This is a genomic window from Sphingomonas sp. CARO-RG-8B-R24-01 (genome assembly GCF_022662295.1).
Lineage (GTDB): Bacteria > Pseudomonadota > Alphaproteobacteria > Sphingomonadales > Sphingomonadaceae > Sphingomonas.
Genome location: NZ_JAKNQI010000007.1, coordinates 222698 through 280368, shown reverse-complemented (window position 1 = coordinate 280368; position 57671 = coordinate 222698). Strand labels below are relative to the sequence as shown.

The following is a 57671-nucleotide window of genomic DNA, read 5'->3' as shown; positions in this document are numbered from 1 at the left end:
CTTGGCGATAAAGGCGATTTGCACGGGATGGCTGCGGTCGCGGGACAGACCCTCGATCGTGGTGACGTAACTTCCCTCGATCGCCCCGATCGTGCGCTGGCAGGATCGCACGGCGACCCCGTCGACGTTGACGGTGCACGCGCCGCATTGCCCGACGCCGCAGCCATATTTCGTTCCCGTCAAATTCGATGCGTCGCGCAACGCCCACAACAGCGGTGTTGCCGGATCCATCGCATATTGGACGGGTTGGTTGTTTACGGTGAAGCGGGTCATGGTCCGCAGAGTCTTAGGGGAACTTCGGCAGTCATCAAGCGCTTCGAGCAGTTAGCGGTGGGTGTCCCGACGGCGGGGCCAGTCGCACGATCATAGGGGGCTTTTGATTGTGTCAGCGATCCGATCTGGGCTGAAGCGCGGCACGCGCTTCGGCAGTTATCTTGCAGCGGTTGCCGGCATGCCAGCGCTGGCCGGCGCTCAGTCCTTGCCGGCGTCGCCAGCGTCCTCGACCGAGAAGCCGGGGAAGGAAGATACCGCCCCCAAGAAGGACGATAGCGGACTAATCATCACCGCGGCGATCCGTGCCCGGTACGAGACCGTGGATGGCCGGCCCAGACCGGGCTTTGCGACATCCGAAGACGCGTTCTTGCTCCGGACCGGGGTGGCGGTGGAATACGGCCCGGGTCCCCTCGCGATCGGCGCGGAGGTGGTCGATAGCCGGGCCTATGGCCTCGGGGGCGGAACACAGATCAACAATGGCGATGTGAACGCGGTCGAAGTGCCGCAGGCCTATGTGAAGCTTCGGCTCGACCATGGCATCGGCCCGGTCGGCAAGGTGTCGGTGGAAGGCGGTCGGTTCCTGATGAACCTCGGATCCGGACGGTTGGTGGCGACCGATGAATATCGCAACACGGTCAATGGGTTCACGGGGTTGCGCGTCGATCTTGCACCCACGTCTGCACTCGAGGTGACCGCATTCTACGTGCTGCCGCAGGAGCGCTTGCCCGATCAGCCGTCAGATATTCGGCGGAACCTGGTGCGGTTCGATCGCGAGACGTTCCATACGGTATTTTTCGGGGCGTATCTGCGTCAGAAGTCGGTGCTGGGTATCGGGCAGTTGGAACTGGCCTATTACCGCCTCGCAGAACACGATTCTCCGGGCCGGACGACGGCGGACCGGCGCCTTCACACCTTTGACGCGCGGTTCGCACGCGATGCGAAGTCCGGCACCTATGATTATGATGTAGAGGGCATATACCAGACCGGTCACGCCAGTGACGGAACGACCGCCACGGCCACCGCGGCCGATGTGTCGGCGGGCTTCTTCCATGCCGCGGCGGGTTATAGCTTTGCCGGTCCGCTCAAGCCGAGGGTCGGCCTGTTCTACGACTTCGCAAGCGGCAATGGACAAGGCACCACCTCGCATCGGTTCGATACGCTGTACGGAAGCCGACGCGATGATTTAGGGCCCTCGGGTACTTACGCGGCGCTCGCGCGAGAAAACATCAGCGCGCCGGGGATCCGGTTCGAGGCAAAGCCGGGGACGCGGTTCGAGGCATTGGCCGATTACCGTGGCATATGGCTCGCCTCGCGGTACGACCGTTTCTACACCGTCATCGACAAGACCGGCGCATCGGGACGCTTCGGTGGGCAGCAGGTCGAGGGGCGACTGCGCTACTGGCTGGTGCCGCAACATCTGCGACTGGAGAGTAACTTTGCCGTGCTGTTCAAGGGGCGGTTCCTCCGCGACGCCCCGCAGGCGATCGCGCGGGACCAAAGCACGGTAAAGTTCATCGAAACGAACCTGCAGGTCACGTTCTAAGCCGTTTTGCCGGGCACGGGCGCGGCTCTTTGATTTGTCGGACCAGACCACGGCTCTATAGCGTTTGCACGACAGCTGTTTTCGCGACGATTCGTGTTTAACCGGATCGCGCCTTCAGGAGAGCCATACATGACGTTTCGGGTTGCGGCCGTGCCGCTGTTGCTGATCGCTTCCGCCGCCGCCGGGCAGGTCGCTGCCCCCCCTCCGCCCGCCACCGTGGCCCCCGAGGCAGGCATGCCGACGCTACCCGCCTGGAACAAGGTGCCCTTACGCGGGACATGGAACACGGCCAGCCTGAGCCCGGACGCACGGGCAACCGCGCTCGTGGCGGCGATGACGCGCGATGAAAAGCAGACGCTCGTCTTCGGATATTTCGGAACCGACTTTCCGGTCTCGCGCTACATCGCGCCCACGGCTGCGCTCGAGGGGTCGGCCGGCTATGTGCCCGCGATCCCGCGACTTGGTATTCCGGCGCAGTTCCAGACTGACGCCGGCGTCGGGGTCGCCACGCAGGGCGGTGCGAAGAACAAGCGCGGTCGGACCGCCTTGCCATCGGGCCTGGCGATTGCGGCCAGCTGGGATCTGACCGTTGCCCGGGCCGGGGGCGCGATGATTGGCGACGAAGCGCGCCGGTCGGGGTTCAGCGTGATGCTTGCCGGTGGGGTCAATCTGCTCCGCGAACCGCGCAACGGTCGCAATTTCGAATATGGCGGCGAGGATCCGCTGCTCGCCGGTACGATCGTCGGCGAGGAGGTCATCGGGATCCAGTCCAACCATGTCGTGTCGACGATCAAGCATTATGCGTTCAACGACCAGGAAACCGACCGCAACACCGGAAATTCGATCATCGATCATAGCGCGGCCCGCGTTTCCGATCTGCTTGCCTTCCAGCTGGCGATCGAGCGTGCGACGCCCGGTTCGATCATGTGTTCGTACAATCGTGTCGACGGCACCCATGCCTGCGAGAACAGCTGGCTGTTGACCGACGTCTTGCGCGGCGACTGGGGCTTCAAGGGCTATGTGATGAGCGACTGGGGGGCAACCCACAGCACGATCGAGGCCGCCAATGCCGGGCTCGACCAGGACTCGGGCTTCCCGTTCGACAAGGCGCCGTATTTCGGACGAGCGCTGCAGGCAGCGCTCGACCAGGGCACCGTCGCTCCGGCACGGCTGGATCTGATGACGCACCGCATCCTTCGGGCCATGTTCGCGCAGGGCCTGTTCGAGCATCCGTTGCAGCAGCAGGCGATCGATCTGCCGGGTCACGCGGCCGTTACCCGCGCAGCCGCCGAGGCGGGAACCGTATTGCTGAAGAACGACCGCAACCTTCTTCCCCTGACCGGCCGCGCCAAGCGGATCGCGATCATCGGGGGGCATGCCGACAAGGGGGTTCTCGCCGGCGGCGGATCGTCCCTGGTATATCCGGCGGAGGGCAATGCCGTCCCCGGCATCGGACCGACGTCCTGGCCTGGCCCGGTCATGTATTATCCCTCTTCACCAATGGAGGAGATCAAGCGCCAGGTGCCGGGTGCCGCCGTTCGCTATATCGATGGCAGCGATCCCGTTGCGGCCGCCGCCTTGGCGCGGGACAGCGATGTCGTGATCGTCTTCGCCACGCAATGGGCCGGCGAATCGTTCGACGTACCGATGGGGCTCGACGGGCAGCAGGACGCGCTGATCGCTGCGGTCGGGTCTGCCAACCGCAATACGGTGGTCGTCCTGGAAACCGGTGGTCCCGTTGCGATGCCGTGGATCGACCGCGTCGGTGCCGTGGTCGAAGCATGGTACCCCGGCACCGCTGGTGGTGCCGCCATCGCCAACGTCCTGACGGGGAAGGTCAATCCTTCGGGACGTCTGCCCGTGACCTTCCCCCGGGGCGTTGACCAGCTCCCGGATCCGGCGCTGCCGCATAGCGGCGATGTGCGGTATCGCGAGGGCGCGGCGGTTGGCTACAAATGGTTCGATGCCAAGGCGATCAAGCCTCTGTTCGCGTTCGGTCACGGGCTGTCCTATACGCGCTTCGCCAGCGGTGGCCTGAAGGCTGGCGTCGCGAACGGGGCGATCGCGGCGAGCTTCACGGTCCGAAACACCGGTCCACGCGCCGGCGCCAGCGTCGCGCAAATCTATGTCGCGCCGGTCGCAGGCGGCTGGGAGGCGCCCAAACGGCTCGGTGGCTTTGCCAAGGTCGACCTGGCGGCGGGCGCGAGCCGGACGGTATCGGTCAACGTGGATCCGCGACTGCTCGCGACTTGGGACGAGGCCGGCCATCAGTGGCGTATCGCAGGTGGCGCTTACCGCGTGACGCTCGCGGATTCGGCGATGGACGTGAAGCAGACGGTGACGGTCACGGTGCCCGCAAGCGTCCTGCCCGCGACGTGGCGGGCACGGTAGGACGCCAATCCGGCCGGGCGGCGGTCAGCCGTCGCCCGGCTGGTCCTCAGTTCCGCCAACCCGTGTCGATCTTGTCGACCAGCCGGACCATCGCCGCGAAGTCGGCCGCGCCGGGGCCGCCGGGAACCTGTGCCATGTGCAGGTCGCGTTGATGCACGGCGACAACTTCGGGAGAGACCTCCAGCGGTTTACCCATGCTTGCGGTTGCGATCTGGATCTCGCAGGCGCGTTGCAGCGACCAATGCTTGATAAAAGCCTCGGGCAGGGTCCGGCCCATCACCAGGATACCGTGATTCTTCAGCAGCATCACGCGCTTGTTGCCAAGATGCTCGAGCAGCCGCGCGCCTTCCTCGTCGCGCACGGTGACGCCTTCGAAATCATGGTACGCGATCTGCCCGGCAAAATTGCAGGCGTAGAAATTGGTAGGACGCAGACCGCCTTCGACCGAGCTGACCGCCATTCCGGCGGTCGTGTGCGTGTGCATGATGCAATGCGCGTCGGGCAAGTAGCGATGGAACAGCGCATGCTGGACAAAGCCGGCGCGATTGACCGGGTAAGGGCTCTCGTCGAGCTTGTTGCCGTCGATATCGATCTTGACGAGGCTTGAGGCCGTGACTTCGCTGAAGTGCAGGCCGAACGGGTTGATCAGGAAAGCGCCGTCCTCGTCGGGGATTTTCAGCGTGATATGGTTGTAGATCATCTCCGACCAACCCAACATCGCGAAAACGCGGTAGCAGGCGGCGAGCTCCTGCCGGGTTTCCCATTCGGCTTCGGACATCTGTGCGTTACGGAGTGCGGCAGTGGCCATGGATCGTCTCCTCGATCGTCTTTGGACGGTTTATCGCATGATCGGTATGGCGGCGCAAATCACAGGAGCGCCGCAATTGCGTCCGCGTCGAACCCTGCTTCCGCGAGAATCGCAGCGCCCTCGGTTCTGCCAGCCATACGGGGCGCAACGGTCGTGCTGGCCGAATAACGCGGAGCGGGGGCCGGCTGGACCACGCTGCCTGCGGTAACGAAGGTTCCACGCGCGACGTTGTGTGGATGCGCGACAGCCTCGTCGAAGCCGAGCACCGGCGCGATGCATGCCTCGTGCCCGGCAAAGGCCGCGACCCAAGCGTCGCGCGGTCGCGCCTTGAACCGTGTTGCCAGTTCCTGTTTCAGGGCGGGCCAGGTCGACGGAACGAACTGAGTATCCCATTCGGAACCATCCAGCGCCATCACGCCGCGTAGGGCGGCATAGAATTGCGGCTCGATTGCGCCGACCGCGATCCATTTGCCGTCGGCGGTTTCATACGTGTCGTAAAAGGGCGCACCGCCGTCGAGCAGGTTGGTCCCGCGTTCGTCGCGCCACTGGCCCATTGCGCGGAAGCCCCAGATCATGCTCGAAAGCACCGCCGATCCGTCAGTCATCGCCGCATCGACGACCTGACCCTCGCCCGTCGCCTTCGCGTGGAGGATCGCCGCGAGCATCCCGAACGCGAGCATCATACCCCCGCCGCCGAAATCCGCCGCCAGGTTGATCGGTGCGTTGGGCTTGCGTCCGGCTTCGCCCAGCGCGTGGAGTGTTCCCGAGATCGCGAGGTAATCGATGTCGTGCCCGGGTTCGTCGGCGAGCGGCCCGGTCTGCCCCCAGCCGGTCATGCGCCCATAGACGAGCCGCGGATTGTCCGCGAGCAACAGGTCCGGACCGAGACCCAGCCGCTCCATCACGCCCGGGCGATAGCCTTCGATCAGCCCGTCGCAGGTTGCGGCCAGGCGGCGCACCGCGGCGACCGCCTCGGGCCGCTTGAGATCGAGCACGATCGTCCGTCGCGAGCGGAGCAGCGGGTCGCGCGCCGGATCGGTCATCCCGCCACGCGACGGTCGCTCGACCCGGATCACCTCCGCGCCATGGTCCGCCAGCATCATCCCGCAGAACGGCCCCGGCCCGATCCCCGCCATCTCGAGGATGCGTAATCCAGCGAGCGGCGGGGCGGTGTGCATCAGAAGGCCGCGATGCCGGTGATCGCGCGGCCGAGGATCAGCGCGTGGACGTCGTGCGCGCCCTCATAGGTGTTGACCGTCTCGAGGTTCATCATGTGGCGCATAACCTGATATTCGCCCGAGATGCCGTTGCCGCCGTGCATGTCACGCGCCATCCGCGCGATATCGAGCGCCTTGCCGACGTTGTTGCGCTTGACGATCGAGATCATCTCGGGCGCGAACCGGCCCTCATCCATCAACCGGCCGACGCGGAGCGATGCCTGCAGGCCGAGTGCGATCTCAGTCTCCATGTCTGCGAGCTTCTTCTGAAACAGCTGCCGCCCGGCGAGCGGCGTGCCGAACTGCTGGCGGTCGAGCCCATATTGCCGCGCGGCATGGAAGCAGAACTCCGCAGCGCCGAGCGACCCCCAGCTGATCCCGTAGCGCGCGCGGTTGAGGCAGCCGAACGGGCCCTTGAGCCCCTGCACGTTGGGAAGCAGCGCGTCCTCGGAAAGCTCGATTTCGTCCATCAGGATCATGCCGGTGATCGAGGCGCGCAGGCTGAGCTTGCCTTCGATCTTGGGTGCGGTGAGCCCCTTGGCGCCCTTTTCGACGATGAAGCCGCGAATGCCGTCACCATGCGCTTCCGACTTTGCCCAGATGACGAAGACGTCGGCGATCGGGGAATTGGAGATCCACGTCTTCGCGCCCGACAGCAGATACCCGCCGTCGACCTTCTTCGCGCGCGTCGTCATCCCGCCGGGGTCCGATCCCGCATCGGGTTCGGTCAGCCCGAAGCAGCCGATCCATTCGCCGGTCGCCAGCCTGGGCAGATACTTCCGTTTCTGCTCCTCGGATCCATAGGCGAGGATCGGGTACATCACGAGGCTCGACTGGACCGACATCATCGAGCGATACCCCGAGTCGATCCGCTCCACTTCGCGCGCGACGAGGCCGTAAGCGACGTAGGATGCGCCGACGCCGCCATATTCCTCGGGCACCGTCGGGCCGAGCAGCCCGAGCGCGCCCATCTCGCGGAAGATCTCGGGATCGGTCGTCTCATGCTGGAACGCATCAACGATCCGCGGCGCAAGCTTGTCCTGCGCATAAGCGCGCGCGGTGTCGCGGATCATCCGCTCGTCATCCTCGAGCTGGTCGTCGAGGAAGAAGGGGTCAGCCCAATCGAAACGTGCCATCTCGGCCATGTGAAACTCCGATAGTGAATTCAGTACCACCCCGGCGTCGGCCGGGGACCAGTAGCGCGGCAGATGTCTTCGGAAACGGTGCCATCGCCGTTGGGCCCCGGCCTTCGCCGGGGATGTGGCAGATAAAATTACGTGCGCAAGACCCGATCATCGAACAACCCGAACACGATGGTGGATGCATAATAAGCGATCGCACGATCGCGCGGCATCGTTCCCGCCCATTTGCGCATGTCGAACGCGGCGTTCTGCAGCGCCATCAGCGCCTGCGCCGCAATCAGCGGGTCGACCGCACGGATCGATCCCTCCGCCACGCCATCGCTGATCGTGCCGGCGTAGCGCCGCGCGATCCGGTTCGAGCGGTCGACCATCGCGCGGCGCGCGTCGGCGGGAAGGCCCGACAGGGCCGTGGTCCGCAACAACGGTCCGCGTTCGGAGAACTGCACGTCGAGCAAGGTCGCGATCGTTCCGGACAGCCGCTCCCACTGCGGACCGCCGCGTTCGTCGGCAAGCTGCTGCGCGTCGGCGATCATGTCGAGGCTGCGCTTGTAGCACGCCAGCACCAGATCGTCCTTGGCATCGAGATGGTGGTAGAAGCTGCCCTTGGTAACGTTGAGCTGCGACGCGATCCGCTGGACCGACGCGCCGCGATAGCCGAGCTCGTTGATCAGCCGCGTCGCCGCGAGCAGGAACGCCTCGCGCCCGGGCTCGGGTTCTTCATGCGCAAGGTCGATCAACTCGGGCGACCAGCCAGCACCGCGCGCGGCGATGCCGTGCGCGAACACATCCATCAGCCGTTCTTCGATCCGGGCGTATTGGTCCGGTTCGTAGCGGACCAACCACACCGGCAACCAGAAGGTATTCTCGAGCAAGACGTGTGCCCGCGCGCCGAACAGGTCGGTTTCGGCGCGATTGGCCGGGTTTCCCCACAGGCTGCGGGTCTTGCGGAACACTTCGCGCCAGCCCGCCATCAGCCGGCCGAGGACCGGCTCTTCCATCGCACGCAGATCCGAGAGAACGGCGAACGCAGTTTCCTCACCCCGCTGGATCGCGGCGAGCCTATCGAAGTTGAGCGCGAGGTAGCGCGCGACACGCTCGCGCGGCGTCGGCAATGCGAGCGAATCGTCGAGCATCGCCTGCAGCCGATCGAGGGTCTGCTCGAAACAGGCGGCGGCAAGGTCTTCCTTGCGCTTGAAATAATAGGTGACGCTGGTCGTGTTCAACCCGACCCGGCGCGCGACGTCGGCGAACGTCATGCCCTTGGCACTCTGCTCGTTGATCGCTTCGGCAGCGGCAGCCAGGATGGCGTCACGCTTGGCCCGGAAACGTTTGGTGCTGGTGCCCGACTCTGCGGGTTCGCCGGGCTGTACGGTTGCTGCTTCCTCCATGCCGGAAACTGTAACAGCATCTTTTAGAAGAAACAGTCATTTTTCGAATGACGCCGTACAGCGGCATTTTCGCGCGCGAACCGGCTTTACCGAAAACCCGGTACGGTATACCCAGCCGTGGTGAAGGCCGTGCACGGCCACCCTTGGAGAGATGCGATGGACTTCAGCTTCACCGAACGCGAGACCTATTTCCGGGACCGTGTGAAGGCTTTCATCGACGAACAGATCCGCCCCCGCCAGGCCGATTACGACGCGCAGGCGCACGAGGGCGAGCGCTGGAAGGTGATTCCGGTCATCGAGGAGATGAAGGAGAAAACCAAGGCGGCAGGTCTGTGGAATTTCTTCATGCCACCGCATTCGGGGCAGAACCATGTCGACGACAGCTTCGCGTTCGAAGGCACGCAGCTGAGCAATCTCGAATATGCGTTATGTGCCGAGGAGATGGGCAAGGTCGGCTGGGCGAGCGAATGTTTCAACTGTTCGGCGCCCGACACCGGCAACATGGAGGTGTTTCACCGCTACGGCACGCTCGAGCAGAAGGAGCAGTGGCTCCGTCCGCTGATGCATGGCGAGATCCGCTCCGCCTTCCTGATGACAGAGCCGGCGGTGGCATCGTCGGATGCGACCAACATCGAGACGTCGATCGTCCGTGACGGCGACCATTATGTGATCAACGGGACCAAATGGTGGTCTTCGGGTGTCGGCGATCCGCGCTGCAAGGTCGCGATCACGATGGGCAAGACCAACCCCGACGCCTCGCGCCACAGCCAGCAGAGCATGATCCTCGTGCCGATGGATGCCCCCGGCGTAACGATCAAACGGATGCTGTCGGTCTATGGCTACGACCATGCGCCGCACGGGCATGGCGAAGTCGTGCTCGAGAATGTGCGGGTTCCGGCGGAGAATATCCTGCTGGGCGAGGGCCGTGGCTTCGAGATCGCGCAGGGGCGGCTCGGGCCGGGGCGGATCCATCACTGCATGCGCACGATCGGCGTCGCCGAGACCGGGATCGAGGCGATGGCCAAGCGCCTGCTCAGTCGCGTCGCGTTCGGAAAGCGGATTGCGGACCAGTCGGTGTGGGAGCAGCGGATCGCCAAGGCGCGGATCGACATCGAAATGACGCGGCTCCTGTGCCTGAAAGCCGCGGACATGATGGACAAGGCGGGCAACAAGTCCGCGCAGCTCGAGATCGCGATGATCAAGGTGCAGGCGCCCAACATGGCGCTCCAGATCCTCGACGACGCGGTTCAGGCGCACGGAGGCGGCGGCGTGTCGGGCGACTTCCATCTCGCGCATGACTGGGCGGCGATGCGGACGCTGCGCTTCGCGGATGGCCCCGACGAAGTCCACAACCGCGCGATCGCGCGCAACGAGTTCGGCAAATATGCCGAGCTGCCCGCGGCCGTGGCAGCCAAGGAAGCGATGCGGCGGTAACAAACCCGTCACCCCGGCGGAGGCCGGGGCCGCGAGGTTGTGATGCGCAGGTCGGGTCAATTACCCAACGGCCCCGGCCTTCGCCGGGGTGACGCAAGGAAGGACGGCCCCGGTCTGCGCCGGGGAGCCGTAAGGAAAGGAAGTTTCGTGAAAGCAGCCGTCCTCCACGCGCCCAACACCGATCTGGTGATCGAGGATATCCGCGTCGCCGATCCCGCCCCGCGCGAGGTGCTGATCCGCACCGTCGCGTGCGGCGTGTGCCGCTCCGACCTGCACTTCGTCGATGGCGCATTCCCGCATCCGATGCCGACGGTGCCCGGACACGAAGCCGCCGGGATCGTCGAGGCGGTCGGCTCGGACGTGGCGCATCTCAAGGTCGGTGATCACGTCATCACCTTCTTCACGGTGTTCTGCGGCGCGTGCGAGATGTGCGTGACCGGGCGGCCATCGCTCTGCGTCGATCCCTCGACGCGTCGGCCGAAGGGCGCGCCGCCCCGGCTGAGCCTTGCCGACGGGACTCCGCTCGCGCCGTTCCTCAACCTCTCCGCTTTCTCCGAAATGATGCTCGTCCACGAAAACGCCTGCGTCGCGATCGACAAGGCGATGCCGCTCGACCGTGCCGCCTTGCTTGGCTGCGCGGTCATCACGGGAGCGGGATCGATCTTCAACGACAGCCGGTTGCGCCCCGGCGAAACCGTCGCGGTGATCGGGTGCGGCGGGATCGGCCTCGCCGCGATCAATGCCGCCAAGATCGCGGGTGCGGGGATGATCCTCGCGATCGATCCGGTCGCGGACAAGCGCGCGCTCGCCGAGAAGCTCGGCGCGACGCATGTGTTCGACGCCACTGCGCCCGACCTTGCCAAGCAGGTGGCGGCGCTGACCGGGGGCGGGGTGCATTATGCGATCGAGGCAGTCGGACGATCCACGACCGCCGAACTTGCCTGGACGATCCTTCGCCGCGGCGGCACCGCGACGATCCTCGGGATGATCGCACCGGGTAACGACGTGAAGATCGCGGGGCCGACGTTCCTTACCGGCAAGAAGCTGCAAGGGTCGCTGCTCGGATCGACCCGCTTCCCGATCGACATGCCGCGGCTGGTGCGGCTGTATCTGGACGGCAAGCTCGACCTCGACACGATGGTCGCCGAACGGATCCCGCTCGAGGACATCAACGATGCGTTTGCCAAGCTGCGCACCGGCGATACGGTCCGTTCGGTGATCGAGTTCGCGTGATGGATTTCGCCCCCCAGACGATGGACGTTCCCGAAAAGGACCGGCTCGACGAAGCGCGGCTGACCGCGTGGATGTCGGAGCATGTCGACGGGTTCGCAGGCCCGCTGCGCTACTCGAAATTCTCGGGCGGGCAGTCCAACCCGACCTTCAAGATCAGCGCACCCTCGGGCGACTATGTGCTCCGCCGCAAGCCATTCGGGAATTTGCTTCCGTCGGCGCATGCGGTCGACCGAGAATATCGCGTGATCGCGGGCCTGTATCCGACAGGGTTCCCGGTTGCGCGGCCTTATGGCCTGTGCACCGACCCTGCGGTGATCGGGACCGACTTCTACGTCATGGGCTTCGCCGACGGGCGCAACCTTTGGGATGGAACGCTGCCCGGGTTCGCGCCTGCCGATCGGACCGGCATCTACAACGCGATGTGCGATACGCTCGCGGCGCTCCATACCACCGACCACGAAGCGGCGGGGCTCGGAGAGTATGGGCGTCCGGGTAATTATTTCGAACGCCAGGTCGCGCGCTGGACCAAACAGTATCGCGCGTCCGAGACCGAGCGGATGGAGACGGTCGAGCGGCTGATCGATTATCTCGGGCGGACCGTTCCCGCGCAGACCCGGACGTCGATCGTTCACGGCGATTACCGGATCGACAACATGATCTTCCACAAGACCGAACCACGCGTGATCGCGCTGCTCGACTGGGAGTTGTCGACGCTCGGCGATCCGCTGGCGGACTTCAGCTATTTCCTGATGAGCTGGGTAACCGCGCCCGAGGGGCGTTCCGGCGTGCTCGGGCATACCGGGCCTGAAACGGGGATCCCGACGATCGAGGATATGGTCGAGCGCTACTGCGCCGCGACCGGACGCGACGGGGTGCCCGACCTCAACTGGTATTTCGCGTATAATCTGTTTCGGCTGACCGGCATCGTTCAGGGCATCAAGAAACGGATCGTCGAGGGAACCGCATCCAGCGCGCAGGCGGAAAAGTCCGCGGCGGGGGTGTATCGGCTGGCGGACGCGGCGTGGAGTTTCGCGCAGAAAGCGGGAGCGTAGGGTGGAAGTCGGTGGCTTGGTGGAGCAAACGTCTTCTCCCGTCCCCCCGGCGGAGGCCGGGGCCGCCACGTTGATGGGTGTGACGTCTGACCTTGGCGAATGACATGGCGGCCCCGGCCTCCGCCGGGGTGACGGGGAGGGGTACAAAATGTCGCAATTCGATCTGACCGGCAAAGTGGCGATCATTACCGGATCCTCGCGCGGGATCGGCAAGGCGAGCGCGTTCGAGCTTGCCGAGCATGGCGCGAAGGTCGTCATCTCCAGCCGCAAGCAGGACGCCTGCGACGGGGTCGCGGCAGAGATCAACGCCCGGTACGGGGACCGCACTGCGATCGCGGTCGCCGCCAACATCTCGGACAAGGCGGGCTTGCAGCATCTGGTCGATGCGACCCGCGCAGCGTTCGGACAGATCGACGTGCTGGTCTGCAACGCCGCGTCCAACCCCTATTACGGTCCGCAGGCAGGGATAGCCGACGACCAGTTCCGCAAGATCCTCGACAACAACATCGTCTCGAACCACTGGCTGATCACGATGGTCGCCCCCGAAATGCGGGAGCGGCGCGCCGGATCGATCATCATCGTCTCGTCGATCGGTGGCCTGCGCGGCTCGACGATCATCGGGGCCTATTGCATCTCCAAGGCCGCCGACATGCAGCTCGCGCGCAATCTCGCGCATGAATGCGGCCCCGACAATGTCCGCGTCAACTGCATCGCGCCGGGGCTGATCAAGACCGACTTCGCACGCGCGCTGTGGGAGGACCCCGAACGGATCGCGGCGGCAAACGCGACCGTGCCGCTTCGCCGGATCGGCGAGCCCGAGGAGATCGCAGGCGCGGTCGTGTTCCTCGCGAGCCAGGCGAGCAGCTTCATGACCGGCCAGACGATCGTGCTGGATGGCGGCGTGACGATTTGAAACAGGGGAGAAGGCCATGACGCAGCGGTTCACGGGCAAGTCGATCATCGTCACCGGTGCGGGATCGGGCATCGGCCGCGCGAGCGCCCTGTTGTTCGCGCGCGAGGGGGGATCGGTGATCGTTGCCGACCTGGCCGACGCCGTGCACGAAACCGCTGCGCTGATCGAACAGGGCGGCGGCACCGCGCATGCGATCCAGATCGACGCTGGAAACGAACAGGACGTCATTCGCGCCGTCCACGTCGCGACCGAATATTATGGCGGGCTCGACGTTATGTTCGCCAATGCCGGCATCTCGGGCGGAATGGCGAACATCTTCGACACGGACGTCGCGCTGATCACCGAGGTGCTGCGCGTCAACCTGATCGGCCCGTATCTCGCGATCAAGCATGCCGCGCCCAGGATCGCCGAACGCGGCGGTGGCGCGATCGTGCTGACCGCGAGCGTCGCGGGGATTCGCTCGGGGGCGGGGTCGCCGGCGTATTCGGCCTCCAAGGCTGGCGTCATCAACCTCGCGATGGTGTCGGCGCAGCAACTGTCGGGGTCGAACGTACGGGTGAACGCGATCTGCCCCGGGTTGACCGAGACCGGCATGACCAAGCCGACCTTCGACTATGCCCGCGAGGCGGGGAAGATCGACCGGGTCGGGCGGCTCAACCCGCTGCGGCGCGGCGCGCAGCCCGAGGAGCTGGCCGAGGTCGCGGCCTTTCTTGCGTCCGACGCGGCAAGCTACGTCAACGGGCAGGCGATCGCTGTCGACGGGGGGCTATCGAGCAGCCACCCCGTCACCAAGCAGGAGTATGGCAAGACGGCCGTCTGACGATCGGCGTCAATCACGAACGGATCAGCGGTGGCGAAGCGGCGGTTCGTCGCGCGCCGCCCGCAATTCTCGCGCCAGCACCGTGGGCGCGGCCGACATCGCCACCGCGGTGCCGGTTGCGGGGCGCAAGACGAACCATTCCGGCCGATCGATCGCAACCAGGAAGGCCAGCATCGTCATTCCGAACCCGAGAAACAGCAGCGATCCGCGCAGCGTTTCACCCGGAGCTTGACGGTCGTTGTCGGTCGGTCGGGACATGGGCACTCTCCTTGAAGGGGAATGCCAACGTAACGCGGTCGGAAAGCCAGTGTTTAACCAACGCGTTAGTTTTTATTGCTGCGACGCAGCAGCAACGACAATGCCTCCGCCATGAAGGGTACGGCGGCCGAAATCATCGGCCCCGACCGTGGTCTGGTCAGGCGCGCAGGCTGTTGGCGGCCCGGGCGATGGTCTCGACCTCGGCCATCGACGCGCCCTTCGGGGTCACCCAACTGCCACCGACGCATAGGACAGGCTTGAACGCGAGCCATTCGCCTGCCGACGCCTCTGTAATGCCACCCGTCGGGCAGAAGCTGCACTGATAGAACGGTGCGGCAAGCGCCTTCAGGGCTTTCAGGCCGCCGTTCGCCTCGGCCGGGAAAAACTTGAAATGCGTCAAGCCGAGATCGAGCCCGGTCATGATATCGGCGGCATTCGCAATGCCGGGCAGGAACGGTACGCCACTGTCGATGATCGGGCGCGCAAGCCGTTCGGTCAGGCCCGGGGAGACGATGAACTCCGCCCCTGCATCCATCACCTGGCGAAACTGGTCGGTGTTGACGACCGTGCCAGCCCCGACGATCGCGCCCGGCACCTGCTTCATCTCGCGGATCGCATCGAGCGCGGCAGGGGTGCGCATCGTGACCTCGAGCACGCGCAGGCCACCCGCGACCAGCGCCTCGGCAAGCGGCCGCGCGGTCGCGGCGTCGTCGATTACCAGCACCGGGATGACCGCGCTGGTCTGCATGATTTCGGCGATCGTGACGGTCATCGGGTATACTCCTGCGCATAAGCGGCCGCCGCGCCGAACAGGCCGGGCTGCGGATAGGTGATGAGTTTTACGGGGATCGTCGCCATGCGGTTCTGGAACCGCCCCTTGGCGGCGAACCGCTCGGCAAAGCCCGACTTGCGGAAATGGTCCTTGAGCCGAAGCCCGAGCCCGCCCGCGATCACGACGCCGTTCGAGCCATGCGCGAGCGCCAGATCCCCCGCGACCGCACCGAGGCTCATGCAGAACCGGTCGAGCGCGGTTACGGCGAGGCTGTCGCCCTCGTCGAGCGCGGCGGTCCAGATCGCCTTGTCGTCGAGCCGCGTGATCGAGCGATGCTCGATGTCTGCGAGCGTCTCGTAGATCGCGACGATGCCGGGGCCCGACACCACGCGCTCGGCGGAGACGCGCGTGTACGCCTTGCGCAACCGCTTCACCATCGCATCCTCGAGCGCGTCGAGCGGTGCGAAGTCGATGTGCCCGCCTTCGGTCTCGATCACGTGATAGCGGTCATGCGCGCGCAAGACCTGCGCGACGCCGAGCCCGGTGCCCGGACCACAGACGGTGATGACGCCGTTGGTAGGGAAGGGGATGTCCGGCCCGCCGATGTGGAGGAAGTCGCTCTCGGGGACCTGCGCCACCGCCTGGCCGACCGCGCCGAAATCGTTGATCAGGACGAAATTGTCGACCTTGAGCCGCTCCTTGATCAGCGGCGGGCGGATCACCCAGGGGTTGTTGGTCAGCTTGATCACGTCGCCACTGATCGGCGAGGCGACCGCGATTGCCGCCGCGCGCGGCAGCGGCTGGCCGATCCGCGCACCGAACGCCTCCCACGCGGTCTGGAACCCGCCATATTCGGCGGTCTTGAGCGTCACCGGTTCGCCAAGCGCGACGACACGGCCATTCTCGACCTCCGCGAGCGCGAAGCGGGCGTGCGTACCGCCGATATCTACTGCAACGACCTGCATTCCATTCCCCTCAGGCTTGCTCGCTGTTCTCCTGCGAAGGCAAGAGAACAGAGCAACAAGCGTCCCATACGTAACCCTGGGCTCCTGCCTGCGCAGGAGCACGTTGCGGTGTTACCAGCCCATCCCCGTCAGCAACGGAGAAGCGCCACGCTCGGCCTCGTTCGCATTCGCGCGGAACAGCCCGAACAATTCGCGTCCCATCCCGTCGATCTCGGTCGGCATCGTGACCGGCGTCCGCGCCGCCCATTCCGCCGGATCGACCCGCGCGAACAGTTCGCCGGTTTCCGCATCGACCCGGATCACGTCGCCATCGCGGACCCGCGCCAGCGGACCGTCACCCAGCGCCTCGGGCGAGATATGGATCGCGCACGGCACCTTGCCGCTCGCCCCCGACATCCGCCCGTCGGTGACAAGCGCGACGCGGAACCCGCGGTTCTGCAACACGCCGAGCGGCGGAGTGAGCTTGTGCAGCTCGGGCATGCCGTTCGCGCGCGGCCCCTGGAAGCGCACGACGACGACGACGTCACGGTCGAGTTCGCCCGCCTGGAACGCCGCCTGGACCGATGCCTGGTCATGGAACACGCGCGCCGGTGCCTCGATCGTCCAGCGATCGCGCTCCACCGCCGAAACCTTGATGCACGCGCGACCGAGGTTGCCGGTCAGGATCCGAAACCCGCCCTCGGGCGCGAACGGCGCGGAGGGGGTGCGCAGGATCGTCTCGTCGCCGCTCGGGCCGGAATCGACCCAGTCGAGATGATCGCCCTCGAGCACCGGCTTGCGCCCATACGCTTCGAGCGAGTCGCCCGCCACGGTCATGAGGTCGCCGTGAAGCATTCCCGCAGCGATCAATTCGCGGATCACGAACGGCATCCCGCCCGCCGCCTCGAACCCGTTCACGTCGGCAGAACCGTTCGGATAGACTCGCGCGATCAGCGGGATCGCCTTGGACAAGCGGTCGAAGTCCTCCCAGTCGATGACGATCCCCGCACACGCCGCGATCGCGGGCAGATGCAGCAGATGGTTGGTCGAGCCTCCGGTGGCGAGCAACCCGATCGCCGCGTTGACGATCGCCTTCTCATCGACGCACAGCCCAAGCGGACGATAGGAGTCGCCATGCCAGCCGTTCGCCGCGAGACGGTGGACCGCACCGCGCGTCAGTTCCTGCCGCAGCTTGGTGCCTGGATTGATGAAGGCCGCCCCCGGCATGTGGAGCCCCATCATCTCCATCATCATCTGGTTGGAGTTGGCGGTGCCATAGAAGGTGCAGGTGCCCTTGGAATGATACGCGCCGATCTCGGCCTCGAGCAGCGCGTCGCGCCCGACCTTGCCTTCGGCGAATGCCTCGCGGACCGCTGCCTTCTCCTTGTTGGGCAGCCCCGAGGGCATCGGCCCCGCGGGGATCAGCACCATCGGCAGATGCCCGAAGCGGAGCGCCCCCATCAGCAGCCCGGGCACGATCTTGTCGCAGATCCCGAGCAGCGCCGCGCCCTCGAACATCCCGTGGCTGAGCGCGATCGCGGTCGACAGCGCAATCGTGTCGCGGCTGAACAGCGACAGCTCCATGCCGGGATAGCCCTGCGTCACGCCATCGCACATCGCGGGGACACCGCCCGCGACCTGCGCGGTCGCCCCGGCCTCGCGCGCCCAGACCTTCATCTGCTCTGGATAGCGATAGTAAGGCGCATGGGCCGACAGCATGTCGTTATACGACGTGACGATCCCGATGTTCATCGCCTTGCCGCCGGTCAGCGCGGGGCGATCCTCCTCGGTTCCGGCATAGGCGTGCGCGGCGTTCGCGCAGCCCATCGCGGGACGCTCGATATGCGTGTCGCGGGCGCGCCCGATCAGCTTGAGGTACGCGTCGCGCGTCGGCCTTGACCGCGTGATGACGCGGTCGGTTACGGCGGCAATTTCAGGATGAAGGGTCACGACAATCTTCCCGGGGAGGGGTTGGAGATCATTCGGCGGCCCAATGAATATCTACCGGTAATTCCGCATCCGCAAGCACCCGTCCGATCGGGTAGGATGACGACGGGCCCTGCTTGATCGCCTGTTCGATCACCTTCTTCTTGGCATCGCCCGTCACCGCGATGATCAGCGCGCGCGCCGAGACGATCGCGGCGCGGCTGAGCGTGACGCGCGCGACCGGTGCTTCCTTGGGGAGCGGATCGGGCGTCACGCCGAGCGCGCGGCGCTCGACCGGGCCGGACAATGCCTCGTCGAAGTCGGGACCGGGGAAGATCGACGCAGTGTGGCCATCAGCCCCCACACCGAGCAGGCACAGGTCGAGCGGCCAGTGCAGGTCCTGCATCAGCGCATCCGCCGAACGGCCGGCAGCCTTGTAGTCCGCGGTCGCGTTGGGAACGATCGGCATCACGCGCGCGCCCTTGGGCAGGAACGTCTTGGCGATCATCGTGACGTTCGACAGCGCGTCGCCCAGCGGCACCACGCGCTCGTCGGTCGGCACGATCGTCACGCGCTTCCAGTCGATCTTCGCCTTGGCGAGCCGTTCGTAGATCGGCACCGGGGTCTTGCCCCCCGCCAGCGCGATCACCGCCGCGCCGCGTGCGTCGATCGCCGCGTCGATGATGAAGCCGATGTCGCCCGCGACGGCATCCGCCATCTCGTCGGCGCTCTCATAATCCCACCATTCGATTTCGTGTTCGTCGCTCATGTCTCTTCTCTCTTTTTCTCCCTCTCCCCGCTTGCGGGGAGAGGGTCGGGGAGAGGGGCGGTCAGAAACGCAGGTCCGCGTATCAGCCCTCTCCCGTCCTCACTCAACTCGGACACCCTCTCCCGCAGGCGGGAGAGGGAGAAATCAATCGTCCTGCCAGGTCACGCCATCGCGCTCGGTCAGCGCGACCGCAGCACTCGGTCCCCAGCTCCCCGAAGGATAGCTCTTGGGCTTCATGTCGTTCGCGACCCAGCCTTCGCGGATCGCGTCGATCCACGTCCATTGCGCCTCGACCTCGTCGCGCCGAACGAACAGCGTCTGGTCGCCCTCGATCAGATCGAGCAGCAACCGCTCATAGGCGATGCGCCGGCGCGTGCCCGCGAATTCCGAATCGAGGCTGAGGTTTAGCGGCACCTCGCGCAAACGGATCCCGTCGCGGTCGAGCCCCGGCTCCTTCGCCATCACGAGCAACTGGATATATTCCTCGGGCTGCAGGCGGATGATCAGCACGTTGGGCTGGAGCAAGCCGCCACGGTTCGAGAACATCGAGTGCGGCACCGGCTTGAACTGGATCGCGATCTCGCTCCGCCGCGTCGGCATGCGCTTGCCGGTGCGCAAATAGAAGGGCACGCCCTGCCAGCGCCAGTTGTCGACATGCGCCTTGATCGCGACGAAGGTCTCGGTGGTGGAGGCCTTGCCGAGCTCGTCGGCATAACCCTTGACGATCTCGCCGCCGCTCGCGCCCGCGGCATATTGCCCCGTGACGGTATCGCGCGGCGCTTCCTCGGGCTTGATCGTGCGGAGCGAGCGGAAGACCTTGGCCTTCTCGTCGCGGATCGCATTTCCGTCGAAGCGGGCAGGGGGCTCCATCGCAACGAGTGCGAGCAACTGGAGCATGTGGTTGGCGACCATGTCGCGCAGCGCGCCCGCGCCGTCATAGTAAGCGGCGCGTTCTTCCAGCCCGACCGTTTCCGAGATGGTAATCTGGATATTGTCGATCCCGCGCGCATTCCACACCGGCTCGAAGAACGAGTTGCCGAAGCGCAGCGCGAGGATGTTCTGGACGGTTTCCTTGCCGAGATAATGATCGATCCGGAAGGTCCGCTCCTCGGAGAAGGCAGTCGCGACGGTGTCGTTGATCTCACGGCTCGACGCGAGGTCGTAGCCGAGCGGCTTCTCGAGCCCGATCCGGACGGTTTCGCCCGCCAGACCCGCGGATTCAAGCCCGCGGATCACCGCCTCGAACAGCGACGGCGCAGTCGAGAGGAAGATCGCGAGCCCACCCGAGACGTCGCCCACCTTGTTGCCGAGCTGTTTGTAATGATCGAGGTCGGTCGCATCGAGCGGCTGGTAGCCGACCCGCTCGAGGAAGCTCGCCATCGCCTTCTCGTCCATCCGGTCCTTCGGGACGAATTTCTCGAGCGCGGTCTTGGCGAACGCCTGGTAGCTCGCATCGTCATGTTCCGACCGCGCGGTGCCGGTGATCGTCAGCCCCTCGGGCAACAGTCCATCGGCATGAAGCCCATAGAGCGATGGCAGCAGCATGCGCTGCGCCAGATCGCCAGTGGCGCCGAACAACAGGAGTTTACCGACAGGCGTGCGAGCTGGCATGCGACTTTAACCTCCTGGGGGGGAAGGGTCACCTAAGCGGCCAGACCCGCGCCGCCAAGATGAAACCGGAAAACATTTGGGGGCTGGACGTATTAGCGGATCAGTCCGGCGAGCGGATCGAACCCGGCCATGACGTTCAAATTCTGTACCGCGGCGCCGGCAGCGCCCTTGCCGAGATTGTCGAGCGTTGCGATCAGGCGGACCTGACCCGCTTCGGCGTTTCCGCATACCCGCAAGGTGAGCCGATCGGTACCGGCATCATCCTCGATCTGTACGGTCGCAGCATCGTCGTCGGCGACGCGGATCAGGCTGTCGTTGCCATAGGCCTCGCGCAGCGCGGCTTCGCACGCCTGCAGGGACGGGCGACGTTTGAACATCGCCAGCGGCAGCGGGACTTCGACGATCATGCCGCGATAGGTATTGGCAACCGACGGCATGAAGATCGGCGGGTGTTCCAACCGCGCATGTTTCTGCATCTCGGGCACATGTTTGTGCGCAAGTCCCAAGGCATAGGCTCGGGCCGCCGGGGGCGGGTTGGGGCCCTCATATTCCGCGATCATCGCCTTGCCCCCGCCCGAATAGCCCGACACCGCATTGACGGTGATCGGCCAGTCGACGGGCACCAGTCCCGCGCGTACCAATGGCCGTACCAGCGCCAGAAAGCCGGTCGGGTAACAACCGGGGTTGGTCACGCGCTTCGATTCGGCGATCAGCGCGGCCTGGCTGCGCTCGAGCTCGGGGAAACCGTAGCTCCAGCCGTCGGCGGTACGATGCGCGGTCGACGCATCGATAATGCGGGTATGGTCGTTGTCGATCAGTGCAACCGCCTCGCGCGCGGCGTCGTCCGGCAGACACAGAATGACGAAATCGCTGTCGTTGAGCGCGGCACGCCGAGCGGCAGGATCCTTTCGGACGGCGTCATCGAGCGTGACGAGCGCAACGTCCGCACGGTCGGCGAGCCGATCGCGAATTTCCAGCCCGGTCGTCCCGGCGGCCCCGTCGATGAAGACGCTGACGGTCATGACGTCGGCCACGAAAGCGCACGAGTATCGACATACCCAACCAGGTTGACCGAAGGTGCGCTCCCCCATGCACGCCCCGCGACGAACTCGAGGACCTCGAACGGGGCACCTTCCGGCAGATCCGCGATCACCGCCGAATCGGTTTCCGGCTTTTCGCGCAGCTCTGTGGCCGTGACGACCACGCGCAACACCGCGGCGGCATAGTGTGGCGCAAACACTCGGTCGGCAAGCCGGATGTCGGCAAGATCGCGGCGCACAGCATATTGCCGCGGATCCAGCGCAACCGACTGGCCGAGCAACGAAAAACTCTTACGCGGTAGCGCGGCGGGCAACGGGTTGCGGCGTGCCCCCGCCGATGAACTGGCCGAAATCTTCAAGAAACCCTGCCCCTTCGGAGGTACGTGCGACGAAGATATTACGCTTGTCGTTATCGTCGCGTTGACGGCGCAGATAGCCCAGGGTGCCAAGCCTGTTCAAGGCGCGTGTCACGACGGGTTTCGATACGTTGAGCATGGCCGCCAGCCCGCGCACCGTATGCGGCCCGGGTTTGAGATAGACGACCAGCAGCAGGGCCATTTGCCGGTTCGTCAGATCGGGCTCGCCCGACCGAACATAGTCGACAAGCGCCTGCATCCATTCGCTCAGGGAGGTATCGGTTTGAACTGCCACGGCAAAATACCCGCAAATTACTCGGCAACCCCCGACGATCGGGGATATTCCTGAACAACTTAACGCCTTTGCCCCCCGCTAGGTTTCAGTTCGATGGCGAAATGTAGCGCAATCCCGCCCCGCCATCGCGGCCCGTTCGGCCCCAAAGCGCGCAACTCTATGGTCGCCACACCGGGCTTCGGTACCGGCGCGGTTGATCAGACCGAAGACCTCGCCTATGTGCCCCGCAACGCAGCCGTCGACCGCCGCTCAAGGATCAACCCGCAACATGTTTCTGTTCCAGTTCCTCCTCGTCGTCCACTTCTGCGTCGCTGCGGCGCTGGTCTCGGTGATTCTCGTGCAGAAGTCCGAAGGTGGCGGTCTTGGCATGGGCGGATCGCCGTCGGGGCTGATGTCGGCCCGCGGCGCGGCGGATTTCCTGACGCGCGCCACCTCGACGCTGGGGGCGGTGTTCATCGCGCTCAGCATCCTGCTCGCGGTGCTGGCCGCACAGAACCGCGTCGCCAAGGTCGATCCGACGCTGGCGCGCGGCGCGGCAACGGCGCCTGCGCCGGTTGCACCGCCGGTCCAGACCGATCCGAACAATCCGTTCGCCAGCGGCGCGCGCAGCGCGATCGAGCCGACCGGCAACACGGCGGCTCCCGCCAACGGCGCGGCCCCGACCGCACCGTAAGCCGCGGACCGGCCAAGCGGCCGGCTTCGTACTTTCCTGAAACTTTCCCGGAGTCGCGCGCTTGTCGCGCCACCCCGGATGACGCTAGGCCTTTGCTCCCATGGCGCGGTTCATCTTTATCACCGGCGGCGTGGTCTCCTCGCTCGGCAAGGGTCTCATGGCAGCGAGCCTCGCGGCACTGCTCCAGGCCCGTGGCTATCGCGTGCGGATCCGCAAGTTCGATCCTTATCTCAACGTCGATCCGGGCACGATGTCGCCCTATCAGCATGGCGAAGTCTATGTGACCGACGACGGCGCAGAGACCGACCTCGATCTCGGCCATTACGAACGCTTCACCGGCGTGCCCTCGCGGCAGAGCGACAACGTCACCTCGGGCCGGATCTATCAGCAGATCATCGCACGCGAACGACGCGGCGATTATCTCGGCGCGACCGTGCAGGTCATCCCGCACGTCACCGACGCGATCAAGGATTTCGCGCAGGCCGAGATCGACGATCTCGACTTCGTCTTGTGCGAGATCGGCGGGACGGTCGGCGACATCGAGTCGCTCCCGTTCATCGAGGCGATCCGCCAGCTCCGCAACGATCTCGGGCGCGGCAATTCGGTCAGCATCCACGTCACGCTGGTGCCGTACATCGCTGCCGCAGGCGAGCTGAAGACCAAGCCGACGCAGCATTCGGTCCGCGAACTCGCCGCACTCGGCGTCCAGCCCGACGTGCTGGTGTGCCGCTGCGAGCAACCGCTTCCGGAAAGCGACCGCGCCAAGATCGCGCTGTTCTGCAACGTGCCGAAGTCCGCGGTCATCCCCGCGCTCGACGCCAAGAGCATCTACGCGGTCCCGGTCCAATATCACAACGAAGGCCTCGACGACGCGGTGCTCAACGCGTTCGGCATTCTACCCGGCAGCTCCCCCGACCTTTCGCGCTGGACCAACATCATGGACCGGCTGACCAACCCCGAGGGCGAGGTCACGATCGGCGTCGTCGGCAAATATGTCGGCCTGCAGGATGCGTACAAGTCGCTCAACGAAGCGCTCGTCCACGGTGGGATCGCCAACAAGGTCAAGGTCAACGTCGAGTGGATCGACGCCGAGCTGTTCGAGGCGGACGATGCCGACATCGCCGCGCGGCTCGAGCCGATGCACGCGATCCTCGTTCCCGGCGCGTTCGGCGAGCGGGGCGCGGAAGGCAAGATCGCCAGCGTCCGCTTCGCGCGTGAACGCGACATTCCGTATTTCGGCATCTGCTTCGGGATGCAGATGGCATGCGTCGAAGGCGCGCGCGATCTAGCGGGGATCACGGCCGCGAGCTCGACCGAGTTCGGCCCGACCGAGGAACCCGTGGTCGGCATGATCACCGAATGGATGAGCACCGGCGGGCTCGAAAAGCGCGAAGCCGGTGGCGATCTTGGCGGGACGATGCGTCTCGGTGCGTATCCGGCGAAGCTCGACGGCAATTCGGTCGTCTCGACGATCTACGGCGACAGCGACATTTCGGAGCGGCATCGGCATCGCTACGAGGTGAATACAGCGTACCGCGAGCGGCTGGAACAAGGTGGCCTCGTGTTCAGCGGGATGTCGCCCGACGGGATGCTGCCCGAGATCGTCGAGCGGCCGGACCATCCATGGTTCGTCGGTGTCCAGTTCCATCCCGAGCTCAAGAGCAAGCCGTTCGATCCGCATCCGCTGTTCGCGAGCTTCATCGCGGCGGCGGTACGGCAGTCGCGGCTGGTGTGACGGTCGTCGTCCTGCGGTGGCAGCGCTACTGCGGGACACGGACTTTGCTGGGAAGCGAACCGCTCTCTACTACCCTCCCCGGCGAAGGCCGGGGCCCAGTAGCGCAGGTTGCGAAAACGAAGCGCAGTCGCTCGCTTTCTTCCGTATCACTACTGGGCCCCGGCCTTCGCTGGGGAGGTGTTACGGCATGATGTAAGGAACGAGAAAGGGCGCCCGGACCAAGCCCGGACGCCCCAACTTATGCTCGAACGCCAGCCGTCAAGCAGCCTGCGCCGAGTCCTTCTTGTCCTCGACCGCAACCAGCGGTGCGCCGGTCTTGATCGCGATCGTCTTGGGCTTCATCGCCTCGGGCACTTCGCGGACGAGATCCACGACGAGCAGCCCGTCGTTTAGCCGGGCATCCTCGACCCGCACGAAATCGGCGAGTTCGAAACGCCGCTCGAAGCTGCGGTTGGCGATGCCGAGATGGAGGAAGGATGCGGCAGCGGCGTCCTTGTCATCCTTGCGCCCTTTCACCTGCAACAGGTTCTGCTGCGCGGTGATCTCGATGTCGTCGCGGCCGAAGCCGGCGACAGCAATCGTGATGCGATAGCGATCGGTATCGAGCCGCTCAAGGTTGAAGGGGGGATAATTGTCCGCGCTCGCCTGACGCGCATTGGCCTCGAGCATGTCGAACAGCCGGTCGAAGCCGACGGTCGAGCGGCGGAAGGGGGTAAGATCGAATTGACGCATGATGAGCTCCTAAAAAAGCGAGATACATCGTTGGTGTGCAAGCCCGGTCCACGCAGGTGCGACCCGGCCCGGTGCGGCCCGTGAGTGGCACCGCACAGCAGAAATCTGGGGCGTTCCATCGCCGGTTCAAGAGGTGCCTTGCGCAATTTCGGCATGGCTAAAGCCGGACTATCGGACCGCAAAGAACAATCCGGCGTGATAATCCCCCCAGTTGATAGGCATTGTACCGGCGACTCGGCATCACCGGGCGTAAAGGGGACGTACATGCTTGCTCACCTGCCGCTTATCCTGCTCGCTCAGACAGCGGTCGAACCGCAGGTTCCGCCCGCCGTCTCACCCGCGCCGACCGACCAGAGCGAAGGTCGCCTCGGAACCGCGCAACAGGGCGGGGGCGACATCGTCGTCACCGCGCGCCGACGGGTCGAGACGATCCAGTCGGTCCCGATCGCGATCTCGGTGATCGGCGGCACCGCGCTCGCGGAAACGGGGACCTACAACGTCAACCGGCTGACCCAGCTGCAACCCAGCCTGCAATTCTACTCGACCAACCCGCGCAATTCCGCCGCGAACATCCGCGGGCTCGGCGCGCCGTTCGGGCTGACCAACGACGGGATCGAGCAGGGCGTCGGCATCTACGTCGATCAGGTCTATTACAGCCGGATCGCATCGGCGACGTTCGACTTCACGGATACCGAGCGGATCGAGGTGCTGCGCGGTCCACAGGGCACGCTCTACGGCAAGAACACGACCGCCGGCGCAATCAACATCTCGACCCGCAAGCCCAGCTTCACGCCCGAAGCGCGGGTCGAGGTGACCGGCGGCAATTACGATTTCTTCCAGGGCAAGGCGTCGGTCTCGGGGCCGCTGATCGACGACAAGCTCGCGATCCGGCTGTCGACATCGATCACGACGCGGCGGGGCACGATCTATAACACGCGCCTCAACGACTATCAGAACAGCCAGGACAACAAGAGCTTTCGCGGCCAGTTGCTGTGGAAACCGACCGATACGCTCGACCTGACATTGTACGGGGATTACAATGCGCAAGACCCCAAATGTTGCGTGCAATATTACGTTCGGACCGGCGCGACACAGCGGCCGGTCGCGCGGCAATATGCCGCGTTGGCGGCGGCGTTCGGCTATGCCGCGCCCTCGACCAACGCGTTCGACCGCGTGACCGATCTGGATGCGGTGCCGCGCGCGAAACAGAAGATCGGCGGGACGTCGCTCGTCGGCAATCTCGATCTGGGCGGCGCGACGCTGACATCGGTGAGCGCCTATCGCTTCTGGGACTGGGTCCCGAACAGCGACCGCGATTTCACCGGACTGCCGATCACCACCGTATCGGCGAACACGTCGCAGCAATATCAGCTGAGCCAGGAACTGCGGGTCGCTTCGAACGGCACCCATAAGATCGATTACCTCGCCGGACTGTTCTATTTCTACCAGGCCGTCGACGTGGAGGGGCTGCAGGTGCAGGGATCGGCCGCAAGCCGCTATCTGCTCACCGGCGCCAACGCCAGCAACCCGGCGGTCCTCAACGGGCTCACCTCGACGTTGCGCAGCCATCTCGGCAACACCAGCGCGGCGTTGTTCGGCAAGCTCACCTGGCATGTCAGCGACCGCTTCTCGATCGCGCCGGGCGCGCGGCTCAATTATGACAAGAAGGACGCGCAATATGATGCGGTGGTGACGACCGGGGCAGGGACCGTGATCCGCTGCACCCCGGCGCCGACCGCCGCGGTGCTCCGCGACCAGTGCACGACGCTGCCGCCGCAAAGCTATCCCGCACATCTCAGCAAGTGGAACCTGTCGGGCGACGTTACCGCCGCCTGGACGATCTCACGCGATCTGCATGCGTATGCGACCTATGCGCGCAGCTACAAATCGGGCGGCGTCAACCTGTCGGGCCTGCCGCTCGATGCGGCGAACCAGCCGCTCTATTCGGCGTCGACGGTCAAGCCCGAGGCGGTCAATCATTACGAGCTCGGGCTCAAGACGCAGTTCCTCGACCGCCGCGCGACCGTGAACCTGGCGGCCTTCTGGACCGATATCTTCGATTACCAGGCGAGCGTGAACAACGGGCAATTGGGCGTGCTGCGCGGTTATCTCGCCAATGCGGGGCATGTGCGGACTCGCGGGATAGAGATCGACTCCGCCTTCCGCCCGACCGCGCGGTTCAACGTCTATGCCAATGGCGCGTACACCGACGCCAAATATGCGCGCTTCGTCGACGCGCCGTGCCCGCCCGAACTGTCGGGCGGCACGACCGCGACGGCGGGCCAGGTGCCAAGCGCGCCGGGCACCCCGGGGGGGATCGGCCCGGCGAGCTGCAACATCTCGGGGCAGGTATTGCCGGGCGTCTCGAAATGGGCGTTCAGCTATGGCGCCGAATATGACGTGCCGACGCAGATCGGTCGCGTATCGGGCCAATTCTACCTCGGCTACGACGGCAGCTACCGGTCGCGCTTCTCGTCCAATCCCTCGGCTTCGGCCTATACCAACATCGATGGCTATGCGCTCAGCAACTTCCGCCTGGGGTTCAAGGCGAAGGATGACTTCAACGTCTTCGGCTGGGTTCGCAACGCGTTCGACCAAAATTACTATGAGGTGTTGACGACGCAGTCGGGCAACACCGGGCTGGTCATCGGGCAACCGGGCGACCCGCGGACTTACGGGGTGACGGTGAGCAAGTCGTTCTGAGGTTTTTCGGGGGGCCTCAGGCGGGAGCTGGTCTCTGCGAGGCTCGGCCCCACCCCAACCCCTCCCCTGAAGGGGAGGGGCTTTCTCGGGCGAACGCTTCTCTCTAGCCCCTCCTTTTCAGGGGAGGGGTTGGGGTGGGGAAGTCCAGCAGAGCGACCCCGCCGAAGCGCAAAACCGAAGAAGAGAGAAGCGCCGGTCGGCAAAGCCGCCGTCGGCCGGGTCGCTCCGCGCCCGCCGTCCGGTTCGGGCGATCCGCTGCGCGGATCAGCGCGCGGGGCGCGCTTTCGCCCGAACAAGCAAACGCCCGGGCCGTTTCCGACCCGGGCGCCTGCGTGACGATCGCTCGTCAGCCCCCAAATAGCCTTCGCAGCCAGCCCTTTTGGGCGGCGCTGAAAGCATCCCCGAACCACGGCCGTTGCCTGTGTGTCAGTGACAAAAGCGTTAGGTTTGTTGCCGGGGCTTGTCACCGGGAATGTGGCCGCGCCGTACCGATTGCGGCGGCGCTGTGGCGATTGCGCAACACGTCGCAACAGTTGCCAGTGACGCACCCGCCGCCTAGAGCGACCGGATCAGCACCCCTATGGGCGGGCAGACCGAACCCTATGATCCTATCCCGATACGAACGCATGATCGCCCGGCGCTATTTGTTGCCGGGCAAGGGCGAGGCGTTCATCTTCCTCGTCGCCGGGATCAGCCTGGTCGCGGTAATGCTCGGCGTCGCCGCGCTCGTCATCGTGATGAGCGTGATGAACGGCTTCCGCGCCGAGCTGTTCGACAAGATCGTCGGCTTGAACGGTCATGCGGTGGTGCAGGGCTATGGCGGCCAGATCCCCGACTGGCGCCGGATCGTCGGGCAGGCGGAAACCACCCCCGGCGTGACGAGCGCGATCCCGCTGATCGAACAGCCGCTGATGACGACCTATAATGGCCGGGTCGAAGGCGTGCTGCTGCGCGGGATGCGCGTGTCCGACATCCGTTCGAACAAGACGATCGGCAGCAAGGTCGTGATGGGGTCGCTGAGCAGCCTGACCCCGGGCAGCGGGACGGTCGCGATCGGCTCGGGGCTGGCGGATGCGCTCGGCGCGGTGGTCGGCAGCCAGATCCAGCTGATCAGCCCGCAGGGGCAATCGACCCCGTTCGGCACCGTGCCGCGGATCGTCAACTATACCGTCGGCGCGGTGTTCACGATCGGCGTGTACGATTTCGACAAGGCCTATGTCATCATGCCGATGCAGGATGCGCAGACGTTGCTGATGATGGGGGATTCGGTCGGCATGGTCGAGTTGCAGACGACCGACCCCGACCGCGTCGGGCAGATCCTCGCGCCGCTGGTCGACAAGATCGGGCGGACCGGGACGATCCAGGACTGGCGCCAGATGAACGCGCAATTGTTCGAGGCCTTGGGCGTCGAGCGGGTCGCGATGTTCACGGTGCTGTCGATCATCATCCTCGTCGCCGTCTTCAACATCCTGTCCTCGCTGATCATGCTGGTCCGCGCCAAGACCCGCGACATCGCGATCCTGCGGACGATGGGGGCGAGCAGGGGGGCGATGATCCGCATCTTCATGGTCGTCGGCACGACGATCGGCGCGCTCGGCGTGGTCGCGGGGCTGCTGCTCGGCTTCGTCTTCCTGTGGTTCCGGCAGGATGTCGTCAACGCGGTGCAATGGGCGACGGGGCAGAACCTGTGGGATCCCTCGGTCCGGTTCCTGAGCGAACTCCCGTCCAAGACCGATCCGGTCGAAGTCACCGTCATCGCCCTCATGGCGCTCGTGTTCAGCTTCCTCGCCACGCTCTACCCCGCGCTCAAGGCGGCGAGCACTGACCCCGTCCAGGTGCTCCGCTATGAATGAACCGGTATTGGTCGTCACCGGCCTGTCGCGCAGCTTCGCACAGGGCGGCGAGACGATCGAAGTGCTCCGCAGCGTCGACCTCACCGTCGGCGCGGGCGAGATCGTCGCTTTGCTCGGCCCCTCGGGCTCGGGCAAGTCGACGATGCTCCAGGCGGTCGGGCTGCTCGAGGGCGGGTTCGGCGGGTCGATCCGGATCGCGGGCGAGGAAGCCGCACGCCTCAACGCCGACGGGCGGACGCGGGTGCGGCGCGACCAACTGGGCTTCGTCTATCAGTTCCACCATCTCCTCCCCGATTTCAATGCGACCGAGAATGTCGTCCTCCCCCAGATGATCCAGGACCGCCCCCGCGCCGAGGCGGACGAACGCGCCGCGGCGCTGCTCACCGCGCTCGGGCTCGGGCATCGCCTGACGCATCGCCCCAACCAGCTTTCGGGCGGCGAGCAGCAGCGCGTCGCGGTCGCGCGCGCGCTCGCCAACCGGCCCGCCTTGGTGCTCGCGGACGAACCGACCGGCAACCTCGACGAGGGCACCGCCGACATCGTGCTCGCGGAGTTCCTCCGGCTGGTGCGGGAAGAAGGCTCGGCGGCGCTGGTCGCCACGCACAACGAACGGATCGCGGCCAAGATGGACCGCGTCGTCCGGCTCCACGAAGGACGGCTTGCATGACAGCCTGGACCGACCCGCCGACGCTGGTTGGCCAGCATGTCATCCTCCGCCCGACGGTGCCTGAGGACCAGGACGGCATCGTCGCGGCGGCGGCGGACGGGAAGCTCAGCGAACTGTTCTTCACCAACGTCTCGACGCTGACCGACCCGGCGGCGTTCATGGCGGCGCTGTTCCGGGAACGCGATTACGGGCGCGCGATGCCGTTTACGGTGTGTGTGCCCGCCGCAGAGCCCACACCCCCGCCGTTCGCCCTGAGCGAAGTCGAAGGGTCAGGCACAGCGCAGGGGCTTCGACTGCGCTCAGCCCGAACGGAAGTTGGGGCCGGGTCGGAGATCGGGATCGCAACGGACACAGAACCCGCACCCACCCCCCCTCCGTTCGCCCTAAGCGAAGTCGAAGGGCCAGGCACAGCGCAACGGCTTCGACTGCGCTCAGCCCGAACGGAAGTTGGGGCAGGGTCCGAGACCGGGATCGCGACGCCCACCGAACCCGCACCCACACCCCCTCCGTTCGCCCTGAGCGAAGTCGAAGGGCCGGGCACAGCGCAGGGGCTTCGACTGCGCTCAGCCCGAACGGAGGGTGGGCAAGCCCCCCGCATCGTCGGCCTCACCCGCTACATGCGGATGAACGCCGCGCACCGCCGGCTGGAGATCGGCGGCACCTTCTACGCGCACTCGGTCCAGCGCAGCGGGGTCAATACCGAGGCGAAGCTGCTCCTGCTCAAACACGCGTTCGAGGTGCTGGACTGCAACGCGGTCCAGATCCGCACCGACTGGTTCAACAAGGCCTCGCAAAAGGCGATCGAGCGGCTCGGCGCGAAGCGCGACGGGGTGCTGCGCAATCACCAGTTGATGGATGGCCGGATCCGCGATCTCGTGGTCTATTCGATCATCGCGAGCGAATGGGCGGGGGTCGAGCGCAACCTGCGCTTCCTGCTGGCCCGCAACGAGGGAAAGACGGCATGAACGCGATCACCGACCACATCGTGACGGGCGCGGACGGCAAGCCGGTCGATCTGTCGGCCTATGCCGGCAAGGTGCTGCTGATCGTCAACACCGCGTCCAAATGCGGCTTCACCCCGCAATATGCCGGGCTGGAGGCGTTGCAGCGCCGCTTCGCCGACAAGGGCTTCGCGGTGCTCGGCTTCCCGTGCAACCAGTTCGGCGCGCAGGAACCCGGCGACGCCGAGGAGATCCGGAACTTCTGCTCGCTGACCTATGACGTCACCTTCCCGATGTTCGCCAAGGTCGACGTCAACGGCGCGGATGCCGACCCGTTGTTCACCGCGCTCAAGAAGCAGGCGCCGGGGTTCCTCGGCACCGGGGGGATCAAGTGGAACTTTACCAAGTTCCTGGTGGATCGCGGCGGGCAGGTGGTGGAGCGGTATGCGCCGACGACCAAGCCTGAGGCGATCGAGGCGGATATTGCCAGGCTTTTATAAAACTACTTAATAGTAGATAGGACTGTTTACCTCCTTATGTCTTGCTCGTTTCGCGATTTACCGCAGACTTATATGTCCCAAAAGGTTTATCAGAACTCGTTTCATCCCAAAAAGGGCCGATATGTACCATAAGCTCCATGATCATCGCGTCGATTGCCTGTCAGTAATGGCAGAGATGAGGATGGACGAGTACATCGCGTTGGTAGATGCGGTTTACAAAAATACTGGAGGTATCGAGGGGCAAAGAGGTCCTCTTAAAACAAAAACAAGCATTACGATACGAAACCGGCTTGTTGCGGACATCCGCGACGGCGCGGTCATGCCACCAGTAGTGTTGGGCGTTTTGTTAAACCAAAATAGATACCTCGATGCCGAGTCGTCGAAAGACTTAATTTCTTTTATGGATGTCGTCAAAGATCATCAAGATGATGGCATTTCAATTATTGATGGAATGCAACGCACAACCGCTATGCTTGATGCAATCAGAGCGGACACCGGCATTTCGGCATTGCCTATCAGGGTTGAATTCTGGGTTTCTACTAAGCTAAATAGTCTCATATACAGAATGCTCGTTCTAAATACTGGGCAGGTGCCATGGGAAATCGGTCGACAGCTCGAAACTATCTATAGCCAGTTTCTCGTAAAAATCAGAAGTGAGTTAGGTTCTGATGTAGAAGTGTTCTTGCTGGAGGCCCAAAGACGTCGTGTACAAGCTGGTCAATATCAAAGCAAAAACATCGTAGAGCTTCTACTTCTATTTTCATCTCGTCGAACCGAGTTGGATATAAAAGATAAAGTTGCTGAAGACTTTACCCGTCTTGATGCAATTGAAACTACGGCCCATTCGGAGTTTCTGGACTACTTTATTGAAACATTGAGACAAATGTCGGCTCTCGATCGACAGTTTGCTAGACTGACGGTAGCTCAATCTCCGAACATGCGCTTCAGGATTGGAAAGGACGTTTTCTCCAGCTTTCCAGCGATGGCCGGCTTTTGTGCGGCGGTAGCGATCGAAGTTTTTGACGAGCCGGGCTTCAACATCGATTGGGCCGCCTCAAAAGAAAAAATGGACGCCATGGTTCAGGCCGTTCGACATCTGGAACATAAACTTGCGGCCATGGACGAAGGGCAATTAGCCCAATTCCTGCAATTGCAGCTCGTTGAAGAACGTCTTACCCAAAGAAGCGGGCAAGTTGGCCGTTTTGAACGAGAGTTTTTTCGGAAAGCGTTCACGACAATGTTCCGAAACTCTAATCGTCTTGAAAATATGGTCCCGTGTTGGATGGCTTAAAATGCCTCATTTCAGTGATTACATGGAATCTGTGTTTTTTGATCTTTTAAAGGCTGCCGGCAGAGCCGACTTGTCCGAGAAAATAAAAACTGCTGATTTGCCCGAAGAGAGAAAGATCGAACAATTCTCAAAACTGAAAAACTTGAGAGCATACAAAAATGGGGCAATGAAACTTGTTAATAATTGCTTTGTTGCTCGCTATGAAGAAGGCGAAACGGCCTATCTCTGCATCCAGACGGACCTGGTTGGTTCTGACGCTGAGGAGTCGGCATCATATTTGCTCGCGGAGTATGGCGCAATTCCAGCGATACTTGACGAAAGCACCTTTTTATTCATAGCTCATGAGTTTAGAGGATTTTACGTTCTGAAGCCGCAGTATTTTGAAGTCCGACAAGCGAAAGAAATCATCGATATCGCAGACGATGAACTTTACGTAGGGCATGACATCGGCGAATTAATATCAGCATTTAAAGATATAAAGATTTTTGCGGTTGATAAAAACAGCGTTTTAGCAACTGCGGATATTTGGTTTTTGGCGGCTACTTTAGCGTCGGCACACACAAAGTTCCGATCCGAGTTACTTGGGAATATCATATCAAACAAGATTGCAGCCTTGCTGCAATTGGGAAACGTAAACCCCGAGAATATTTACTACGCTCTTACGTCAATGCATTGGAAGCACTGCTTCCTTGAGCTTTATAAATGTTTAGAGTCTTTGCACTTTTTGCCGTGGATACTTCGTCTTAAAGAATCTACCGGTCTTGCGGATGACGGTTATACGCTCTCCAAAAAGGTGTCATCAAGCCTACTCTGGAGGGGAAAAGAGGGGCAATCCACCGAATTGCTCTTTGCAATGCTTCAAGATGATACGGCTTTGAAAGACGAAGTATTCGATACTGAAGCCTTCAAGGATCTAAAAGGCGTTAAATTTGATAAGGCCACAGTCGGGCGGCGCATATATAAGATCAGAAACTTTTTGGTCCACCAAGAAGACTACGAGGATGATGCCCCTATCGGGATCACAGAAAGATGCTGGCCTGCCATAGTTTGTTTCCTTGTGGATGTTATAAGCGAACTTTACAAAAAGAACGCGTACGACGTTAACTTCAGATATTTACTCAGCCCGACGGCAGGACAAGCTTCGACTTAAACGCTACAAAATTCCCCCCGTGCCCGGTTTCCAGAATCGCCCCCACGGCGCATAAGCCCCCCATGTCTCATGCTGGCTTCGTGCCCCTCCGTATCTTCTCGTCCTACACCATGCTCGACGGCGCGATCGAGCCAAAGGCGATCGCCAAGCACGCGCAGCAGCTTGGTTTTCCCGCCGCCGCGCTGACCGATCGCAACGGGCTCTACGCCGCGATGGCCTTCTCCGACGCGGCGATGGCCGCGGGCGTCCAGCCGGTGATCGGGACGATGCTCGGGCTCTGCCGCCCCGACATGCCCGAGACCGCGACCCCGGTGATCGACTGGATCGCGCTCTATGCGCAGGACAAGACGGGCTATGACAATCTGTGCAAGCTCGTCTCGCGCGCGCATCTCGATCGCCCGCTCGAACTCGCCGCGCATGTCGATTTCGACGCGCTGGCGGCGTGTTCGGACGGGCTGATCGCGCTCACCGCGGGGCGCGAGGGCGGGCTCGCGCGGCTGTTCGCGGAGGACCAGCCGGACCGCGCGTTCGCCTATGCCGACCGGTTGCAGGCGCTGTTCCCCGACCGCCTCTATATCGAGCTCACCCGCCGCCAGTGCGAGATCGAGGGCAAGGCCGAGCCGCTGCTGCTCGACCTCGCCTATGACCGGAACCTGCCGCTGGTCGCGACCAACCCGTGCTGTTTCGCGGAGCAGGATTTCAGCGAGGCGCATGACGCTTTGCTGTGCATCGCCAACTCGACCTATATCGCGAGCGACGACCGCCCGCGCAGCTCGCCCGATGCGTGGATGAAGCCCGCCAAGGAGATGAAGGCGCTGTTCGCCGATCTCCCCGAGGCGATCGACAACACCATGATCGTCGCGCAGCGTTGCGGCGTGGCGGCGCCCAAGCGCAAGCCGATCCTGCCGAGCCTGGCGGGCGACCGCGAGGCGGAAGCCGAGAAGCTGCGCGTGGATGCGCGCGCGGGGCTGGAGCGGCGGCTGGACCGGATCGCGGCGTTGGGGTTGCTGTCGGGGAGTGCCGCGCGCATTCCCGCGGCTTCCCCTTCCTCCTCTTCTGGTCCCCCCCCCGGCGAAGGCCGGGGCCCAGGAGAGGAACAGAAGATCGGTGAGGACGGCGCTCCGACGACTTCTGCGCCACAACTGGGCCCCGGCCTACGCCGGGGAAGCGAAGAAGGCGGAAGCGAAGAAGGTGAGGGCGTCGCAACCCCAACCGACTGGCGCACCCCCTACCGCGAACGCCTCGAATTCGAGCTCGACGTCATCATCCAGATGGGCTTCCCCGGCTACTTCCTGATCGTCGCGGACTTCATCAAATGGGCGAAGGATCACGATATCCCCGTCGGCCCGGGCCGTGGTTCGGGCGCGGGTTCGGTCGTCGCCTGGGCGCTGACGATCACCGATCTCGATCCGATGAAGCTGGGGTTGCTGTTCGAACGCTTCCTCAACCCGGAACGCGTGTCGATGCCCGATTTCGACATCGATTTCTGCGAAACCCGCCGCGGTGAAGTGATCCGCTACGTCCAGCAGAAATACGGTCGCGATCAGGTGGCGCAGATCATCACCTTCGGGAAACTGAAGGCGCGCGCGGTGTTGAAGGACACCGGGCGCGTGCTCCAGATGGGCTATGGCCAGATCGACCGGCTGGCGAAGCTCGTCCCCAATCTCCCCGCCGACCCGTGGACCTTGAAGCGCGCGATCGACGGCGTGTCCGAGCTTCACAGCGAGTATAAGCAGGACGGCAACGTCCGCCACCTGCTCGACCTCGCGATGAAGCTCGAGGGGCTGCCGCGCCACAGCTCGACTCACGCGGCGGGCGTGGTGATCGGCGACCGCCCGCTCGCCGAGCTGGTGCCTTTGTACCGCGATCCGCGCTCGGACATGCCGGTCACGCAGTTCGACATGAAATATGTCGAGGGCGCCGGGCTGGTGAAGTTCGACTTCCTCGGGCTGAAGACGCTTTCGGTGCTCAAGAAGGCGATCGACCTGCTCGCGCAGCGCGGGGTCGTGCTCGATCTCGATGCGCTCGAATGGGACGACGAGGGCGTCTACAAATTACTGCAGAAAGGCGACACGGTCGGCGTCTTCCAGCTCGAATCGGAGGGGATGCGGCGCACGCTGTCCGCCGTTCGCCCGTCGAATTTCGGCGACATCATCGCGCTCGTCTCGCTGTATCGCCCGGGCCCGATGGACAACATCCCGATGTTCGGCAAGCGCAAGAACGGGTTGGAGCCGATCGTCTATCCGCACGCGCTGCTCGAGGGGATCCTGTCGGAGACCTACGGGATTTTCGTGTACCAGGAACAGGTTATGCAGGCCGCGCAGATCCTCGCGGGCTATTCGCTGGGGCAAGCGGATCTGTTGCGCCGCGCGATGGGCAAGAAGGTCAAGGCCGAGATGGACGCGCAGCGTGCCGGGTTCGTCGAGGGCTGCAAGACGATCAACGGGATCGAGAAGGCAAAAGCCAACGAACTGTTCGACTTGATCGACAAGTTCGCAGGCTACGGCTTCAACAAGTCGCACGCAGCGGCCTATGCGCTGCTGTCGTACCAGACGGCATGGCTCAAGGCGCATCATCCGCACGAATTCTACGCCGCTTCAATGTGTTTCGACATGACGCTCACGGACAAACTGAGCATTTTCGTGGACGACATGCGGCGGTTGGACGTCGCGCTTTTGCCGCCAGACATCAACCGCAGCGAAGCCGAGTTCACGGTCGAGGATACCGGCGACGGGCTGGGCGTCCGCTACGCCTTGGCCGCGCTGAAATCGGTCGGCGAAGGCGCGATGGAGAAGCTCGTCCAGGAGCGCGACGCGAACGGCAAGTTCACCTCGATCGACGATCTCGCGCGCCGCGTGGATCCTCGCCTGATGAACAAGCGCCAGGTCGAGACGCTCGCCTCGGCGGGTGCGTTCGACTGCCTCGACGCGAACCGCGCTGGGCTATACGCTTGTTCCGAAACGATATTAGCCACCGCCGCGCGCATCCACGACCAGAAGACCAGCGGGCAGGGCGGCCTCTTCGGCACCGCCGACGCCGCCGAGCCCCCGATCAAGCTCCCCCGCTCGGCGCACTGGTCGGTCGCGCAGCGGATGGACCAGGAGAAGGACGCGTTCGGCTTCTACCTCTCCGCCCACCCGGTCGACCGCCACGGCCACCTCGCCAAGATGCACGGCGCCCGCAGCTTCGCCGCGCTGGGCGAGCTCTCGATCCCCGACGACGGGACGCGCGCAGGTGCAACGATGGCCGCTTTAGTGGAGGATGCGCGCTGGCGCACCTCGGCGCGCGGCAAGCGCTATTTGATGGCGACCTGTTCCGATCCCTCGGGCCAGTTCATCGCGACCTGCTTCGACGACGGCGTCGCCGCCGACCTCGAGGAAGCCGCGCGCAACAACGGCTGCGGGCTGCTGACGGTCGAGCTCGACCGCCGCCCGGGCGAGGAAACGCCGCGCGTCTCGATCAAGCGGATCCAGCCGTTCGAGCAACTCGCCAACAACGCCCGCTTCGCACTCGAGCTGAGCGTGGCAAGCCCCGCCGGCATGGCCGCACTCGCGGCCCTCCTCCAGGACGTTCGCGGTGCCCGCGGCGAGGTGTGGGCAAAGGTCCCGGTTGCAGGCGGCGGTACGGCGCGGGTCCTGCTCGGGCGCGACTTTTTGCTCGACGGGGAGCTTGCCGAGCGGATCGAAGGCTTGCAGGATGTCAGCGACGTGGAGCTCAAGACCGCCGAAGCGCGGCTGGCTCTGGTGGGGTGAGTGCTGCCCCATCTCGATGATGGGAGAGACGATGCTCGGCGGAATGCAGGATTTCGAATTGCGCGTCCCGCGCCTGATCGACCACGCCGCGCGCGAGCACGGCGGGCGCGAGGTCGTCACCTATTGGGCGGACGGCAGCGAGACGCGAACCGACTGGTCAGGCATCGCAATCGACGCACGCAAACTTGCGCAGGCGCTTGAGAAAATGGGTATCAAGCCTGGTGATCGCGTCGCGACGCTGGCGATGAACCATGCGCACCATCTGGTCGCGTGGTACGGCGTGATCGGGATGGGCGGCGTGGTGCACACGATCAACCCGCGGCTGTTCGACGAGCAACTCGTCTTCATCGCCAACCATGCCGAGGATCGCGTGCTGTTCTACGACCGGCAGTTCCAGCCGATCGTCGACCGTCTGAAGGCGCAATGGCCGTCGATCGAACAGTATGTCTGCGTGGACGACGGCGCGTTCGAAGCGCTGATCGCGGCGGAGGACGGTGCATACCAATGGGTCGAAGGGCCCGAACGCGACCCTTGCATGCTCTGCTACACCAGCGGGACGACCGGCAACCCGAAGGGCGTGCTGTACGAGCATCGCTCGACCGTGATCCACGCGATGGCGGAGGTCGCGCCCTGGGTGTTCGACCTGTCCTCCGCGGCGGTCGTCCTGCCAGTCGTGCCGATGTTCCATGCCGCATCCTGGGGCCTGCCGTTCGCGGCGGCGCTGGCGGGGGCGAAGGTGGTCTATTCGGCGGTCAACGAGCCGAAGGTGCTCTGCCGACTGATGAACGACGAGAAGGTGACGCATTCCGCCGGGGTGCCGACGGTATGGCTCGCGATGTTCCAATATATGGACGCGAGCGGCGAGGCGCCGCGACACCTGCGCCAGGTCACGATCGGTGGCTCGGCCGCGCCGCGCGCGATGATCGACCGGATCATGGGGATGGGCGCGACGGTCAAGCATCTGTGGGGCATGACCGAGACCTCGCCGATCGGGACCGCAGGCTGTTACCCGCCGCATTGGGACACGATGAGCCGCGACGCGCAGCTCGACCATGCCTGCAAGCAGGGCCAGATCCCGTTCGGGATCGAGCTGCGGATCGTCGACGACGACGATGCGGTGCTGCCACGCGATGGCGTCAGTTCGGGGCGGCTGCAGGTGCGCGGGCCGTGGGTGGTCAAGCGCTACTTCAAGGCGGACGCCGATGCGGTCGATGCCGACCAGTGGTTCGATACCGGGGACGTCGCCGTGCTCCATCCCGACGGGACGATGCAGATCACCGATCGCGCGAAGGACGTCATCAAGTCGGGCGGCGAATGGATCTCGTCGGTCGACCTGGAGAATGCCGCGGTCGGGTGCCCGGGGGTGGCCGAAGCGGCGGCGATCGGCATCTATCACCCCAAATGGGACGAGCGCCCGTTGCTGCTGGTGGTCCGCAAGGCGGGCAGTACGGTCACTGCGGAGGCGATCGCCGCGCATCTGGCCGCGCATGTCGCCAAATGGTGGCTGCCGGATGAGATCCTGTTCGTCGAATCGCTGCCCCATACCGCCACGGGGAAGCTGCTCAAGACCGCGTTGCGCGCGGCGTATCGGGATCATGTGCTCGCGGCATGAGGACCACGACGTCCAGCATCGGTCCCTCCGAACCGGGTCAGCCCTTCGGTCGCTCGATCGCCCAGGCCGCTTCGAGGGCGGCCTTGGTCGCGGCGGGCGTCCTCAACCGCAGCGCCTCGGTCTTCAGCTCGCGACCGAACAGCAGGCGGCCCTTGGTGGCCCATACGATGTCGTAGATGCCGCTGACCGTGCGCGGCGCATCGTCGTTCCAATAGTGCACCGTCAACAGCACGGGCAGCTTGCCCGCCTTGCGATCTTCCCCGCCGTCGGTCGCCGCAAGCAGGGCGCGTTCGTACCAGCTGCGACTGATCGTCTGGGTCGGCGACGTCTGCGCGGGGATCCCGAGCGCGGCCGGGAAGACCACGGCGACATCGCCCAGGGAATGCCGGTCGTCGCGCTCGATCAGGATGTCGCCATTGCGCGCGACGCTGGCTTTGACGACATAGCGGGCGTGTTCACGGCTTTCCGTGACTGACTGCGTCTGTTTTTCCGCCTGTTCGCTGCGATGGTCTGACCAGGTCAGCCACAGTCCGAGCCCCGCAATCGCGACGCCCGCCACGCTGACGATCTCCGCCAGCGAAACCCAGCGGCGTCGGATGGCGGCGGCTTCGGCCTTTTCGGCCGGCGTGGCGACGGGGTCCGATGGCGGCGGCAGGTCGGTCACCGGCCACCCGCCTCCAGCAGCCGCTGTGGCGCCGCCAGTTCCCAGCTGATCGCGATCCGGTCGCCGACGCGGTCCCAATCGACGGTGTCTCCGGCGAGCCGCAGCGCGATCCAGCCCGACGGCCCAAGATAGGCCGGCTTGAAATAACAGGCGGGGTCGAGATCGATCAGCTGCGCCTGCTCGTCGTCGCCCGTGGTCTTCACGATCACCACGGTCTCGCCGTCGTCGTGATGATTATGCCAGAAATAGGCGAAGAACTTTCCATCGGCGACAAGAAAGCCGGGGGCACCGTGCGATGCGCGTTCGGCCGTTTCCGGCAACGCCAGGCATAGGGACCGGATGCGGTCGAGCAGGGGAGCGGGATCTGGACTCATCGTGCGACGAACTCTGCCAAAATGCGGGGGTAAAGGCGATGCTCGGCCTCGAGCACGCGCGCGGCAAGCGTTTCCGCCGTATCGCCCGGGACGATCGCGACCTCGGACTGGCCGAGGACTTCGCCGCCATCCAGTTCCTCCGTCACGATATGGACCGAGCAACCGCCGACCGGATCGCCCGCGGCGATCGCGCGAGCATGGGTGTCGAGACCCTTGTATTTGGGGAGCAGCGAGGGGTGGATGTTGAGGATGCCGCCCCGCCATGCCGCCACGAACGTGTCCGAAACCAGCCGCATGTACCCGGCCAGCGAGATCGTCTCGACCTGCGCATCGCGCAGCGCCGTCTGAAGCGCGGCTTCGTATGCGGGCTTGCCGATGCCCTTGGGCGAAAGGCTCCAGGTGGCGATGCCCTGGTCCATCGCCCAGGCAAGGCCCGGTGCCGCGGGTTTGTCGGATGCGACGAGGACGACCTCATAGGGGCAGGCGGGGTCGCGGGATGCCTCGACCAGCGCGGTCATGTTCGACCCACGACCCGATAGCAGGATGCCGACCCTGACCTTTCGCGGCGCCATCTAGGCGGCTCCCGCTCGGGCGCGGACGGCTGCGTGGCTGGTCGAGGCCGTCATCCGCTCACCCATGATTGTGCGTGGCGGTCCAGTCGGCCTTGCCGCCCCAAGTCTCGGTCGAGCCCGACACGGTGCACCCGCGCTGCCCGGCTTCGAGCGTCCCGATCGACACGACCGTCTCGCCAGCCGCCTGCAGGGTGGCCGTCACCGGTCCGACTTGGTCGGCCGCGACGATCACCGCCATGCCGACGCCGCAGTTGAAGGTCCGTGCCATTTCCTCCGGCTCGATATTGCCCTGCGCCTGGAGGAAAGCCATCAGCCGTGGCTGCGGCCACGCATCGGCGTCGACGTGCGCATGTACGCCCTCCGGCAGGACGCGCGGGATGTTTTCGAGCAACCCGCCACCGGTGATGTGCGCGAGCCCTTTGATCCGCTGCTCGCGGAGAAGGGGGAGCAGCGATTTCACATAGATGCGGGTCGGCGCCATCAGCGCGTCGATCAACCGCACCTCATTGTCGAACAAGGCCGGGCGGTCGAGCTTCCAGCCCTTGTCGGCGGCAAGCCTGCGCACGAGCGAGAAACCGTTGGAATGGACGCCCGACGACGCCAGGCCGAGCAGGACGTCCCCGGCCGCGATATCGCGTCCGGTCAGCACCCGGTCCCGCTCGACTGCGCCGACGCAGAAGCCCGCCAGATCGTAATCCCCGGGCGCATACATGCCCGGCATCTCGGCGGTTTCGCCACCGATCAGCGCGCAGCCGGCCTGGAGGCAGCCCTCGGCGATCGATGCGATCACCCGCTCGGCGACCGCCGGGTCGATTTTCGCCGTTGCATAATAATCGAGGAAGAAGAGCGGCTCGGCACCCTGGACGATCAAATCGTTGGCGCACATCGCAACCAGATCGATTCCGACCCCGTCATGCGCGTCCTGTTCGATCGCGAGCTTCAGCTTGGTGCCGACCCCGTCATTGGCCGCGACGAGCAGGGGATCGACAAATCCCGCCGCCTTCAGGTCGAAGAAGCCGCCGAAACCGCCCAGATCCGCGTCGGCACCCGCGCGGCGCGTGGCCTTGGCCATCGGACCAATCGCACGGACCAGCGCATTACCGGCCGCAATCGAGACGCCCGCCTGGGCATATGTGTAGGACGCCGTGTCCGCTTCGTTTTCGCTCATCCTGCCCGCCTAGCCATATCGCGCTTGGATTTCCACGCCTCCTTCGCCAAAAGGGCGCCGACATGTCGATCCATCGCATTTTTCGCCCGCTGGGGCTTGCAGCCGTTCTGGGGCTGGCGGCGACGGGCGGGTTCGTGCTCGCGCAGGGCGACAATCCGACTCAGGGGCTCGCCCCGGCCGATGAGTCCGGCAGCTACGAAGTGAGCGGCGTCGAAGTGGACGTCACCGGGAAGTCGGCCGACCAGGCGCGCTATGCGGGCTGGCGGGTCGCCCAGCGCAAGGGTTGGCAGATCCTGTCGCGGCGGCTCGGCGGCGGCGGCGCGCTGCTGTCGGATGGAACGCTCGACGGGATGGTATCGGGCATCGTCGTCGAAAACGAACAGATCGGTCCGAACCGCTACGTCGCACGGCTGGGCGTCCTGTTCAGCCGCGCGCGCGCCGGATCGATCCTGGGCGTTGCGGCCGAAGCGACGCGGTCCCCCCCGATGCTGACGATTCCGATCGAAATCAGCGGCGGTGCGGCGGTCGGATTCGAACAGAAGACGGCGTGGCAGGACGCGTGGCTCCGCTATCGCACCGGTAACAGCCTGATCGACTATATCCGTCCGACGGGGACGGGCACCGATCCCTTGCTGTTGAACTTCGGCCAGACCGAACGGCGGGGACGCGGGTGGTGGCGAGTCGTCCTCGACCAATATGGCGCGACCGACGTGCTGATCCCGACCGTATCGCTGCGGCGCGAGTGGCCTGGCGGTCCGATCATCGGGACCTTCCAGGCGCGCCACGGCCCGGACAATCGCTTGATCGCGCAATTCACGCTGCGCGTCGATAATGGCGACGCCTTGCCGGTGCTGCTCGATGCCGGCGTCAAGCGGCTGGACGATGCCTATCAGGCCGCGTTGCGTAATGGCGCGCTGATGGGGGATGCCGGTCTCGCCTATGTCGCACCCGTCGCGACGCCGACTCCGCTGGAGCAGCCGACCGATCTGGCGAGCCCCGGGCTGGACGGCATCGCGGGGGGAACGGGGGCGACCGCCGGTTCGGTCGTCACGGTTCAGGTGGACACGCCGAACGCCGCGTCCGTCACCAGCACTGAATCCGCCTTGCAGGCGATCCCCGGCGTCCAGTCGGCCGTCACCACCAGTCTCGCACTAGGGGGCGTATCGGTCGTGCGCGTACAGCTGGAGGGGGAGCCCGCCGGGCTCAGAACCGCACTGGAGTCGCGCGGATGGACCGTCGTGGGCAGCGGCACGACCTTGCGGATCCGTCGCACGGCGTCGGCCGGCGCGAACAGCCAGGTCGGGTCCGCCGACAACACGACCGGGTGATTCACCGATGTCAGACGCGGCACCCATGAGCCCCTCCGCGCAAATGGCGCTGCCGTTCGATTGGCCGGCCGACCCGCGCGATGACGAATTCCTGATCGGGACCTCCAATGCCCGCGCGGTGCAGCAGCTGGAACACTGGAGCACCTGGCCCGTAATGGCGGTCGTGGTGACCGGTCCGCGCAAGTCGGGCCGAAGCCTGATCGCGCGGATCTTTGCCGCGAAGACCGGTGGCGGGCTGATCGACGACGCCGAACGTCAGAACGAGGTGGCAATTTTCCACGCTTGGAACCGCGCGCAGGAAGAGCGTCGTCCGGTCGTCGTCGTCGCCGATGCGCCGCCGCCCGAATGGGACATCAAGCTGCCGGACCTGCGGTCCCGCCTGATGGCCAGCCCCACCGTGCGGATCGGCGATCCGGACGAAGCGCTGATGGCGGCGCTGTTCGAACGCCAGTTCCTGCGGCGCGGCATGGACGCCCGGCCCGACCTCATCCAATGGCTGGTGATGCGAGTCGAGCGGACGCACGTCGCGCTGCTGCGCGCGGTCGACCTGCTCGACCAGGTCGTGCTAGAGCGCCGCAAACGCTTGTCGATCCCGCTTGCGCGGGCAACATTGCAAGAGGCGGGGCTGATCGGCGGCCGCGCTCCAGACCCGGCAGAGCCATCATGACGAGACCCGCCCATATCGCGATCCTCGGTCGCGACGACGATCCGTTCGCCGGCAGCGAGGGCAGCGATCGCTACTTCAATCGCGAACTGTCCTGGCTCGCGTTCAACCGGCGGGTGCTGGAGGAAGCGACCAACGCCGCGCACCCGTTGCTGGAACGGCTCCGCTTCCTGTCGATCTCGGGATCCAATCTCGATGAATTCTTCATGGTCCGCGTGGCCGGCCTGAAGGGGCAGCAACTGCAGGACGTCGATCGGCGGTCGACCGATGGCCTTACGTCGGGCCAGCAATTGACCGCGATCGTCGCGGAGGCCGATGCGCTGATCGACAGCCAGCGGACCGTCTGGCGCGAATTGCGGCGTCTCCTTGCCGAGACCGGGATCGGCGTGCTCAGCTCGCGCACGATCGACGAGGCGTTGAGTGCGGAGGAGCTTTTCTGGCTCGAAACGCAGTTCCGCGAACAGATCTTCCCGATCCTGACCCCCCAGGCCCTCGACCCCGCGCATCCGTTTCCGTTCATTTCGAACAAGGGCCTCGCGGTGATGTTCGACCTCGTCCGGATCTCGGACGACCAGCCGATCCGCGAGCTCGTCCTGTTGCCGGCGCCGATGCCACGGTTCGTACGCTTGCCGGGGACTCAGGCGCGCTACGTCGCGGTCGAATCGCTGGTGAAGCGGTTCGCGCCGCTGATCTTTCCCGGCTACCGTGTTCTGGGCGCCGCCGAATTCCGGGTACTGCGCGACAGCGACATCGAGATCGAGGAGGAGGCCGAGGATCTGGTCCGCTACTTCGCGAATGCGATCAAGCGGCGCCGGCGCGGGCGCGTGATCCGGCTCGAACTGGAAAGCGGCATGCCGGAGCGGCTCGGCGCGGTGCTGCGCGACGAGCTGGGCGGGCCGGACTGTTTCGTCACTGAGAGCGGCGCGTTCCTCGGCGTCGGTGACCTCGAGGCGATCGTCGACGAGGACCGGCCCGACCTGAAGTTTCCGCCGTTCTCGCCGCGGTTTCCGGAACGGATCCGGGAATATGGCGGGGACTGCTTTGCGGCGATCAGCGCGAAGGACATTGTCGTCCACCACCCCTACGAGACCTTCGACGTGGTGCTGGCGTTCCTCAAGCAGGCCGCCGCCGACCCCGACGTCGTCGCGATCAAGCAGACGCTGTATCGCGCGGGCAAGCAATCCGCCGTCATCAACGCGCTGATCGCCGCGGCCGAGGCGGGCAAGTCGGTCACCGCCGTGGTCGAGCTCAAGGCGCGGTTCGACGAGGAGCAGAATCTGCTCTGGGCATCGGCCCTGGAGCGCGCGGGCGTGCAGGTGGTCTATGGTTTCATCGACTGGAAGACGCACGCGAAGGTGTCGATGGTGGTCCGCCGCGAGACCGGGCAATATCGCACCTATTGCCACTTCGGCACGGGCAATTACCACCCGATCACCGCCAAGATCTATACCGACCTCAGCTTCTTCACCGCCGATCCGCGGCTGGGCCGCGATGCGGCGCAGATGTTCAATTACGTGACGGGCTATGTCGAGCCCGAGAACATGGCGTTAGTGAGCCTGTCACCACGGGACATGCGGCCCCGGCTGATGGCGTTGATCGACGCCGAGATCGCGAACGCCCGCGACGGCAAGCCTGCCGCGATCTGGGCCAAGATGAACTCGGTCGTCGACCCCGAGACGATCGACAAATTGTACGAAGCCAGTGATGCCGGCGTACAGATCGACCTGATCATCCGCGGCATCTGCTGCCTCAAGCCCGGGGTTCCGGGCCTGTCGGAAAATATCCGCGTCAAATCGGTGGTCGGGCGGTTCCTCGAGCATAGCCGGATCTGGGCGTTCGGCAACGGCAAGGATCTTCCCAATCCCGATGCCAAGGTGTTCATCACCTCGGCGGACTGGATGCAGCGCAACTTCGATCGCCGGATCGAATATATGCTGCCGATCGAGAACCGGACCGTGCATGACCAGATCCTTGGCCAGGTCATGGTCGCCAATCTGATCGACGACGAACAAAGCTGGGAATTGCAGGCGGATGGAAGCTACGTCCGGGTGGTGCCGGGTGACCGTCCGTTCAACCTGCACCGGTATTTCATGACCAACCCCTCGCTTTCCGGCCGCGGAGCCGCGCTCGCGGCAAGCGGGTCGGTCCCGAAACTCTCGCTGCGTCGGCGGCGTTGATCGCATCATGGGTACCATCATCTTTCGCAAGCCGAAGCCCGTCGGCGGCCCGGTGCCGCCCCCCGCCGCCAATGGCGCGGAGCGGACCGGCATCATCGATATCGGGTCCAACTCGATCCGGCTGGTCGTGTACCAGGGGCCCGACCGGCTTCCCGCGACGCTGTTCAATGAAAAGGTGATGGCCGGCTTGGGGCGCGGCCTGGCCGAGACCGGCGCGATCGCGCGCGAGGCGCTCGCGACGGGATCGGTGGCGCTTGCCCGCTTCGCCGCCGTCGCGCGCGAGATGGAAGTGACTCGGCTGCGGACGGTCGCCACCGCCGCGGTCCGCGACGCCAGCAACGGGGCCGAACTGCTCGGTGCCGCGGCGGCGCTGGGGCTGGAGGTGGAACTGCTGTCGGGCGAGCAGGAAGCGTCCGGCGCCGGATACGGCGTCCTGTCCGCCATTCCCGACGCCGACGGCATCGTCGGCGACCTCGGCGGCGGCAGCCTCGAACTGATCCGCGTCGCGCGGGGCGAGGTCCTCGACCGCATATCCTTTCCCCTTGGCGTCCTGCGGATCGCGGCAATCCGCGCAAAGGGGCCGGGAGCGCTGCAACGGGTGGTGGAGCAGGCCTTGCGGACGTCGGGCTGGTCGGGGAAGGGGGCCGGCTTGCCGCTCTATCTCGTTGGCGGATCTTGGCGGGCGCTGGCCCGGCTCGACATGCACATCAACAGCTACCCACTGCCGGTCATCCATCAATACGCCATGTCGCGCAGTGCGATCGAGCGGCTGGGCCGCACGATTAGCCACGTCAACAAGGCATGGCTACGCGCCGTTCCCGGCCTGTCGGCCGGGCGTGCCGCGACGCTCGGCGATGCCGGGGCGTTGCTGGGGGTGTTGCTCAAGCATCTGGGCACCGAGACGACGATCGTATCGGCGTTCGGGCTGCGCGAGGGGCTGCTCTATGGCGCGCTCGATCCCGTCATCCGCGCGCAGGACCCGCTCATCGTCGCGACGCGCGACGAGGGGCAGCGACACGGGCGTTTCCCCGAACACGGGGACTTGCTCGATAGCTGGATCCGGCCGCTCTTCGCACGCGATACGGCCGACCTGGCCCGACTGCGGCTGGCGGCTTGTCTGCTCACCGACGTCGGATGGCGCGCCAATCCGGAATTCCGCGCGGAACGCGGGGTCGAAATCGCACTGCACGGCAACTGGATCGCCGTCGACGCACGCGGGCGCGCGCTGATGGCGCAAGCGCTGTTCACGAGCCTTGGCGGTGGCACTGATACGCCCGCACCGCTCGCCATGCTTGCGTCGGCCGCCGACCTCAAGCGGGCGGTGTTGTGGGGCCTCGCGATGCGATTGGGGCAGCGGATGAGCGGCGGACTGGAAGGACCGTTGCAGCGAACCCGGCTGCTCGACGACGGAGCCGTGCTGACCCTGTGCGTGGCGGACGCCGACCGCGCCCTGTACAGCGAGACGGTCGAGCGGCGTCACGCCGCGCTGGCGACCGCCTTGGCGCGCAAGGCGGGGGTAAGCCGGATCGCGTCGTCCTGACGTCACCGGCACACGGATTCCATTTGCCCGTTTTCCTCCTATCGCCGAGATTGTTTTGATCGGAAAGTCGGCTAACGCTGTCTCTGGTGGCCGCTTGTATCGCCACCCAGGAGGTTATCGATGATCCCATCGATCCCGGAACGTGCGGCACCCGTCCTGGTCGCCGACATCGTTCGCGGAGACAGTTGGCAGCTACCGGCAGAACTGTCGATCATCGTTCCCACGTTCAACGAGGCCCGCAACGTCCCCTTGCTGGTCGAGGCCTTGCGCAGTGCGCTGGGCGAGACGCGGTGGGAGGTCATCTTCGTCGATGACAATTCGCGGGACGGCACGGCCGACCGCGTGCGGTCGCTTGCCCTGCAGGATCCCCGCGTCCGCGTGGTCCACCGCTACGATCGGCGCGGGCTTGCCTCGGCGTGCGTCGAGGGGATCCTTGCGTCCTCATCCCCCTATGTCGCGGTCATGGACGGGGACATGCAGCATGATGAAACCATCCTGCTCGACATGCTGGCGCGGCTTCGACACGGGGACGTCGATCTCGTGGTCGGCAGCCGCTATGTCGCAGGTGGCGGCATGGGGGACTGGACCAAGCGACGTATCGCGATGAGCCGGTTCGCGACGCTGCTGGCCAACACGTTGACCAAGACCGCGATCGGCGATCCGATGAGCGGCTTCTTCATGCTTACCCGAGACGCGTTCATGGCCTCCTTGCCTGGGCTGTCGTCGGTCGGGTTCAAGATCCTGCTCGATATTGCCGCGTCATCGCCGATCCCGCTGCGTGTGGCCGAGGTGCCTTTCACCTTCCGCACCCGCCAGCACGGCGAAAGCAAGCTCGATGGGCTGGTGTTGTGGGAGTACGTGCAGCTCCTGCTCGACAAGACGCTGGGGCATCTGGTCCCGATCCGGCTCGTCAGCTTTGCGCTAGTCGGCGGGTCGGGGGTGGTCGTGCACTTCGTCGTGCTGACCGCCGTGCTGGAAAGTCTGCTCGCGGCGTTCGGCGCGCGAGGGGAGTCCCGCTGGTTCGCGATCGCGCAGGCCGTCGCCACGCTGGTCGCGACGTCCAGCAACTTTTTCCTGAACAATATCCTGACCTACAGCGATCAACGTCTCAAGGGGCGCCGGTTGGCGTGGGGCTGGGTGACGTTCAACCTCGTCTGCGGGGTCGGGCTGTTCGCCAATGTCGGCATTGCGCGATGGCTGTACCAGCGCCACAATTACCTGATCCTGTCGGCGCTGGCGGGGATCGCCGTCACGACGGTATGGAATTACTCCATGTCGTCGATCTTCACGTGGCGGAAGCGTCGGTAACGACGGCCGCGCGGGCGGGCCGGTTCGCCGGGGACCCGACGAGGGGGCACCGGGCAGGCGCCTCCCTATCGGGCCGCCGGCCTTGCTCCGACCTCGCAATGACGGTCGGGAACTTCAGGTAACGTCTTCGGTGCGCGTCATTTTCAGCTTTCCGCCGACAACGGCGAAGGCAAGCCGCCCCTCGACAAGGTCGAGCGCGTCCCGACCGAACTGGTCGAACCGCCAGCCCTGGAGGATCGACAGGTTTTCCCGTTGCCCCGCTGCCAGGGCATCGAGATCATCGGTCCGCGCAAGCAAGCGGGCCGCGACGTCGATTTCCTTCGAGCGGATCTTGAGCAGCAGTTTGAGCAGGTCGGCGACGAGCGCGCCATCCTTGCCAAGACCCGGCTTGCGATCGTCGCGCGCGGGCATGTCATCGGCCGACATCGGCGTGGCTGCCTCGATTGCCGACATCAGGCGGGCTCCGATGTCATTCTGCGCCCAGGTTGTCGACAGGCCCCGAACCTTTGCGAGATCCGCCTGCTTGCGCGGGGCGTGTCCGGCCAGGTCGGCGATCGTCTCGTCCTTGACGATGCGGCCGCGCGGCAGATCCTTCGCGCGCGCTTCGATCTCGCGCCACCGGGCGAGTGCCTTCAGGCGACCGAGCACCTCCGGCTTGCGGCTGGGTATGCGGATGCGACGCCATGCCTCTTCGGGATCGTTGGCGTAGTTCGCCGGATCGCCGATGCGTTCCATCTCCTGATCCAGCCACGCGCCGCGTCCGGTCTTGCGGAGGCGCGCGAGCATTTTCGGGAAGATTTCGGCAAGATGCGTCACGTCGCCAATCGCATATTCGATCTGCCGCGAATCGAGCGGCCGCCGGCTCCAGTCGGTGAAGCGCGCGCCCTTGTCGATCGTCAGGCCGAGCCAGGCGTCGACGAGGTTGGAATAGCCGATCTGCTCACCCTGCCCGAGCGCCATCGCGGCGACCTGCGTGTCGAACAATGGGTAGGGGGTCTTGCCGGTCAGGTTGTAGATGATCTCCAGATCCTGCCCGCCCGCGTGGAAGACCTTCAGCACGTCGTCATTGTTGACCATCAGCTGGAGGAGGGGGGCCAGGTCGAGCCCCGGCGCCATCGGGTCGATCGCGGCGGCCTCGTTGGTGTCGGCGATCTGGATCAGGCAGAGTTCCGGCCAGAACGTGTTCTCGCGCATGAACTCGGTATCGATGCAGACGAAGTCGGCCTCGGCCAGTCGGGTACACAGATTCGCGAGCGTAGCGGTGTCGGTGATGAGCGGATGGATATGCATCACCCCCCCATAGCCATGTGACGGCGGCTTGACAAAGGCGGGCTGGAAAGGGAAGCGCGGACCATCAATTCACCGTCGTCCCGGCGCAGGCCGGGACCGCTGAACGACGGGCGTCCGCTCGACGGACAGCGGCTCCGGCCTCCGCCGGGATGACGAAGCAAGAAGAAAAGCCATGCACGCTTATCGCACGCACACCTGCGCCCAGCTGCGCGCCGCCGACGTCGGCACCTCGGTCAAGCTGTCGGGCTGGGTTCACCGCAAGCGCGACCACGGCAATCTGCTGTTCGTCGATCTGCGCGACCATTACGGCATCACCCAGATCGTCACCGACAGCGACAGCCCGACGCACGCGATGCTCGACAAGGCGCGGCCCGAATCGGTCGTGACGGTCGTGGGCGATGTCGTCGCGCGCTCGCCCGAGACGGTGAACGCGGGGCTGCCCTCGGGCGAGATCGAGCTGCGCGCACGCGAAGTGACGGTGCAGTCGTCGGCGCACGAACTGCCGATGCCGGTGTTCGGCGAGAACGAATATCCCGAGGATATCCGCCTGCGCTACCGCTTCCTCGATCTGCGGCGCGAGCGGTTGCACGCCAACATCCTGCTGCGCTCGAACGTCATCGCGTCGCTGCGCAAGCGGATGATCGACCAGGGGTTCACCGAATTCCAGACGCCGATCCTGACCGCCTCGAGCCCCGAAGGCGCGCGCGATTATCTGGTGCCGAGCCGGGTGCATCCGGGCAAGTTCTACGCGCTGCCGCAGGCGCCGCAGATGTTCAAGCAGCTGCTGATGGTCGCCGGGTTCGATCGTTATTTTCAGATCGCGCCGTGCTTCCGCGACGAGGATGCGCGCGCCGATCGCTCGCCGGGCGAATTCTACCAGCTCGACTTCGAGATGAGCTTCGTCACGCAGGACGACGTGTTCGCGGCGATCGAGCCGGTGCTCCACGGCGTGTTCGAGCAATTCGCCGACTGGCAGGGGAAGGGGCGCACCGTCTCGCCGCTGCCGTTCAAGCGGATCCCGTACCGCGAATCGATGCTCAAATACGGCAATGACAAGCCCGACCTGCGCAACCCGATCGTCATCACCGACGTGTCCGGGCATTTCCGCGGCTCGGGTTTCGGGCGGTTCGCGTCGATGGTCGAGGGCGGAGATGTGGTCCGCGCGCTGGCGGCACCCAACACGCATGAGAAGAGCCGCAAGTTCTTCGACGAGATGAACAGCTGGGCACAGAGCGAGGGCTTCCCGGGCCTCGGCTATGCGACGCGGAAGGACGGCGTGTTCGGTGGGCCGATCGCCAACAACCACGGCCAGGAGGGCATGAAGGCGATCGCCGAGGCGCTCGGGCTCGGCCCGAACGACGGAATCTTCTTCTCGGCGGGCAAGGAAGCGTCGGCGGCGAAGCTCGCCGGGCTCGCGCGGACGCGGGTTGCCGACCAGCTCGGGCTGATCGACGACAAAAAGTTCGAATTCTGCTGGATCGTCGATTTCCCGATGTTCGAATATGACGAGGACGCCAAGAAGGTCGACTTCAGCCACAACCCCTTCTCGATGCCGCAGGGCGAGATGGAAGCGCTCGAGACGATGGACCCGCTCGACATCCTCGCCTTCCAGTATGACATCGTCTGCAACGGGATCGAGCTGTCGTCGGGTGCGATCCGGAACCACAAGCCCGAGATCATGTACAAGGCGTTCGAAATCGCCGGTTACACGCAGGAGGACGTCGACACGAACTTCGCGGGCATGATCAACGCGTTCAAGTGCGGCGCGCCGCCGCACGGCGGCTCCGCACCGGGGGTCGACCGGATCGTGATGCTGCTCGCCGACGAGCCCAACATCCGCGAGGTCATCACCTTCCCGATGACGCAGAAGGCCGAGGACCTGATGATGGGCGCGCCCAACTTCGCGACGCCCAAGCAGCTCAAGGAACTCAACCTCAAGGTCGTCGGCGACGGCGCAAAGGCCGCCGAAGCCGCGAACTGAGGGCGGGTCGGGGGATCGAACGGAGGGATGGCGCGTATGATTTGGCGGCATCCCCCGCCGCGTTCCAACCCCGAGGGCCAGATCCGATGACGCTACACCTTGCTGATTACGAAGCCGGCAAGAAATATCACGGCGATTACGGCGACGATCTGGATGCGCTGCAGGAGCGGCTCGCGCATATCCAGGTCGCGCATATCGTCCACAAGCAGCGCGCGATCGTGCTGTTCGAGGGCTGGGATGCCGCCGGCAAGGGCGGGATCATCAAGCGGCTGTGCGCCGAATGGGACCCCCGCAATTTCCAGGTCTGGCCGATCAAGAGCCCGACCCCCGACGAACTGAGCCATCACTTCCTGTGGCGCTTCTGGAAGAAGCTGCCCGCCTGCGGAAACATCGCGGTGTTCGACCGCAGCTGGTACGGCCGCGTCCTGGTCGAACGAGTCGAGGGCTATGCCGAGAAGCCCGAGTGGAAGAAGGGCTTCGACGAGATCAACGCGTTCGAGGCGCAACAGGTCGATGCGGGCACGACGATCGTCAAGCTGTTCGTCCATGTCTCCCAAAAGGAACAGGACAAGCGGCTCGAAGACCGGCTGGACCATCCGTGGAAACGCTGGAAGACCGGGATCGAGGATTATCGCAACCGCGACAAGCGCGACGCCTATCTCGACGCGATGCACGACATGTTCAAGCGGACCGATACCAAGGCCGCGCCGTGGACGATCATCGACGGCAACGACAAGAAGGCAGGACGAATCGCCGCGCTGACCGCGATCATCAAAGCGCTCGAGGCGAATGTCGACATGACCCCGCCCGCGCTCGACCCGGAGATCGAGAAGGTCGCGCGCAAGGCGCTGGGGAAGTAGCGGGATCCCGCCCCCCACTTTCCCTTCCCCGGCGAAGGCCGGGGCCCAGGCGAGGAACAGAAGTTTCGCGGGCGGTGTGCGTCGTTACATCCGTCTTCACTACTGGGCCCCGGCCTTCGCCGGGGAAGCGAAAGGAAGAAGAAAGGGGGCTTCGTTCGGCGTTGCTGCCGCCAGTCGCCCCCTCAGATCCACAACAGCACGATCGGCACCACCGTCCCGAGCGCCAGCAAGCCGAGCGAAACCCGCCGCGCGCTCCTGTTCGACAGGGCGATCATTACGCCGAGCACGGTCGATCCCGCAAGCGCGATCGAAAGCAGCGCGACGAAGATCTTGAGCGGCAGCGGCGAGGGCCGTTTTGCCTCGCCCACCGGTCGTCGTTCGGGCTTTTCTGAGACAATCGCCGGTGCGGCGGCCTTCGGTCGCTCCGCACGCGGCGCGCGGGGTGGCGCCTGATCCTTGTGGACGCTGGCAAGCCAGACGATCCAGGTGGGCGGCGGACCGCCATACCCGTTGGTTTCCTGCAACCGAAAAGTCTGCAACGCGCCACTGACCGCGAACACTATGATCATCGGCGCGAAGAACAGCCCGATATAGCTATGGTATCGCCGCAGGGCGCGCAGGGTGTTCGGTCTCATCACCCGAGCGTACGACCGGAACGGTGTGCAGGCAACGCCGGGCGCTTACGCAGCCGCGAACGCGCCGTCGTCGCCCATGACGTGCAGCACGCCGTCGTCAATCGCGAAATAGGCACCGCGCAGCTTGAGCGTGCCGTCCGCCTCTGCCGCCTGAACGAACGGGAAGGTCCGCAGATTGGCGAGGCTGACCCGGACGGTTTCGTGCTCCATCGCGCGCACGGCTGCAGGCCCGGTGCCATGTTCGGCGACGATCCGGTCGCGCGCCGCATCGAGCATGTCGACCCAGTGCGCGATGAACCCGCCTTCGCCGGGGGCCTTGCCCTCGAACGCGTTGGTCAGCGCAGCACTGACGCCGCCGCACGAGCCATGCCCCATGACGACGATTTCGGACACTTTCAGCTGGGTCACCGCGAATTCGAGCGCCGCCGAAACGCCGTGGCGCGCGCTGTCATTCTCGAACGGGGGGACAAGATTGGCGACGTTACGAACCACGAAGATCTCGCCGGGCGACGTATCGAACACCTGTGCCGGATCGACCCGGCTGTCGGAGCAGGCGATCACCATCACTTGCGGGCTCTGGCCCCTGGACAGTTCCGACCAACGATCGCGCTGGCGAGTCCAGTCGGTGGTGCGGAAGCGGTGATAGCCGCTGACGAGCTCGGAGAAATCAGCCATGGCGCTTCTGTAAAGCGATCATGCAGGGGGTGGCAAGCGCGCGGTGCAGTCGCTATCTGCCACCTATGAACGAGAAGTCCCCGCTCGCAATGCCGCTCACGATAGAGCCCTCGGTCCAGGCACCGGTCCGTCCCGCGCGCGAACGCAAGCCCGACTGGATCCGCGTCAAGGCGCCCGGCGGTACCGCCTTCGCCGAAACCAAGGCGCTGATGCGCCGCCTCAACCTCGCCACCGTCTGCGAAGAGGCGGCCTGCCCCAACATCGGCGAGTGCTGGACCAAGAAACACGCGACCGTGATGATCCTGGGTGACACCTGCACGCGGGCGTGCGCGTTCTGCAACGTCAAGACCGGGATGCCGCGCGCGGTCGACGCGCTGGAACCGCAGCATACCGCAGATGCCGCCGCCGAGCTGGGTCTCGAGCATATCGTCATCACCTCGGTCGATCGTGACGACCTTCCGGACGGTGGTGCCTCGCAATTCGTCAAGGTGATCGAGGCGTTGCGCCGCACCACGCCCAACACGACGATCGAGATTCTTACCCCCGACTTCCGCAACAAGACGCAGGCGGCGGTCGAGTTGATCGTCGCCGCGCGGCCGGACGTTTACAATCACAATCTCGAGACGGTCCCGCGGCTGTACCCGACGATCCGCCCGGGTGCGCGCTATTATGCGTCACTGCGGCTGCTCGAATCGGTCAAGCGGCACGATCCGTCGATCTTCACCAAGTCGGGCGTGATGCTCGGGCTCGGCGAGGAGCGGCTCGAGGTGCACCAGGTGATGGACGACATGCGCTCGGCCGACATCGATTTCCTGACGATGGGGCAATATCTTCAGCCGACCCCGCGCCACGCCAAGGTGATGGACTTCGTCAAGCCGCAGGCGTTCGACGCATTCGCCGCGATCGCGCGCGCGAAGGGGTTCCTGCTCGTTGCGAGTTCGCCGCTGACCCGGTCGAGCTACCATGCCGGGGACGACTTTGCCCGCCTGCGCGCCGCGCGGGAGCTGAAGCTGGCGCGCGCCTGACATGCCCCGTCATTCCGAAACACGGCATTTGCCGTACACGCCCGAGCAGATGTTCGACATGGTCGCGGACGTCGGCCGCTATGCCGAGTTCCTGCCGTGGGTTTCGCAGATCCGCGTGCGTTCGCGCAGCGAGACGCAACTGGTCGCGGACATGATCGTCGGGTTCAAGGGCCTGCGCGAGACCTTCACCTCGAAGGTCGAGATGGAACGTCCCGGGCATATCCATGTCGATTATCTGGACGGGCCGTTGAAGTATCTCCGCAACGACTGGGTTTTCCGGCCGGAGCCGCAGGGCTGCGCGGTCGATTTCACGGTCGACTTCGCGTTCAAGAACCGGGTGTTCGAGATGCTCGCGGGGCAGGTGTTCGGTACCGCGTTGCGCAAGATGATCGGCGCGTTCGAGGATCGCGCCAAGGTGCTTTACGGCGCGTCGCCGTCGCTCGGCGGCAGCAGCAGTTCGAGCGCGCACAGCGCCGCCTGAAGGCGGACGCCACCGCGACCGAGATCACCGAAGTCCTTGCGGTCGGCGACGACATGGCCGGGATCGGCCCCGCGCTCCGCGCGTGCGAACACAACCGTGCCAACCGGTTTCTTCTCGGATCCGCCGCCCGGACCGGCAACGCCGGTGATCGCCACCGCGATATCCGCGCCGCTCGCTTCGAGCGCGCCTTGCGCCATGCTCCACGCGGTCGCGACCGAGACCGCGCCGAACGTCTCGATCACATCGGCGCTGACTCGCAGCATCGAGAGCTTGGCGTCGTTCGAATAGGTCACGAACCCGCATTCGAACATCTCGGACGATCCCGGGATCTCGGTCAGCGCCGCCGCGACGAGGCCGCCGGTGCAGCTTTCGGCCAGCGCCACGCGGCGGCCTGCGGCAAGATTGGCTTCGACCACCTTGCGCGCGGCCTCGACCAGTTCGGTAGGAAGGATCGTGTCCATCGTCATTGTGCCGTTTCAAAACAGACGGGCAGGTCGATCTTTTCGCCCTTGCGCGTCTTGGCCTGGATCGTGAGCATCAAAATCTGCGCGGCCACATCCGCGGTGTTGCGGGGCGGCAGCGGGGCGAGCGCGGTGACGATCCGTTCGATCGATGCGCAATCCCGAATGTGGATAGTCTTGGTCACTTCGGCAACCAGCATCGTGGTCAGTAACGGGCGAACGAGTTCCGAATCGAGCATCGCGGTGCCCTCGACCCCGCCGATCTTGCCGATCGCGCGTTTCGCTTGCGGCCAGGCGCGGTCCGCCTCGCTGCGGTAGCGGGTGAGCATCGCGCCGTTGGTCTGGCGGATCGCTGCGCTTGCCGGGAGGACCGAGGCGCAGGCGACACCCGCCGCCCCGATCGCCTCGGGCAGAACCACCTGCGCCAGATCCGACACCTCCGATGAGGTCAGGCACGCGCCCTGTTGCGGTTGCGCCGCATGGGACGCCGTGGCGACCAGCGCCAGCCACGTTGCCGCGATCACCCGCTTCATCATCGCGCCTGATCCTCCGGAACTCGTACCGTCGCGGCCGCCTGCGCCGCAATGCCTTCGCCGCGCCCGGTGAAGCCAAGTCGCTCGGTCGTGGTCGCCTTGATACTGACCTGTCCCGGGCGGAGCTGCAACAGATCCGCG

Annotated in this window: 52 protein-coding genes (2 of these 52 running past the window's edge); 27 read left to right on the top strand and 25 right to left on the bottom strand. The window is 65.1% G+C overall.

The features are described 5' to 3' along the window. A protein-coding gene (locus L8G49_RS15295) for a (2Fe-2S)-binding protein (RefSeq protein ID WP_242186623.1) crosses the window boundary here: on the bottom strand, window positions 1-273 show its 5' portion. 267 nt of this gene lie to the left of the window's left edge; 273 of the gene's 540 nt are visible here — the first part of the coding sequence; it begins with the start codon at window positions 271-273; the stop codon falls past the left edge of the window. Window positions 274-451: 178 nt separating this feature from the next. Between L8G49_RS15295 and L8G49_RS15290 the strand changes: the two genes are divergently transcribed. Both L8G49_RS15290 and L8G49_RS15285 read left to right on the top strand, forming a co-directional pair. Continuing rightward, window positions 452-1816: an alginate export family protein gene (locus L8G49_RS15290; protein WP_242186622.1), complete on the top strand. Its 1365-nt coding sequence runs from the start codon at window positions 452-454 to the stop codon at window positions 1814-1816. 129 nt (window positions 1817-1945) lie between these two features. Continuing rightward, window positions 1946-4207: a glycoside hydrolase family 3 C-terminal domain-containing protein gene (locus L8G49_RS15285; protein ID WP_242186620.1), complete on the top strand. Its 2262-nt coding sequence runs from the start codon at window positions 1946-1948 to the stop codon at window positions 4205-4207. A 46-nt stretch (window positions 4208-4253) separates the two neighbouring features. Here the strand turns inward: L8G49_RS15285 and L8G49_RS15280 are convergent, their stop codons facing one another. From L8G49_RS15280 to L8G49_RS15265, 4 genes are all read right to left on the bottom strand, one after another. After that, complete coding sequence (locus tag L8G49_RS15280) at window positions 4254-5015, bottom strand: class II aldolase/adducin family protein (RefSeq protein WP_242186618.1); 762 nt, start codon at window positions 5013-5015, stop codon at window positions 4254-4256. A 59-nt stretch (window positions 5016-5074) separates the two neighbouring features. Continuing rightward, on the bottom strand, window positions 5075-6193 hold the full coding sequence (locus L8G49_RS15275; RefSeq protein WP_242186617.1) for a CaiB/BaiF CoA-transferase family protein: 1119 nt from the start codon (window positions 6191-6193) through the stop codon (window positions 5075-5077). Next, window positions 6193-7377 (bottom strand): acyl-CoA dehydrogenase, encoded by a 1185-nt coding sequence (locus L8G49_RS15270; protein WP_242186616.1) that lies wholly within the window; start codon window positions 7375-7377, stop codon window positions 6193-6195. Before L8G49_RS15270 ends, L8G49_RS15275 begins: the two co-directional genes overlap by 1 nt. Before the next feature lie 128 nt (window positions 7378-7505). Continuing rightward, a complete protein-coding gene (locus L8G49_RS15265; RefSeq protein ID WP_242138980.1) occupies window positions 7506-8762 on the bottom strand; it encodes a TetR/AcrR family transcriptional regulator in 1257 nt (418 codons plus the stop codon). Window positions 8763-8918: 156 nt separating this feature from the next. Here L8G49_RS15265 and L8G49_RS15260 point away from each other — a divergent pair, with 156 nt between their 5' ends. From L8G49_RS15260 to L8G49_RS15240, 5 genes are all read left to right on the top strand, one after another. Next, complete coding sequence (locus L8G49_RS15260; RefSeq protein ID WP_242186615.1) at window positions 8919-10196, top strand: acyl-CoA dehydrogenase family protein; 1278 nt, start codon at window positions 8919-8921, stop codon at window positions 10194-10196. Window positions 10197-10343: 147 nt separating this feature from the next. After that, window positions 10344-11429, top strand: a complete 1086-nt coding sequence (locus L8G49_RS15255; protein ID WP_242186614.1) for a Zn-dependent alcohol dehydrogenase — start codon at window positions 10344-10346, stop codon at window positions 11427-11429. Then, on the top strand, window positions 11429-12481 hold the full coding sequence (locus L8G49_RS15250; RefSeq protein ID WP_242138983.1) for a phosphotransferase family protein: 1053 nt from the start codon (window positions 11429-11431) through the stop codon (window positions 12479-12481). Before L8G49_RS15255 ends, L8G49_RS15250 begins: the two co-directional genes overlap by 1 nt. Before the next feature lie 148 nt (window positions 12482-12629). Beyond that, complete coding sequence (locus L8G49_RS15245; RefSeq protein WP_242186613.1) at window positions 12630-13394, top strand: SDR family oxidoreductase; 765 nt, start codon at window positions 12630-12632, stop codon at window positions 13392-13394. A gap of 16 nt (window positions 13395-13410) precedes the next feature. Next, complete coding sequence (locus tag L8G49_RS15240) at window positions 13411-14214, top strand: SDR family oxidoreductase (RefSeq protein ID WP_242138985.1); 804 nt, start codon at window positions 13411-13413, stop codon at window positions 14212-14214. 24 nt (window positions 14215-14238) lie between these two features. On the opposite strand, the gene L8G49_RS15235 is transcribed toward L8G49_RS15240, so the two are convergent. The 9 genes from L8G49_RS15235 to L8G49_RS15195 form a co-directional block, all read right to left on the bottom strand. Beyond that, window positions 14239-14472 (bottom strand): hypothetical protein, encoded by a 234-nt coding sequence (locus L8G49_RS15235; protein ID WP_242186612.1) that lies wholly within the window; start codon window positions 14470-14472, stop codon window positions 14239-14241. Between the two features lie 157 nt (window positions 14473-14629). After that, the gene (gene eda, locus L8G49_RS15230; RefSeq protein WP_242186611.1) at window positions 14630-15244 is read right to left on the bottom strand and encodes a bifunctional 4-hydroxy-2-oxoglutarate aldolase/2-dehydro-3-deoxy-phosphogluconate aldolase; all 615 of its coding nucleotides are present in this window, start codon (window positions 15242-15244) and stop codon (window positions 14630-14632) included. Then, entirely contained in the window at window positions 15241-16209 is a 969-nt protein-coding gene (glk, locus tag L8G49_RS15225; protein ID WP_242186609.1) for a glucokinase, read from the bottom strand. Before glk ends, eda begins: the two co-directional genes overlap by 4 nt. A gap of 111 nt (window positions 16210-16320) precedes the next feature. Continuing rightward, window positions 16321-18138: a phosphogluconate dehydratase gene (gene edd / locus L8G49_RS15220; protein ID WP_242186608.1), complete on the bottom strand. Its 1818-nt coding sequence runs from the start codon at window positions 18136-18138 to the stop codon at window positions 16321-16323. 28 nt (window positions 18139-18166) lie between these two features. Continuing rightward, window positions 18167-18883 carry a 6-phosphogluconolactonase gene (gene pgl / locus L8G49_RS15215; RefSeq protein WP_242186607.1) on the bottom strand — a complete coding sequence of 239 codons (717 nt, stop codon included), beginning with the start codon at window positions 18881-18883 and terminating at the stop codon, window positions 18167-18169. A 144-nt stretch (window positions 18884-19027) separates the two neighbouring features. After that, entirely contained in the window at window positions 19028-20494 is a 1467-nt protein-coding gene (gene zwf, locus L8G49_RS15210; protein WP_242138991.1) for a glucose-6-phosphate dehydrogenase, read from the bottom strand. 92 nt (window positions 20495-20586) lie between these two features. Beyond that, the gene (argC, locus tag L8G49_RS15205) at window positions 20587-21516 is read right to left on the bottom strand and encodes an N-acetyl-gamma-glutamyl-phosphate reductase (protein ID WP_242186606.1); all 930 of its coding nucleotides are present in this window, start codon (window positions 21514-21516) and stop codon (window positions 20587-20589) included. Beyond that, on the bottom strand, window positions 21513-21815 hold the full coding sequence (locus L8G49_RS15200) for an SH3 domain-containing protein (RefSeq protein WP_242138993.1): 303 nt from the start codon (window positions 21813-21815) through the stop codon (window positions 21513-21515). Before L8G49_RS15200 ends, argC begins: the two co-directional genes overlap by 4 nt. Window positions 21816-21825: 10 nt before the next feature. Next, on the bottom strand, window positions 21826-22149 hold the full coding sequence (locus L8G49_RS15195; protein ID WP_242139266.1) for a MarR family transcriptional regulator: 324 nt from the start codon (window positions 22147-22149) through the stop codon (window positions 21826-21828). 304 nt (window positions 22150-22453) lie between these two features. Between L8G49_RS15195 and secG the strand changes: the two genes are divergently transcribed. Together secG and L8G49_RS15185 are read left to right on the top strand one after the other, a co-directional pair. Next, entirely contained in the window at window positions 22454-22858 is a 405-nt protein-coding gene (gene secG / locus L8G49_RS15190) for a preprotein translocase subunit SecG (RefSeq protein WP_242138994.1), read from the top strand. A 100-nt stretch (window positions 22859-22958) separates the two neighbouring features. After that, a complete protein-coding gene (locus tag L8G49_RS15185) occupies window positions 22959-24593 on the top strand; it encodes a CTP synthase (RefSeq protein ID WP_242186605.1) in 1635 nt (544 codons plus the stop codon). A gap of 258 nt (window positions 24594-24851) precedes the next feature. On the opposite strand, the gene L8G49_RS15180 is transcribed toward L8G49_RS15185, so the two are convergent. Continuing rightward, complete coding sequence (locus tag L8G49_RS15180; protein WP_242138996.1) at window positions 24852-25325, bottom strand: Hsp20 family protein; 474 nt, start codon at window positions 25323-25325, stop codon at window positions 24852-24854. A gap of 264 nt (window positions 25326-25589) precedes the next feature. On the opposite strand from L8G49_RS15180, the gene L8G49_RS15175 reads away from it, so the two are divergent. The 9 genes from L8G49_RS15175 to L8G49_RS15135 all read left to right on the top strand — a co-directional run bounded on the left by L8G49_RS15175 (window position 25590) and on the right by L8G49_RS15135 (window position 39794). Next, the gene (locus L8G49_RS15175; RefSeq protein ID WP_242186604.1) at window positions 25590-28028 is read left to right on the top strand and encodes a TonB-dependent receptor; all 2439 of its coding nucleotides are present in this window, start codon (window positions 25590-25592) and stop codon (window positions 28026-28028) included. Window positions 28029-28630: 602 nt separating this feature from the next. Continuing rightward, window positions 28631-29881 (top strand): lipoprotein-releasing ABC transporter permease subunit, encoded by a 1251-nt coding sequence (locus L8G49_RS15170; RefSeq protein ID WP_242138998.1) that lies wholly within the window; start codon window positions 28631-28633, stop codon window positions 29879-29881. Beyond that, complete coding sequence (locus L8G49_RS15165; RefSeq protein WP_242186603.1) at window positions 29874-30548, top strand: ABC transporter ATP-binding protein; 675 nt, start codon at window positions 29874-29876, stop codon at window positions 30546-30548. Before L8G49_RS15170 ends, L8G49_RS15165 begins: the two co-directional genes overlap by 8 nt. After that, window positions 30545-31513 carry a GNAT family protein gene (locus L8G49_RS15160; protein ID WP_242186602.1) on the top strand — a complete coding sequence of 323 codons (969 nt, stop codon included), beginning with the start codon at window positions 30545-30547 and terminating at the stop codon, window positions 31511-31513. Before L8G49_RS15165 ends, L8G49_RS15160 begins: the two co-directional genes overlap by 4 nt. After that, window positions 31510-31989, top strand: coding sequence for a glutathione peroxidase (locus tag L8G49_RS15155; RefSeq protein ID WP_242186601.1), 480 nt, complete (start codon window positions 31510-31512; stop codon window positions 31987-31989). Before L8G49_RS15160 ends, L8G49_RS15155 begins: the two co-directional genes overlap by 4 nt. Window positions 31990-32170: 181 nt before the next feature. Continuing rightward, window positions 32171-33280 carry a hypothetical protein gene (locus L8G49_RS15150; protein WP_242186599.1) on the top strand — a complete coding sequence of 370 codons (1110 nt, stop codon included), beginning with the start codon at window positions 32171-32173 and terminating at the stop codon, window positions 33278-33280. A 22-nt stretch (window positions 33281-33302) separates the two neighbouring features. Further along, on the top strand, window positions 33303-34430 hold the full coding sequence (locus tag L8G49_RS15145) for a hypothetical protein (protein WP_242186598.1): 1128 nt from the start codon (window positions 33303-33305) through the stop codon (window positions 34428-34430). Between the two features lie 62 nt (window positions 34431-34492). Continuing rightward, window positions 34493-38182, top strand: coding sequence for a DNA polymerase III subunit alpha (gene dnaE, locus L8G49_RS15140; protein WP_242186597.1), 3690 nt, complete (start codon window positions 34493-34495; stop codon window positions 38180-38182). A 19-nt stretch (window positions 38183-38201) separates the two neighbouring features. Beyond that, window positions 38202-39794 carry a long-chain fatty acid--CoA ligase gene (locus tag L8G49_RS15135; protein ID WP_242186648.1) on the top strand — a complete coding sequence of 531 codons (1593 nt, stop codon included), beginning with the start codon at window positions 38202-38204 and terminating at the stop codon, window positions 39792-39794. A gap of 37 nt (window positions 39795-39831) precedes the next feature. Here L8G49_RS15135 and L8G49_RS15130 read toward each other — a convergent pair whose 3' ends face one another. Genes L8G49_RS15130 through purM form a run of 4 tightly spaced genes read right to left on the bottom strand, consistent with a single transcriptional unit; the run spans window position 39832 to window position 42572 of the window. After that, window positions 39832-40458: a hypothetical protein gene (locus tag L8G49_RS15130; RefSeq protein ID WP_242186596.1), complete on the bottom strand. Its 627-nt coding sequence runs from the start codon at window positions 40456-40458 to the stop codon at window positions 39832-39834. Further along, entirely contained in the window at window positions 40455-40832 is a 378-nt protein-coding gene (locus L8G49_RS15125) for an MmcQ/YjbR family DNA-binding protein (RefSeq protein WP_242186595.1), read from the bottom strand. Before L8G49_RS15125 ends, L8G49_RS15130 begins: the two co-directional genes overlap by 4 nt. Beyond that, window positions 40829-41404: a phosphoribosylglycinamide formyltransferase gene (gene purN, locus L8G49_RS15120; RefSeq protein ID WP_242186594.1), complete on the bottom strand. Its 576-nt coding sequence runs from the start codon at window positions 41402-41404 to the stop codon at window positions 40829-40831. Before purN ends, L8G49_RS15125 begins: the two co-directional genes overlap by 4 nt. 58 nt (window positions 41405-41462) lie before the next feature. Continuing rightward, window positions 41463-42572: a phosphoribosylformylglycinamidine cyclo-ligase gene (purM, locus tag L8G49_RS15115; protein ID WP_242186593.1), complete on the bottom strand. Its 1110-nt coding sequence runs from the start codon at window positions 42570-42572 to the stop codon at window positions 41463-41465. Window positions 42573-42634: 62 nt separating this feature from the next. Between purM and L8G49_RS15110 the strand changes: the two genes are divergently transcribed. The 5 genes from L8G49_RS15110 (at window position 42635) to L8G49_RS15090 (ending at window position 49589) form a co-directional block, all read left to right on the top strand. Next, window positions 42635-43900, top strand: a complete 1266-nt coding sequence (locus L8G49_RS15110; RefSeq protein WP_242186592.1) for a heavy-metal-associated domain-containing protein — start codon at window positions 42635-42637, stop codon at window positions 43898-43900. A 43-nt stretch (window positions 43901-43943) separates the two neighbouring features. Next, entirely contained in the window at window positions 43944-44567 is a 624-nt protein-coding gene (locus L8G49_RS15105) for a DnaA/Hda family protein (RefSeq protein WP_242139267.1), read from the top strand. Beyond that, entirely contained in the window at window positions 44564-46741 is a 2178-nt protein-coding gene (locus tag L8G49_RS15100) for an RNA degradosome polyphosphate kinase (protein WP_242186591.1), read from the top strand. The genes L8G49_RS15105 and L8G49_RS15100 overlap by 4 nt, the downstream gene beginning before the upstream one ends. 7 nt (window positions 46742-46748) lie before the next feature. After that, on the top strand, window positions 46749-48281 hold the full coding sequence (locus L8G49_RS15095) for a Ppx/GppA family phosphatase (protein ID WP_242186590.1): 1533 nt from the start codon (window positions 46749-46751) through the stop codon (window positions 48279-48281). Window positions 48282-48401: 120 nt separating this feature from the next. Further along, complete coding sequence (locus L8G49_RS15090; protein WP_242186588.1) at window positions 48402-49589, top strand: glycosyltransferase family 2 protein; 1188 nt, start codon at window positions 48402-48404, stop codon at window positions 49587-49589. A 114-nt stretch (window positions 49590-49703) separates the two neighbouring features. Here L8G49_RS15090 and rnd read toward each other — a convergent pair whose 3' ends face one another. Further along, a complete protein-coding gene (rnd, locus tag L8G49_RS15085) occupies window positions 49704-50879 on the bottom strand; it encodes a ribonuclease D (protein WP_242139268.1) in 1176 nt (391 codons plus the stop codon). 172 nt (window positions 50880-51051) lie between these two features. Here rnd and aspS point away from each other — a divergent pair, with 172 nt between their 5' ends. After that, window positions 51052-52860 carry an aspartate--tRNA ligase gene (gene aspS / locus L8G49_RS15080; RefSeq protein WP_242186587.1) on the top strand — a complete coding sequence of 603 codons (1809 nt, stop codon included), beginning with the start codon at window positions 51052-51054 and terminating at the stop codon, window positions 52858-52860. An 86-nt stretch (window positions 52861-52946) separates the two neighbouring features. Further along, entirely contained in the window at window positions 52947-53720 is a 774-nt protein-coding gene (locus tag L8G49_RS15075; protein ID WP_242186585.1) for a polyphosphate kinase, read from the top strand. 182 nt (window positions 53721-53902) lie between these two features. Here L8G49_RS15075 and L8G49_RS15070 read toward each other — a convergent pair whose 3' ends face one another. Further along, the gene (locus tag L8G49_RS15070) at window positions 53903-54355 is read right to left on the bottom strand and encodes a hypothetical protein (RefSeq protein ID WP_242186584.1); all 453 of its coding nucleotides are present in this window, start codon (window positions 54353-54355) and stop codon (window positions 53903-53905) included. 45 nt (window positions 54356-54400) lie between these two features. Continuing rightward, complete coding sequence (locus L8G49_RS15065) at window positions 54401-55030, bottom strand: carbonic anhydrase (RefSeq protein WP_242186583.1); 630 nt, start codon at window positions 55028-55030, stop codon at window positions 54401-54403. A gap of 89 nt (window positions 55031-55119) precedes the next feature. On the opposite strand from L8G49_RS15065, the gene lipA reads away from it, so the two are divergent. Both lipA and L8G49_RS15055 read left to right on the top strand, forming a co-directional pair. Beyond that, window positions 55120-56055 carry a lipoyl synthase gene (gene lipA, locus L8G49_RS15060; RefSeq protein ID WP_242186646.1) on the top strand — a complete coding sequence of 312 codons (936 nt, stop codon included), beginning with the start codon at window positions 55120-55122 and terminating at the stop codon, window positions 56053-56055. 1 nt (window position 56056) lies between these two features. After that, window positions 56057-56536, top strand: coding sequence for a type II toxin-antitoxin system RatA family toxin (locus tag L8G49_RS15055; RefSeq protein ID WP_242186582.1), 480 nt, complete (start codon window positions 56057-56059; stop codon window positions 56534-56536). Here the strand turns inward: L8G49_RS15055 and L8G49_RS15050 are convergent. The 3 genes in view from L8G49_RS15050 to ispF are tightly spaced (each overlapping or abutting the next) and all read right to left on the bottom strand, a layout consistent with a single transcriptional unit that may run on beyond the window. After that, complete coding sequence (locus L8G49_RS15050) at window positions 56476-57003, bottom strand: CinA family protein (RefSeq protein ID WP_242186581.1); 528 nt, start codon at window positions 57001-57003, stop codon at window positions 56476-56478. The genes L8G49_RS15055 and L8G49_RS15050 overlap by 61 nt on opposite strands. Further along, window positions 57000-57533 (bottom strand): hypothetical protein, encoded by a 534-nt coding sequence (locus tag L8G49_RS15045; protein WP_242186580.1) that lies wholly within the window; start codon window positions 57531-57533, stop codon window positions 57000-57002. The genes L8G49_RS15050 and L8G49_RS15045 overlap by 4 nt, the downstream gene beginning before the upstream one ends. Next, window positions 57530-57671 carry the end of a 2-C-methyl-D-erythritol 2,4-cyclodiphosphate synthase gene (ispF, locus tag L8G49_RS15040; protein ID WP_242186579.1) on the bottom strand. Its footprint extends 1103 nt past the window's final position, so the window shows 142 of its 1245 coding nt (coding positions 1104-1245); the start codon falls outside the window, past its right edge; the stop codon is at window positions 57530-57532. Before ispF ends, L8G49_RS15045 begins: the two co-directional genes overlap by 4 nt.

Coding starts and splice junctions, on each gene's coding strand:
- secG (WP_242138994.1), top strand. CDS start 22,454: ATGTTTCTGTTCCAGTTCCTCCTCGTCGTCCACTTCTGCGTCGCTGCG.
- L8G49_RS15275 (WP_242186617.1), bottom strand. CDS start 6,193: ATGCACACCGCCCCGCCGCTCGCTGGATTACGCATCCTCGAGATGGCG.
- L8G49_RS15260 (WP_242186615.1), top strand. CDS start 8,919: ATGGACTTCAGCTTCACCGAACGCGAGACCTATTTCCGGGACCGTGTG.
- L8G49_RS15235 (WP_242186612.1), bottom strand. CDS start 14,472: ATGTCCCGACCGACCGACAACGACCGTCAAGCTCCGGGTGAAACGCTG.
- L8G49_RS15195 (WP_242139266.1), bottom strand. CDS start 22,149: ATGCAGGCGCTTGTCGACTATGTTCGGTCGGGCGAGCCCGATCTGACG.
- L8G49_RS15125 (WP_242186595.1), bottom strand. CDS start 40,832: ATGAGTCCAGATCCCGCTCCCCTGCTCGACCGCATCCGGTCCCTATGC.
- purN (WP_242186594.1), bottom strand. CDS start 41,404: ATGGCGCCGCGAAAGGTCAGGGTCGGCATCCTGCTATCGGGTCGTGGG.
- L8G49_RS15090 (WP_242186588.1), top strand. CDS start 48,402: ATGATCCCATCGATCCCGGAACGTGCGGCACCCGTCCTGGTCGCCGAC.
- L8G49_RS15270 (WP_242186616.1), bottom strand. CDS start 7,377: ATGGCCGAGATGGCACGTTTCGATTGGGCTGACCCCTTCTTCCTCGAC.
- L8G49_RS15055 (WP_242186582.1), top strand. CDS start 56,057: ATGCCCCGTCATTCCGAAACACGGCATTTGCCGTACACGCCCGAGCAG.
- purM (WP_242186593.1), bottom strand. CDS start 42,572: ATGAGCGAAAACGAAGCGGACACGGCGTCCTACACATATGCCCAGGCG.
- L8G49_RS15175 (WP_242186604.1), top strand. CDS start 25,590: ATGCTTGCTCACCTGCCGCTTATCCTGCTCGCTCAGACAGCGGTCGAA.
- L8G49_RS15165 (WP_242186603.1), top strand. CDS start 29,874: ATGAATGAACCGGTATTGGTCGTCACCGGCCTGTCGCGCAGCTTCGCA.
- dnaE (WP_242186597.1), top strand. CDS start 34,493: ATGTCTCATGCTGGCTTCGTGCCCCTCCGTATCTTCTCGTCCTACACC.
- L8G49_RS15265 (WP_242138980.1), bottom strand. CDS start 8,762: ATGGAGGAAGCAGCAACCGTACAGCCCGGCGAACCCGCAGAGTCGGGC.
- L8G49_RS15095 (WP_242186590.1), top strand. CDS start 46,749: ATGGGTACCATCATCTTTCGCAAGCCGAAGCCCGTCGGCGGCCCGGTG.
- L8G49_RS15180 (WP_242138996.1), bottom strand. CDS start 25,325: ATGCGTCAATTCGATCTTACCCCCTTCCGCCGCTCGACCGTCGGCTTC.
- glk (WP_242186609.1), bottom strand. CDS start 16,209: ATGCAGGTCGTTGCAGTAGATATCGGCGGTACGCACGCCCGCTTCGCG.
- L8G49_RS15170 (WP_242138998.1), top strand. CDS start 28,631: ATGATCCTATCCCGATACGAACGCATGATCGCCCGGCGCTATTTGTTG.
- L8G49_RS15250 (WP_242138983.1), top strand. CDS start 11,429: ATGGATTTCGCCCCCCAGACGATGGACGTTCCCGAAAAGGACCGGCTC.
- L8G49_RS15240 (WP_242138985.1), top strand. CDS start 13,411: ATGACGCAGCGGTTCACGGGCAAGTCGATCATCGTCACCGGTGCGGGA.
- zwf (WP_242138991.1), bottom strand. CDS start 20,494: ATGCCAGCTCGCACGCCTGTCGGTAAACTCCTGTTGTTCGGCGCCACT.
- L8G49_RS15075 (WP_242186585.1), top strand. CDS start 52,947: ATGACGCTACACCTTGCTGATTACGAAGCCGGCAAGAAATATCACGGC.
- pgl (WP_242186607.1), bottom strand. CDS start 18,883: ATGAGCGACGAACACGAAATCGAATGGTGGGATTATGAGAGCGCCGAC.
- L8G49_RS15070 (WP_242186584.1), bottom strand. CDS start 54,355: ATGAGACCGAACACCCTGCGCGCCCTGCGGCGATACCATAGCTATATC.
- L8G49_RS15290 (WP_242186622.1), top strand. CDS start 452: ATGCCAGCGCTGGCCGGCGCTCAGTCCTTGCCGGCGTCGCCAGCGTCC.
- L8G49_RS15150 (WP_242186599.1), top strand. CDS start 32,171: ATGGACGAGTACATCGCGTTGGTAGATGCGGTTTACAAAAATACTGGA.
- L8G49_RS15185 (WP_242186605.1), top strand. CDS start 22,959: ATGGCGCGGTTCATCTTTATCACCGGCGGCGTGGTCTCCTCGCTCGGC.
- L8G49_RS15050 (WP_242186581.1), bottom strand. CDS start 57,003: ATGACGATGGACACGATCCTTCCTACCGAACTGGTCGAGGCCGCGCGC.
- L8G49_RS15280 (WP_242186618.1), bottom strand. CDS start 5,015: ATGGCCACTGCCGCACTCCGTAACGCACAGATGTCCGAAGCCGAATGG.
- L8G49_RS15245 (WP_242186613.1), top strand. CDS start 12,630: ATGTCGCAATTCGATCTGACCGGCAAAGTGGCGATCATTACCGGATCC.
- lipA (WP_242186646.1), top strand. CDS start 55,120: ATGCCGCTCACGATAGAGCCCTCGGTCCAGGCACCGGTCCGTCCCGCG.
- L8G49_RS15285 (WP_242186620.1), top strand. CDS start 1,946: ATGACGTTTCGGGTTGCGGCCGTGCCGCTGTTGCTGATCGCTTCCGCC.
- L8G49_RS15135 (WP_242186648.1), top strand. CDS start 38,202: ATGGGAGAGACGATGCTCGGCGGAATGCAGGATTTCGAATTGCGCGTC.
- L8G49_RS15100 (WP_242186591.1), top strand. CDS start 44,564: ATGACGAGACCCGCCCATATCGCGATCCTCGGTCGCGACGACGATCCG.
- L8G49_RS15145 (WP_242186598.1), top strand. CDS start 33,303: ATGGAATCTGTGTTTTTTGATCTTTTAAAGGCTGCCGGCAGAGCCGAC.
- L8G49_RS15155 (WP_242186601.1), top strand. CDS start 31,510: ATGAACGCGATCACCGACCACATCGTGACGGGCGCGGACGGCAAGCCG.
- argC (WP_242186606.1), bottom strand. CDS start 21,516: ATGACCGTCAGCGTCTTCATCGACGGGGCCGCCGGGACGACCGGGCTG.
- L8G49_RS15045 (WP_242186580.1), bottom strand. CDS start 57,533: ATGATGAAGCGGGTGATCGCGGCAACGTGGCTGGCGCTGGTCGCCACG.
- L8G49_RS15160 (WP_242186602.1), top strand. CDS start 30,545: ATGACAGCCTGGACCGACCCGCCGACGCTGGTTGGCCAGCATGTCATC.
- L8G49_RS15110 (WP_242186592.1), top strand. CDS start 42,635: ATGTCGATCCATCGCATTTTTCGCCCGCTGGGGCTTGCAGCCGTTCTG.
- L8G49_RS15065 (WP_242186583.1), bottom strand. CDS start 55,030: ATGGCTGATTTCTCCGAGCTCGTCAGCGGCTATCACCGCTTCCGCACC.
- aspS (WP_242186587.1), top strand. CDS start 51,052: ATGCACGCTTATCGCACGCACACCTGCGCCCAGCTGCGCGCCGCCGAC.
- eda (WP_242186611.1), bottom strand. CDS start 15,244: ATGACCGTCACGATCGCCGAAATCATGCAGACCAGCGCGGTCATCCCG.
- rnd (WP_242139268.1), bottom strand. CDS start 50,879: ATGCATATCCATCCGCTCATCACCGACACCGCTACGCTCGCGAATCTG.
- L8G49_RS15105 (WP_242139267.1), top strand. CDS start 43,944: ATGGCGCTGCCGTTCGATTGGCCGGCCGACCCGCGCGATGACGAATTC.